The 57,671-nt window shown below is 44.5% G+C and carries 44 protein-coding genes and 1 pseudogene (2 of these 45 cut by a window edge); 23 read left to right on the top strand and 22 right to left on the bottom strand.

Annotated elements, in window-relative coordinates; all coding sequences use genetic code 11:
• From cadB to ACRC53_RS03290, 3 genes are all read left to right on the top strand, one after another.
• Positions 1-613: the end of a cadaverine/lysine antiporter gene (cadB, locus tag ACRC53_RS03300; RefSeq protein ID WP_438642141.1), read on the top strand. It extends 710 nt beyond the left edge of the window; 613 of the gene's 1,323 nt are visible here — the last part of the coding sequence; its start codon lies beyond the left edge, outside the window; its stop codon occupies positions 611-613.
• 56 nt (positions 614-669) lie between these two features.
• Positions 670-2,805 (top strand): lysine decarboxylase, encoded by a 2,136-nt coding sequence (gene cadA / locus ACRC53_RS03295; protein WP_438642140.1) that lies wholly within the window; start codon positions 670-672, stop codon positions 2,803-2,805.
• 174 nt (positions 2,806-2,979) lie between these two features.
• Positions 2,980-3,474 carry a metal-dependent hydrolase gene (locus ACRC53_RS03290; RefSeq protein WP_438642139.1) on the top strand — a complete coding sequence of 165 codons (495 nt, stop codon included), beginning with the start codon at positions 2,980-2,982 and terminating at the stop codon, positions 3,472-3,474.
• 257 nt (positions 3,475-3,731) lie between these two features.
• Here ACRC53_RS03290 and metE read toward each other — a convergent pair whose 3' ends face one another.
• Complete coding sequence (gene metE, locus ACRC53_RS03285) at positions 3,732-6,041, bottom strand: 5-methyltetrahydropteroyltriglutamate--homocysteine S-methyltransferase (protein WP_438642138.1); 2,310 nt, start codon at positions 6,039-6,041, stop codon at positions 3,732-3,734.
• A gap of 102 nt (positions 6,042-6,143) precedes the next feature.
• Here metE and metR point away from each other — a divergent pair, with 102 nt between their 5' ends.
• Complete coding sequence (metR, locus tag ACRC53_RS03280) at positions 6,144-7,058, top strand: HTH-type transcriptional regulator MetR (RefSeq protein WP_438642137.1); 915 nt, start codon at positions 6,144-6,146, stop codon at positions 7,056-7,058.
• Positions 7,059-7,181: 123 nt separating this feature from the next.
• Here the strand turns inward: metR and ACRC53_RS03275 are convergent, their stop codons facing one another.
• The 3 genes from ACRC53_RS03275 to ACRC53_RS03265 form a co-directional block, all read right to left on the bottom strand.
• On the bottom strand, positions 7,182-8,765 hold the full coding sequence (locus ACRC53_RS03275) for a lytic polysaccharide monooxygenase (protein WP_438642136.1): 1,584 nt from the start codon (positions 8,763-8,765) through the stop codon (positions 7,182-7,184).
• 268 nt (positions 8,766-9,033) lie between these two features.
• Complete coding sequence (ylqF, locus tag ACRC53_RS03270; protein ID WP_438642135.1) at positions 9,034-9,951, bottom strand: ribosome biogenesis GTPase YlqF; 918 nt, start codon at positions 9,949-9,951, stop codon at positions 9,034-9,036.
• 660 nt (positions 9,952-10,611) lie between these two features.
• Positions 10,612-12,522 (bottom strand): methyl-accepting chemotaxis protein, encoded by a 1,911-nt coding sequence (locus tag ACRC53_RS03265; RefSeq protein WP_438642134.1) that lies wholly within the window; start codon positions 12,520-12,522, stop codon positions 10,612-10,614.
• Positions 12,523-12,893: 371 nt separating this feature from the next.
• Here ACRC53_RS03265 and ACRC53_RS03260 point away from each other — a divergent pair, with 371 nt between their 5' ends.
• Both ACRC53_RS03260 and pykF read left to right on the top strand, forming a co-directional pair.
• Positions 12,894-13,097 carry a hypothetical protein gene (locus tag ACRC53_RS03260; protein WP_438642133.1) on the top strand — a complete coding sequence of 68 codons (204 nt, stop codon included), beginning with the start codon at positions 12,894-12,896 and terminating at the stop codon, positions 13,095-13,097.
• A gap of 764 nt (positions 13,098-13,861) precedes the next feature.
• The gene (gene pykF, locus ACRC53_RS03255; protein ID WP_438642132.1) at positions 13,862-15,274 is read left to right on the top strand and encodes a pyruvate kinase PykF; all 1,413 of its coding nucleotides are present in this window, start codon (positions 13,862-13,864) and stop codon (positions 15,272-15,274) included.
• A 224-nt stretch (positions 15,275-15,498) separates the two neighbouring features.
• Here the strand turns inward: pykF and ACRC53_RS03250 are convergent, their stop codons facing one another.
• Entirely contained in the window at positions 15,499-15,888 is a 390-nt protein-coding gene (locus ACRC53_RS03250) for a hypothetical protein (RefSeq protein ID WP_438642131.1), read from the bottom strand.
• Positions 15,889-16,396: 508 nt separating this feature from the next.
• Between ACRC53_RS03250 and ACRC53_RS03245 the strand changes: the two genes are divergently transcribed.
• Positions 16,397-17,731 (top strand): NCS2 family permease, encoded by a 1,335-nt coding sequence (locus tag ACRC53_RS03245; RefSeq protein WP_438642130.1) that lies wholly within the window; start codon positions 16,397-16,399, stop codon positions 17,729-17,731.
• Positions 17,732-17,982: 251 nt separating this feature from the next.
• Here the strand turns inward: ACRC53_RS03245 and ACRC53_RS03240 are convergent, their stop codons facing one another.
• Positions 17,983-18,369 carry a YoaH family protein gene (locus ACRC53_RS03240; RefSeq protein WP_438642129.1) on the bottom strand — a complete coding sequence of 129 codons (387 nt, stop codon included), beginning with the start codon at positions 18,367-18,369 and terminating at the stop codon, positions 17,983-17,985.
• Between the two features lie 244 nt (positions 18,370-18,613).
• Positions 18,614-20,134 carry a fumarate hydratase gene (locus tag ACRC53_RS03235; protein ID WP_438642128.1) on the bottom strand — a complete coding sequence of 507 codons (1,521 nt, stop codon included), beginning with the start codon at positions 20,132-20,134 and terminating at the stop codon, positions 18,614-18,616.
• Positions 20,135-20,325: 191 nt separating this feature from the next.
• Between ACRC53_RS03235 and pabB the strand changes: the two genes are divergently transcribed.
• From pabB to ACRC53_RS03215, 4 genes are all read left to right on the top strand, one after another.
• Positions 20,326-21,738 (top strand): aminodeoxychorismate synthase component 1, encoded by a 1,413-nt coding sequence (gene pabB / locus ACRC53_RS03230; RefSeq protein WP_438642127.1) that lies wholly within the window; start codon positions 20,326-20,328, stop codon positions 21,736-21,738.
• A gap of 5 nt (positions 21,739-21,743) precedes the next feature.
• The gene (locus ACRC53_RS03225) at positions 21,744-22,316 is read left to right on the top strand and encodes a CoA pyrophosphatase (protein ID WP_438642126.1); all 573 of its coding nucleotides are present in this window, start codon (positions 21,744-21,746) and stop codon (positions 22,314-22,316) included.
• A 195-nt stretch (positions 22,317-22,511) separates the two neighbouring features.
• Positions 22,512-23,804 (top strand): HAAAP family serine/threonine permease, encoded by a 1,293-nt coding sequence (locus ACRC53_RS03220; protein ID WP_438642125.1) that lies wholly within the window; start codon positions 22,512-22,514, stop codon positions 23,802-23,804.
• Between the two features lie 174 nt (positions 23,805-23,978).
• Positions 23,979-25,346 (top strand): L-serine ammonia-lyase, encoded by a 1,368-nt coding sequence (locus tag ACRC53_RS03215; protein WP_438642124.1) that lies wholly within the window; start codon positions 23,979-23,981, stop codon positions 25,344-25,346.
• Between the two features lie 132 nt (positions 25,347-25,478).
• On the opposite strand, the gene ACRC53_RS03210 is transcribed toward ACRC53_RS03215, so the two are convergent.
• Both ACRC53_RS03210 and cysB read right to left on the bottom strand, forming a co-directional pair.
• On the bottom strand, positions 25,479-26,687 hold the full coding sequence (locus tag ACRC53_RS03210) for a methyltransferase (RefSeq protein ID WP_438642123.1): 1,209 nt from the start codon (positions 26,685-26,687) through the stop codon (positions 25,479-25,481).
• A gap of 276 nt (positions 26,688-26,963) precedes the next feature.
• Positions 26,964-27,938, bottom strand: coding sequence for an HTH-type transcriptional regulator CysB (gene cysB / locus ACRC53_RS03205; protein ID WP_438642122.1), 975 nt, complete (start codon positions 27,936-27,938; stop codon positions 26,964-26,966).
• 312 nt (positions 27,939-28,250) lie between these two features.
• Here cysB and ACRC53_RS03200 point away from each other — a divergent pair, with 312 nt between their 5' ends.
• Positions 28,251-29,012, top strand: a complete 762-nt coding sequence (locus ACRC53_RS03200; RefSeq protein WP_438642121.1) for a hypothetical protein — start codon at positions 28,251-28,253, stop codon at positions 29,010-29,012.
• A gap of 246 nt (positions 29,013-29,258) precedes the next feature.
• Here the strand turns inward: ACRC53_RS03200 and topA are convergent, their stop codons facing one another.
• Positions 29,259-31,874: a type I DNA topoisomerase gene (topA, locus tag ACRC53_RS03195; protein WP_438642120.1), complete on the bottom strand. Its 2,616-nt coding sequence runs from the start codon at positions 31,872-31,874 to the stop codon at positions 29,259-29,261.
• 418 nt (positions 31,875-32,292) lie between these two features.
• Here topA and astB point away from each other — a divergent pair, with 418 nt between their 5' ends.
• Entirely contained in the window at positions 32,293-33,630 is a 1,338-nt protein-coding gene (gene astB, locus ACRC53_RS03190; protein WP_438642119.1) for an N-succinylarginine dihydrolase, read from the top strand.
• 151 nt (positions 33,631-33,781) lie between these two features.
• On the top strand, positions 33,782-34,033 hold the full coding sequence (locus ACRC53_RS03185) for a DUF2498 family protein (protein ID WP_438642118.1): 252 nt from the start codon (positions 33,782-33,784) through the stop codon (positions 34,031-34,033).
• Between the two features lie 197 nt (positions 34,034-34,230).
• On the opposite strand, the gene ACRC53_RS03180 is transcribed toward ACRC53_RS03185, so the two are convergent.
• Positions 34,231-34,614: a DUF805 domain-containing protein gene (locus ACRC53_RS03180; RefSeq protein ID WP_438642117.1), complete on the bottom strand. Its 384-nt coding sequence runs from the start codon at positions 34,612-34,614 to the stop codon at positions 34,231-34,233.
• 173 nt (positions 34,615-34,787) lie between these two features.
• Positions 34,788-35,879, bottom strand: coding sequence for a protease SohB (gene sohB / locus ACRC53_RS03175; RefSeq protein WP_438642116.1), 1,092 nt, complete (start codon positions 35,877-35,879; stop codon positions 34,788-34,790).
• Positions 35,880-36,024: 145 nt separating this feature from the next.
• Between sohB and ACRC53_RS03170 the strand changes: the two genes are divergently transcribed.
• The gene (locus ACRC53_RS03170; protein WP_438642115.1) at positions 36,025-36,786 is read left to right on the top strand and encodes a YciK family oxidoreductase; all 762 of its coding nucleotides are present in this window, start codon (positions 36,025-36,027) and stop codon (positions 36,784-36,786) included.
• Between the two features lie 215 nt (positions 36,787-37,001).
• Here the strand turns inward: ACRC53_RS03170 and rluB are convergent, their stop codons facing one another.
• The 3 genes from rluB to rnm all read right to left on the bottom strand — a co-directional run bounded on the left by rluB (position 37,002) and on the right by rnm (position 39,734).
• Positions 37,002-37,877, bottom strand: coding sequence for a 23S rRNA pseudouridine(2605) synthase RluB (rluB, locus tag ACRC53_RS03165; protein ID WP_438623423.1), 876 nt, complete (start codon positions 37,875-37,877; stop codon positions 37,002-37,004).
• Positions 37,878-38,177: 300 nt separating this feature from the next.
• On the bottom strand, positions 38,178-38,798 hold the full coding sequence (locus ACRC53_RS03160) for an L-threonylcarbamoyladenylate synthase (RefSeq protein WP_438642114.1): 621 nt from the start codon (positions 38,796-38,798) through the stop codon (positions 38,178-38,180).
• A gap of 39 nt (positions 38,799-38,837) precedes the next feature.
• Positions 38,838-39,734 carry an RNase RNM gene (gene rnm, locus ACRC53_RS03155; RefSeq protein ID WP_438642113.1) on the bottom strand — a complete coding sequence of 299 codons (897 nt, stop codon included), beginning with the start codon at positions 39,732-39,734 and terminating at the stop codon, positions 38,838-38,840.
• 432 nt (positions 39,735-40,166) lie between these two features.
• On the opposite strand from rnm, the gene ACRC53_RS03150 reads away from it, so the two are divergent.
• The 6 genes and pseudogenes from ACRC53_RS03150 (at position 40,167) to ACRC53_RS03125 (ending at position 47,940) form a co-directional block, all read left to right on the top strand.
• Positions 40,167-41,753, top strand: a complete 1,587-nt coding sequence (locus ACRC53_RS03150; protein ID WP_438642112.1) for an anthranilate synthase component 1 — start codon at positions 40,167-40,169, stop codon at positions 41,751-41,753.
• Positions 41,747-43,508 (top strand): annotated as a pseudogene (gene trpD, locus ACRC53_RS03145) (anthranilate phosphoribosyltransferase). Before ACRC53_RS03150 ends, trpD begins: the two are co-directional and overlap by 7 nt.
• Positions 43,509-43,511: 3 nt before the next feature.
• Entirely contained in the window at positions 43,512-44,936 is a 1,425-nt protein-coding gene (gene trpCF / locus ACRC53_RS03140) for a bifunctional indole-3-glycerol-phosphate synthase TrpC/phosphoribosylanthranilate isomerase TrpF (protein ID WP_438642111.1), read from the top strand.
• Entirely contained in the window at positions 44,933-46,123 is a 1,191-nt protein-coding gene (gene trpB, locus ACRC53_RS03135; protein ID WP_438623428.1) for a tryptophan synthase subunit beta, read from the top strand. Before trpCF ends, trpB begins: the two co-directional genes overlap by 4 nt.
• Positions 46,123-46,971 (top strand): tryptophan synthase subunit alpha, encoded by an 849-nt coding sequence (gene trpA, locus ACRC53_RS03130; RefSeq protein WP_438642110.1) that lies wholly within the window; start codon positions 46,123-46,125, stop codon positions 46,969-46,971. Before trpB ends, trpA begins: the two co-directional genes overlap by 1 nt.
• 249 nt (positions 46,972-47,220) lie before the next feature.
• Positions 47,221-47,940, top strand: coding sequence for a YciC family protein (locus ACRC53_RS03125; RefSeq protein ID WP_438642109.1), 720 nt, complete (start codon positions 47,221-47,223; stop codon positions 47,938-47,940).
• A 242-nt stretch (positions 47,941-48,182) separates the two neighbouring features.
• On the opposite strand, the gene ACRC53_RS03120 is transcribed toward ACRC53_RS03125, so the two are convergent.
• Both ACRC53_RS03120 and ACRC53_RS03115 read right to left on the bottom strand, forming a co-directional pair.
• Entirely contained in the window at positions 48,183-49,931 is a 1,749-nt protein-coding gene (locus ACRC53_RS03120; protein ID WP_438642108.1) for a SulP family inorganic anion transporter, read from the bottom strand.
• 180 nt (positions 49,932-50,111) lie between these two features.
• Positions 50,112-52,250, bottom strand: a complete 2,139-nt coding sequence (locus tag ACRC53_RS03115; RefSeq protein ID WP_438642107.1) for a S9 family peptidase — start codon at positions 52,248-52,250, stop codon at positions 50,112-50,114.
• Positions 52,251-52,348: 98 nt separating this feature from the next.
• Between ACRC53_RS03115 and ACRC53_RS03110 the strand changes: the two genes are divergently transcribed.
• Together ACRC53_RS03110 and ACRC53_RS03105 are read left to right on the top strand one after the other, a co-directional pair.
• Positions 52,349-53,245: an NAD(P)-dependent oxidoreductase gene (locus ACRC53_RS03110; protein ID WP_438639204.1), complete on the top strand. Its 897-nt coding sequence runs from the start codon at positions 52,349-52,351 to the stop codon at positions 53,243-53,245.
• 184 nt (positions 53,246-53,429) lie between these two features.
• Complete coding sequence (locus ACRC53_RS03105) at positions 53,430-53,969, top strand: septation protein A (RefSeq protein WP_438642106.1); 540 nt, start codon at positions 53,430-53,432, stop codon at positions 53,967-53,969.
• A gap of 127 nt (positions 53,970-54,096) precedes the next feature.
• Here the strand turns inward: ACRC53_RS03105 and ACRC53_RS03100 are convergent, their stop codons facing one another.
• The 5 genes from ACRC53_RS03100 to pspA all read right to left on the bottom strand — a co-directional run.
• Complete coding sequence (locus ACRC53_RS03100; RefSeq protein WP_438642105.1) at positions 54,097-55,191, bottom strand: YcjF family protein; 1,095 nt, start codon at positions 55,189-55,191, stop codon at positions 54,097-54,099.
• A gap of 116 nt (positions 55,192-55,307) precedes the next feature.
• Positions 55,308-56,723, bottom strand: a complete 1,416-nt coding sequence (locus ACRC53_RS03095; RefSeq protein ID WP_438642104.1) for a YcjX family protein — start codon at positions 56,721-56,723, stop codon at positions 55,308-55,310.
• Between the two features lie 90 nt (positions 56,724-56,813).
• The gene (pspC, locus tag ACRC53_RS03090; protein ID WP_438642103.1) at positions 56,814-57,191 is read right to left on the bottom strand and encodes an envelope stress response membrane protein PspC; all 378 of its coding nucleotides are present in this window, start codon (positions 57,189-57,191) and stop codon (positions 56,814-56,816) included.
• A 5-nt stretch (positions 57,192-57,196) separates the two neighbouring features.
• Complete coding sequence (pspB, locus tag ACRC53_RS03085; RefSeq protein WP_438642102.1) at positions 57,197-57,421, bottom strand: envelope stress response membrane protein PspB; 225 nt, start codon at positions 57,419-57,421, stop codon at positions 57,197-57,199.
• A gap of 87 nt (positions 57,422-57,508) precedes the next feature.
• Positions 57,509-57,671, bottom strand: partial view of a phage shock protein PspA gene (gene pspA, locus ACRC53_RS03080; protein WP_438642101.1) — the end only. 503 nt of this gene lie beyond the right edge of the window; only the last 163 of its 666 coding nucleotides appear in the window; its start codon lies beyond the right edge, outside the window; it ends in the stop codon at positions 57,509-57,511.

Genomic DNA, 57,671 nt, shown 5'->3' with positions numbered 1-57,671 from the left:
CATTGCCGCCACACAAGCTATCAGCGGTATGTTTCCAGCCAGTGAACTGGCAAAATCGGGTGCCCCTTTTGGTATGGCTGCATCATTAATGGTCGGCGGTTGGGCAAATTCAGTCGTCTCTTTATTTACCGCACTGGCCTGCTTAACCTCACTAGGTTCTTGGATGATGCTGGTCGGTCAGGCTGGTGCACGTGCAGCGAGTGATGGCAACTTTCCTGCAGTATATGGCGAAATGTCAGCCTCTGGCATTCCACGTAAAGGGCTGATTCTTGCTTCAATTAAAATGACCGTACTGATGATTATGGTAGCGTTCTTAGGCTCTCAAGGGGGCAGTGCCGCCAGCTTATTTACCCAAATTACCAGTATTGCCGTGCTGTTAACCATGCTGCCTTACTTCTATTCCTGCATTAACTTAATTCGTATGGAAGGTGCTAACGCTAAAAATATGCTCAGTATGCTGGCAGGAATATTAGGCAGTGCCTTCTGCTTTGTTGCTCTAGCAGGCGCAGAACAAGCCCCATTAGCCGGTACATTTATTGTTTCCCTGATTATCTTAATATTTTATACCCGAAAAATCGCAAAACGCGATGCGGCAGGGCAAGCATCGTCTTAATTACCGCCTATCTGATGATATTACGCTAATTAAATAATGAACACCAAGGAGCTGCAATGAACATCGTTGCCATTTTAAGTAATGTAGATGCTTATTTTAAAGAAGCCCCGCTGCAAGAGCTCGATATTGCGCTACAAAAACGTGGGTTTCATGTTATTTACCCGTCCGACGCAGCAGATTTATTAAAAGTTATTGAAAATAACCCCCGTATTTGCGCGGTGGTATTTGACTGGGATAAATACGGGCTTGATCTATGCAAAGATGTTAGCGAACTTAATGAAAACTTACCACTGCATGCGTTCGCTAATAATAACTCTGTGTTAGATATTAAATTAGGGCATTTACGCTTAAATCTAAACTTCTTTGAATATCATCTTGATATTGCAGATGATATTGCATTAAAAATAGAGCAAAAGCGTGATGAATATGTTGACCGTATATTGCCACCACTGACTAAGGCTCTGTTTAAATATGTTGAAGATGGCAAATATACGTTTTGTACCCCTGGTCACATGGGCGGAACAGCGTATCTAAAAAGCCCTGTCGGCAGCATTTTTTACGACTTTTACGGTGCAAACACACTGAAATCTGATATTTCGATTTCAGTATCAGAGCTCGGATCACTGCTCGATCACTCCGGCCCACACAAAGAGGCAGAAGAGTATATTGCCCGCGTATTTAACGCTGATGCCAGTTATATCGTCACCAATGGTACATCAACAGCCAACAAAATTGTGGGTATGTTCTCAGCCCCTTCTGGTAGCACCGTGTTGATTGACCGTAACTGCCATAAATCATTAACCCACTTGATGATGATGAGCAATGTCACCCCACTCTATTTTCGTCCGACACGTAATGCCTACGGTATTTTAGGCGGCATTCCACAGAGTGAATTCAGACGTGATGTGATTGAAGCTAAAGTCAAAGCAACGCCAAATGCCGCTTGGCCTATCTACGCGGTAGTCACCAACAGTACCTATGATGGTTTGCTGTACAACACCGGTTTTATCAAAGATACCCTTGATACCAAATTCATTCACTTTGACAGTGCATGGGTGCCCTACACTAACTTCCACCCTATTTACAAAGGTAAATACGGTATGAGTGGTGGAGGTGTCACCGGTAAAGTGATTTATGAAACACAATCAACCCACAAACTGCTGGCTGCATTCTCACAAGCCTCAATGATTCATGTGAAAGGTGAAATTGATAAAGAGATTTTCAGTGAAGCCTACATGATGCATACATCAACATCACCACTGTATGCCATTGTTGCATCAACCGAAACGGCAGCGGCAATGATGAAAGGCAACACCGGCCGCTTGCTGATTGACTCTTCCGTTCAGCGCGCCGTACGTTTTCGTAAAGAGATCAAAAAATTGCGGGCAGAGTCAGACAGCTGGTTCTTTGATGTCTGGCAACCCGATGATATTCAAGATGCAGAGTGTTGGAATCTCAGCCCGAATGAGAAATGGCACGGGTTTAAAGATATCGATGCCGATCATATGTATCTCGACCCGATTAAAGTCACTATTTTGACCCCAGGTCTGGATAAAGATGGCAATTTGGAAGAGAGCGGGATACCGGCAGCGCTTGTCTCTAAATTCCTCGATGAGCAAGGTATTATTGTCGAGAAAACTGGCCCGTATAATATGCTGTTCCTGTTCAGTATCGGCATCGATAAACCCAAAGCGATGCAACTGCTGCGCGGGCTGACTGACTTCAAGCGTGGTTATGATCTGAACTTAAAGGTGAAAAACCTGTTACCTTCGCTGTATGCTGCTGACCCGCAATTTTACAACGATATGCGGATTCAAGAGCTGGCTCAAGGCATTCATAAACTGACCATTAAGCATGATTTACCGAAAATCATGTTCCACGCTTTTGAAGTCTTACCACAAATGATTGTGCCGCCTTATCAGGCATTCCAAGAAGTATTACAAGGCAATACCGAAGAAGTTGCTCTAGAAGATATGGTTGGCAAAATCAACGCCAACATGATCCTGCCGTACCCTCCGGGTGTTCCTTTGATTATGCCGGGGGAAATGGTGACAGAAGAGAGTAAACCGGTACTGGAGTTTTTGAAAATGCTGGTTGAAATCGGGCGCCACTATCCAGGCTTTGAAACCGATATTCACGGCTGTCACCCCCATGCCGATGGGCGTTACATGGTCAGCGTACTCAAACGTTAATCTTTTAATATTAACTAAAAGTGGCTTAATTACTGCGTGACCACACTCAATAAACCCGCATAATCTGCGGGTTTATTTTTTATTTTGCCTCACCGCACTCTCACCTCTATACATCTGCTGCGCCACTGATAATATATACAGTAATATTATGACTAATAATGCTATGACATAACCATGACCGCTCAAGGGCACTTACTATTTTCTGTAGCTTGCATTGTACTGGCTAAAAAAGCGGGGCTTACCCCAGAACTGGTCCAACTCGATTGGTGGCATGCTGTACCTGCTGCGCTGGCAACTGCGCTACTGCCTGATATTGATCACCCACGTTCGGTGTTGGGGCAAAAACTACGGTGGCTCTCTATCCCAATATCAAAAATTTTTGGTCATCGTGGTTTCACCCACAGTCTACTCGCTGTTGCCATTGGCTTATGGTGTTTACTGCACAAATGGCCAACCTCTATTCCTATCCCTTCAGGCATGATTGATGCTCTAGTGGTAGGCTATATGAGCCATCTTCTGGGTGATGCTCTAACACCTGCGGGTATTCCTCTATTTTGGCCTGTAAAACAGCGTTTTCGACTGCCATTGCTCCGTTTTCGTACAGGCAGTAATATGGAAACTCTTGTTTGTGTGATCCTTTTAGCCGGTTCTCTGTGGTGGAGACCCTGAGTGATCACACCATTTATATTGCTAGATTAGCCATATAACTGTGTTATCACCCAACATTCCCTGCTTATTGATACTATAAAAACCATCAGGATAATATCCTGATGGTTTTTCTGTTTTTTTAAACTTAATAGCTTAAGTTAATCTATAGCTATCAATATCTTAGCGTTTTTAATCTTGAGCATCTCAATGCTAAAATATTTAATCCTACGTATTTTAACCCTAATGCTTTTCTTTGAAAGATCTGCACTCAACACACCTTACCCAGAAATATCTGCATTCACCTTATACTCTGCCCGTAATTTTTTTGCCGCATCAACCATGTTAACCAGTGCCAGACGCGTCTCTTCCCAACCACGCGTTTTCAAACCGCAATCTGGATTGACCCACAAGCGCTCTGCCGGAATTTTTTCTGCTGCTTTACGCAGTAAAGCCTCCATCCACTCAACGCTTGGAATATTCGGTGAATGGATATCATACACTCCTGGCCCTATCTCATTCGGGTAATCAAAATGCTCAAATGCATCAAGCAAATCCATATCTGAACGTGAGGTTTCAATAGTGATAACGTCAGCATCAAGCGCGGCGATGGAGTCAATCACATCATTAAATTCGCAATAGCACATGTGAGTGTGAATTTGGGTATCATTTGCCGAACCTGCTGCTGAAATTTTAAAGGCTTGCACCGCCCACGCGAGGTACTCAGCATGTTCAGCTTCACGCAGTGGTAAACCTTCACGCAGTGCCGGTTCATCAATTTGGATAATCCCAATGCCGGCAGTTTCCAAATCAGTGACCTCATCACGCAGTGCCAAAGCAAGCTGCAGAGCTATCTGCTTACGGCTAATATCTTCACGCGGGAATGACCAGCAAAGCAGTGTTATTGGGCCTGTCAACATGCCTTTTACTGGCTTATTGGTGAGTGACTGAGCAAATACTGACCATTCGACCGTCATCGCATTCGGCCGTGAAATATCACCCACCACAATCGGCGGCTTAACACAGCGTGAGCCGTAGCTTTGTACCCAACCATTTTGTGTAAAGGCAAACCCTTCAAGCAATTCACCAAAGTACTCCACCATATCATTACGCTCGGCTTCGCCGTGTACCAACACATCAAGGCCGATAAGCTCCTGCTCTGACACTGCCAGTGCAATTTCAGTTTCTAACCCAGCCTGATACTGCGCAGCACTGATCTGCCCTTTTTTTGCATCGCGCCGCAATGTACGAATAGCCGAGGTTTGTGGGAAAGAGCCGATAGTTGTTGTCGGCCATGCTGGTAAAGGAAAACGCCTTTTTTGCTCTTGCGCACGTACTGCATAAGGCGCAGCACGCTCTGCATCCTCAGTACGTAACGCAGCAACTCGCTGCTGAACGGCCAGATTATTGACCCGTGTTGATGTTGCCCGTGCGCGCACCGGTGCGCTGTACTCCACCAGCAATGACTGCAACTGAATATCTGTTGGTTGATTGAGTGCTTGTGTCAGCAGCGTCAGCTCCTGACATTTTTGCTGTGCGAATGCCAGCCAGCTTTTTATTTCAGGATCAAGCTTAGTTTCAGCTTCAACATCAACCGGTGAGTGCAATAAAGAGCACGACGTGCCGAGCCATAAACGACCCTCTAACGAGGCCAATAATGGCTGTAATTGCTGCCATTTAGCTGCCAAATCAGCCCGCCAAATATTACGGCCATTGATAACACCGAGCGAAATCACAGTGTCTTTTGGCAACTGTGCTATCAGTGTGGCAAGATCATCACTTCCCTGCACTGTATCAAGATGCCAGCCCGCCACCGGCAGTGTGGCGACAGCCGCAAGGTTGTGGTTTATCCCACCAAAATAAGTACTTAACAGCAGTTTAATCGGCGTTTTACTCAAGGTTGTATAAGCACAGTGATAAGCCGTTAACCATTCAGCAGGCAGATCAAGCACCAACGCAGGCTCATCAATCTGTACCCACTCAACCCCTTTTTGCGCCAGCAAATTCAACACTTGCTGGTATACCGTAAGCAGTGCGGGCAACAGGCTAAGTTTATCAAACGCATTACCTTTGACTTTACCTAGCCATAGGTAGGTTAACGGCCCAAGCAGAACCGGTTTGATTTTGTGGCCAAGCGCCAACGCTTCATCAACTTCATCGAGTAACTGTGTCCATGTCAGGCAAAAACGCTGATTCTGATAAAACTCAGGTACGATATAGTGGTAGTTAGTGTTGAACCATTTGGTCATTTCACCCGCAGCAGCCTGATGACCACTCGGAGCACGGCCACGGGCCACGCGGAATAAGGTATCAAGATCAACACGGCCATCGGCACGTAAGTGGCGTTGCGGTACATTACCCACCAACAAGCTGGTGGTCAGCACATGGTCATACCATGCAAAATCACCAACAGGAAGCAGATCAATTCCGGCGTTTTTCTGCGCAGCCCAGTGTCTGGCACGTAAGGTTTTACCAGTATCGAGCAGAGCTTGCTGACTGATATCTCCAGCCCAATACTGTTCTTGTGCTTTTTTCAGTTCACGGTGCAAACCAACTCGCGGGAATCCGAGGGTATGACTGATAATGCTCATAATCTTCTCCATTTGGCCATCCAGATGTTTACACATCTATAATTGACCGTTAGAGTGATCTCAACAACCGGAAGTTGTTCATCTGCATTATGAAGGGAATTCATGATCGAATTACGCCACTTAACCACCCTGAGTGTTTTACATGAACAGGGAAGCCTGACCCGTGCGGCGATAGTCTTGCACCAAACACAATCGGCGCTCTCACACCAGATTGCCGACCTTGAGCAGCGATTAGGGCACCTGTTGTTTATCCGTAAAAGTCAGCCAATCAAGTTCACGCCGCAGGGCACTTTGCTGCTGGATCTGGCTAAAGAGATCTTGCCAAAGATTCAGCATGTCGAAAATCAGATTACCGCCAATGACACCCAAATTCGGGCAAGCTTGAAGTTAGCAATTGAATGCCATAGCTGCATACAGTGGCTGACACCTGCCTTGACACAGTTTAAAGAGTCATGGCCACATACCGATCTGAACTTTACCGCCGCAACAACTTTTGATCCGCAACCTTTATTGGCACAGGGAGAGTTGGATCTGGTGATTACCAGTGATATTCAGCCCAGAGCCGACCTCTTTTTTGCCCCCTTATTTGACTTTGAAATGCGCTGGATTATCTCACCACAACATCGGCTGGCCGGAAAATCCTCACTTGCCGCTACCGATTTTGAAACCGAGACATTGCTGGTTTATCCGGTACAAAAACAGCGTTTAGATGCATGGCGACGCTTCTTACAACCGGCAAATATTCAGCCGAAACTAAAAACTGTAGATAGCACATTATTGCAAATTCAGATGGTTGCCGCTGGAATGGGGGTTGCTGCACTGCCGCACTGGGCTGTATTTGATGTAGAACAACAAGGCTTGTTGTGCACCAAATCAATTGGTGAAAAAGGGTTATGGCGAAGACTGTATGCCGGAGTACGCTGTAACGAACAACACGACCAAGCTATTCAGCACTTCTTACGTTGTACACGCGCTCAAATGGGGCACTTACCTGGCATCAAACGCATTAATACGTAAGACATTGAATTAAAATAAAAAAACCATAACACGGAATGCCCTACTACCTTACCGTGTTATGGCTTGCTTTCATTTATTTGATCTAATGCGTACTTGAATTAGCACACTTGTATAGCTCAGTATTTACAGCTTCTGCCATGCTGCTGATGTGGTCGGGATTTCACCTTTCGTCCACCACTTTGCTTTATAACTGCTATTTTGATAAGTCACTGTCTGGCCAGTGGTATAGGCAATATCGGCTGACCATGCTGCAGGCCCCGTTGTCGAGCCACTGTCAGTTGTCACTTTCAGCCATACAGAACTGCTTCCCGGCGTTTCCCCTTTTGTCCACCATTGAGCTTTGTACTGCGCCCCGTTATACGAGACCAGATCATTGGCTTGATAAATACTGCTGACATCCCACGCTTTTGGTGTGGTTGGAAGCGGTGTTCCTGTCCCTTTAATATTAACGATTACCGGCTGTACCACTTTATTCACGCCATCACTGACAGTCACATTAATTGTCACACTTTGATCTTGTGCTGAAACAGGCGCTTGATAGGTAATAGTTGCTTTATTAGTCGTGCTGACCACTGTGCCTGCTGATGCACTGAAAGTTAATTTATCACCGTTTGCATCAGTCACCGACACATCAAAGCTGACCGATTGGCCGCTGGCCACGCTAACACTGGCAGGTGCAGTGACAACCGGAGCCGTATTTGCGGCACGAATATCTAACTGATACGTATAATCTTTATTCTTCACAAAAATTTGATTGGTGTATAAATCACCTGAGGAATAGATCACTTTATCGGTGTTATCCAATACCCCAACCTGCACAATACTGGCGTAAGTGCTGTTCACTTTGGTGGCTAGCTGCTGCCCCCATACGGATTCAGTTTCATTGCTACTGGTCAGGGTCAGTGTTTCAGTCACCACTTCTTTACCTGATGCATCAAAAATTCTAAACCACACTGTTTCACCGCTTTTTGCATCTTGGCCCGCTTTAATAAAGCTGCCTTTATTCAGCCAAGGTGCAACAACAGCGCTGCCACCTCCAAAGCTCAGATCGCTACAGTTATAAAAACCCTCTCCGGCCGGATCAACACGCTGCCAGCGGGTATATAACACCGCATCTCCGGTGCGACCTGTCGGCAACTGCACATCCATTTGGTAATATTTTTTACCGTCAATTACCGTTACCGGAAGATCATTAAAACTCGCAATCAGTTCTAAGTCAGCCCAGTTCAGTTTTTGTGTTGCAGAATCAAAACCTTGTTTCGTCAGGAATATTTGCCAAAAGCTGGGGTTATGTGGGGTTGCAGCCATAAAACGTAGAGTGGTTTTCCCACCTTTTGAGAGATCTATCGCCGTTTTTTTCCAATCAGGCGAAGGCTGATCAATACCGGCTTTTTTATCATCACCGGCAGAACATAAACGCCCATCAGGAATGGCTGCTTTTACTGCATTGAGATCGTTATAATTAGAAACTAACTTGGAAAACTCAGGTTTTTGTACAAAAGGATACCAGCTTGACTGTAGGTAAGCCTGACGGCACGCAAGATTGGGAATGGTGGAACCATTTTGTGAATCCCAATAACCCCCGTCTTTATCACAAAACTCCTGTCTGGCCGCAGGGAACTCCATGTACCCGTGTGCAAAGGTTAAAGAGGGAGCGGCGAGTAACAACGCCAGTGATAACGTAGAAAAAGCAGTTCCTTTATGCATACACAATCCTGAGTTGAGTAAAAAGTGAGGGCTACATTGAAATCCGGCCAGAAAACCCGGAGGAAAATCAACGTATCAGCTTAACTGCAACACCATTATCATAGATTGTTTGCGCAATGTTAATTTAATGTAGCAATCACTAAAATATATGCGAAACCGACCGTGTGCTTGCTGAAAAAACAATCAACATTACATTCAACACCTCGTACTAAAGTGATAAAAAAAGAGCCTTTCGGCTCTTTTTTTGTGCATATACTTCCCGTAGACACTATTTGCGCTTTTTCTTCTTCTTTTTTCCCTCATCCTGCTGCGCTTTCAGCTCTGCTTTTATCAGCTCTTCTTCTGCTTCTCGGATCACCATGTCAGGTGTTTCAAGGCTAATACGACCAATAGTTGCAGTACGGAACTCATTCAATAACAAACTGGCCACTTTATTTAAGTCAGCAATACCACCACGACGTAAGCAACCGCGCTGACGACCAATCGCATCCATCAGCTCAATATCACTTTCTGGCAACTCACTTAACTGAAAACGTGCTTTCAATAGTTCAGGGTATGCTTCTAAAAAGTACTCAGCGGCAAACATTGCTACTTCTTCGTGGTCAATTACGGTATCTTTAATTGCACCGGTAATGGCTAAACGAAAACCACAGGCTTCGGGTGTCAATTTCGGCCATAAAAAACCGGGGGTATCATGCAAGATAATATTGTTATCGAGCTTAATACGCTGCTGCATTTTGGTCACACCCGCTTCATTACCGGTTTTCGCAATAATTCGGCCAGCCAGTGTATTGATTAAGGTTGATTTTCCGACGTTAGGAATGCCCAATATCAATGCACGCAACGGCTTATAATCACCACCACGGTTAGGGACTATTTTTACATACGTATCAAGCAGTGCACGAATTTGCTCTGGCTGCTGCTGTGTTAACGCAATTGCCTTAATGCCCTGCTCTTTTTCTAAATGTGCTAACCACTGTTGGGTGATTTCTGGATCTGCTAAGTCAGATTTATTAAGAATTTTCAGGCAAGGTGTATCACCACGCAACGCCGGCACCAGCGGGTTTTCACTACTAAAGGGAATACGAGAGTCGAGTACTTCAATAATAAGGTCAACATTAGGCATTACCTCTGCGATCTCTTTGCGGGCTTTATGCATGTGCCCAGGAAACCAGTTAATGGCCATTTTTAGACTCCTTAGTCAATCTACGTACTCACTTAGTACGGCTGAAATTCATTGTATCAAACCTGTTTATCACCATTATTATGCCTACTACGATGAAAAACGATAACTTTTATAATTAAAAACTGTAACGTATCGCCATATAGCAAACTGTTATCATAGCGTAAAACAGATGATTGTAATCACTTCATGCTGATTAGACTATGTTTTCTTCGCATGCAAAAAACATAACTAAATGTCATTTTTAACATTATTGACATTTATTTTAAAAGAGGAAACTCTATGAACATAGTAATGGAAGCAGTAAAAACAGTATAAAATCATCTATCTGGAACATGAGGCGTTTAGTGAATAAAACGATACTTATTTTAATAATGCACCGAAATAATTACTCATTCACTTTAATTGCTAATCCATAAGAGTTTTACAGGTAAATATAAAGCAACAAATGCATCTAGCCCATTAAATAATCAACGAAATAAACGTTATTTGATTATTTTAATAAAGTAGAATCATTAAAAACGTTGTGCAGTGCAACTTTTTTAATAATTAACCTCTGAAGCCACTTCTAGCAAGAAGCAGCTTCAGGATCATCATGAAATTAGTGCGTTATACAAATATTGACTATTTTATACACCACACTAATATAACTACACATTCAAATTAAATCTTAAATTGCCCAGTTAGCTGTTGTAAATTATTGGCTAACAAACTTAATTCTGAACACGCTTTTGCTGTTTGATTAGAACCTTCTGAAACTTCTAGTGTTACATCATTTATATTGTTTATATTCACATTTAAACTTTCAGATACTGCATTTTGTTCTTCACTTGCGCTTGCTATTTGGGTGTTCATGTCATTAATTAACATAATATTATCATTCATACTTTTAATCACTTCACCCGACTTTTTAACTTGAGAAACGCCGCTCTCCATCATTTGCGAGCTTACCATCATGGCATTTTCTGCTTCATTAGCTTTTGACTGTAAATTTTTAATTATGCCATTGATTTCTGCTGTAGACTCTTGCGTTCTGTGTGCCAATGTTCTGACTTCATCAGCAACAACAGCAAACCCTCGGCCTTGTTCCCCTGCTCGTGCAGCTTCAATTGCAGCATTTAATGCTAATAAATTGGTTTGCTCTGCAATTCCACGAATAACATCAAGAACAATACCAATCTTCGAGCTCTCTTGTTCTAGCTCATGTACAACTTTACTGGCCTTTTGAATATCAAATGCAATTTGTTCAATTGTTGTTACTGTTGATAAAACAATATTCATACCATTATCGGCTTCATTTACTGCATTTTTTACAGAATTGGCCGCATCATCTGCATTTTTAGACATATCATTTGCAGTTGACTGCAGCTCATTCATTGCAGTAGCTAATAACGTAATTTGCTCTTTTTGAGACTCCATACCGACACTCGATTGCATTGCAACTGCGCTAACCTCTTCTGCTGCGCTACTCAATTGGGTTGATCCACAAGCAATGTTAGTAATCATCTCATGAAGATTTAAACGCATTAACTCTATTTCTCTTGCAAGCATTCCAATTTCATTTTTGCTTTTATCTATATAGCTAACAAATAAGTTTTTATTTGATATTTGTTTCGAAGCTGAAAGTAAGCCTGCAAGTTGGCCTGTCAACTGATTACTGATTACTAATGAAAATAATACGCCTAAAATCACAGCAACAATAGAGAACAACACACTCACCATTGAAGAGACTTCACTGTCTTTTATAATGTCATCAGCAACAGAATATCCACTTCGACCAGAGCGTTGTGCCATTGATTCAAGATGTTTTTCAACTGATGCACCAAGCTCATCTGTTTTCTTATCAGACAAGTTATAATTAGTGTACTCGGTTTTTATTAATGTGAGTGTGTTTTTATATTTCACAACCAAATTATAAATCTCAGAAACCGTGCTATCCATTTCCACATTAGTTTTTATTTTACTTTCAGCTAATGAAATTTCACTGATCGCTTTATCTAATTCAGAAACTCTAAGCCCACTAAGAAATGAGTGAAGATTAATTCTTGCACTAGAAATATGCATCATAATCTCAGCAACTCTTCTTTTATACTCAGCAGAGTAATTTGATTCATAAACTTGCTTATTAAAATTATCAAACTTTACTGCGCTTCCAGCTACACCCTGTTGGATACTTTCATCTACTATTTTAAAATAAGACAGCATTTGTAATGCACTACTTGCATAGTCAGCAACAATCGGTTTTAGTTGACGACCCGTATCACTTCTAGGTTGATATTGTTTAGCGGCTAAATCCATTTTTGAGATGGCTTTTTCTGCTTTGGCTATTGCATCCATATCTCTTGATTTTGCAATAGCAGAGACAAGTGATAACCTTGCATGCCAAATATTCATAGAAAAATCAATTACCTTCTGATTTTCCAGCTCACTACGTGTAGACTCAGCAGAGAAAAAGTCAGCTTGCCGTTCTTGGTAAACAAACAAGATTAATGAAACTAAAAAGCACACAACACCAACAAATATTGATGGTAATAAAACAGAGAACCTAAAGGGTAAATTCTTTAAACTATTCATAGAGCACCTTAAAAAGAGTGAAGCTGATCAATGCACTCATATGTGCATCTATTTTATGCGTATCTCTTCTTATCGACAGGTATCCAAAAATAGATAAGTAATAATATTTTGTAACACAAAACACCGTGACCAAAACAAATGCAACTATATGAATATGCAGCAATGATCTTATGACTAAAAGAAACAGCCCAATTTCATAAACCACTCACAAAAATCAAATATAATAAATTGTTTTATACGGCTTTTTATTTAACATTGCGTAGAATAACGGTATAACTCTCATAACTATGCAACAGCAAAGAGTAGCAAAATACCCTATCCTTAATAGAAGAGTACCCAGCCGGAATACCACACAAATCAGCTGAGTGAGTATGTCTATGCAACACACGCGCGCTAAACTGTTTATCAGAAAACTGCTCTATGTTGTGCTAGTTATCTGGTGCCTCTGTTACTTGCTCAACGCTGGTTACCAAATGGGCACTGAACAACCTAAATTGTGTGATCCACATGTATTGAACATCGAAAATATTGAACAGTACTTTGATGCGCTCTATCGCTGTCATATTTATGACTGAGCAGATGACCTCTATTTTGTGAAGGCAATCGAATACATTTGCATAATGATTTTTTTTGCGGTGTAAATAAAAGCAGTTGATTCAGTTACCTTACTGAATCGATTCAGATCGCTTGAAAATCACGTTTTCCTGCCTATAATAGTCACAATAAGATTGAATGTGACCTATATCTATATTTTCAACCGCACATTCATTACGTGATAAACAGCCTTTATTTTGGTTTTTCATGCATAAAAACAGAGCTAATTAATCACACATATGATGAATGACGTGGGTACTGAATACCCTATTTGCTGATAAACACGCTAATTGATGATCATGCTAAACAGAAAAATGTTGCGTATTTCGCGGTTCAATACCCCATAAAGACAACATATTCGCGCCATGTATCATGGTTACAAACCAGTAACAACAAAGAACCATTAGATTAGCGTGTGATAGACCGCCATTGGCATTATCTATTTAGGAATATGATTTATTTTATATGATTAATTTTTTCGGTAATTTACAACCAACGTTATACCGAGGTACACGTGCTTCCCACGTAACCCTCTTGCTGAAAAAAAATAAATATTCTCTGTTCATGCATGCTTTTTTTGCGTTAACACTCCAACTTTCACGCCTAAATAGAACAACCTCCACAATATTTTCATATTTTTACTGTGTTATTGCGTTATTACTACGCTCTGTATGCCAGCAGTACAGCTTTTATTTGCTGACTGGTCACCCAAATTTATTCATTACTCGTTGCAGATAATTTAATCATGAAAAAAACCAAAATCGTTTGTACTATCGGCCCAAAAACTGAATCTAAAGAGATGTTAGGCAAGTTGCTAGATAGCGGCATGAACGTAATGCGCCTAAACTTCTCGCACGGTGATTATGAAGAGCATGGTAATCGTATTCTGAATCTGCGTGCAGTGATGGCAGAAACCGGTAAACATGCGGCTATTTTACTCGACACTAAAGGCCCAGAAATTCGTACCATTAAACTTGAAGGTGGTAACGATGTTTCTCTGGTTGCAGGCCAAACATTTACCTTCACTACAGACAAAACTGTGATTGGTAATAACAGTTGTGTTGCAGTAACGTATGAAGGTTTTGCGCAAGATCTGAAAGCAGGTGATACCGTTCTGGTTGATGATGGCCTCATTGGTATGAAAGTTACCGCTGTTACTGAAAACAGCGTTATCTGTACTGTTCTGAATAGTGGCGATCTGGGTGAGAACAAAGGTGTTAATCTGCCTGGCGTTTCTATCCAACTGCCAGCATTGGCCGAAAAAGATAAGCACGACCTGATCTTTGGTTGTGAGCAAGGTGTTGATTTTGTTGCTGCATCATTTATCCGTAAGCGTGATGATGTGCTTGCTATCCGTGAACACCTAAAAGCCCATGGCGGAGAAAAAATTCAGATTATCTCTAAAATTGAAAACCAAGAAGGTTTAGATAATTTTGATGAAATTTTAGAAGCCTCTGACGGCATCATGGTTGCTCGTGGCGACTTGGGTGTTGAGATCCCAGTAGAAGAAGTTATCTTCGCACAGAAAATGATGATTCAAAAATGTAACCGTGCGCGTAAAGTGGTTATTACAGCAACGCAAATGCTTGATTCTATGATCAAGAATCCGCGCCCTACCCGCGCAGAAGCCGGTGACGTAGCGAATGCTATCCTTGATGGCACGGATGCTGTGATGCTATCAGGTGAAAGTGCCAAAGGTAAGTATCCACTGGAAGCTGTGTCTATCATGGCAACCATTTGTGAGCGTACTGATCGTGTAATGCCAAGTAATCTGTCTGCCGCAAATGACAGTGCTAAATTACGGATTACCGAAGCGGTATGTAAAGGTGCAGTTGAAACTGCTGAGAAACTGCAAGCCCCTCTGATTGTTGTAGCAACGGAAGGGGGTAAATCAGCAAAATCAGTCCGTAAATACTTCCCGCAAGCGAATATTCTGGCACTCACCACCAATGAGAAAACTGCACAGCAGCTTATTCTTAGCAAAGGTATTACACCACTGATTGTTCCTGTTATTGCCTCGACTGACGATTTCTATCGTTTAGGTAAGGAAGCCGCTCTTGCTTCTGGTTTAGGTGAGAAAGGTGAAATTGTTGTGATGGTATCAGGTGCATTAGTACCGAGCGGCACAACCAATACATCATCAGTTCACGTTCTGTAATAACTGTTTTGCCCTGTATGCAAAAAATATGTACAGGGCTCTTGAGATTTACTAACGCATTGAGCAACCGTAAAACTCATTTAAAACAGTAAAATACAGCCTGTACTACAAGATCAAAAAAGGCATGCCTCACCATGATATTGGAAGCACGCCTTTTTTATTATCTGTTTTTTATCGTTTACTCTGCATCTGTAAATAACCACACTTATAAATAGCTACGCTGATTATTTTGCTGTATCACGGTGCTTATATTTACTTGCCAGTGTTAACGGAATAATAAACAAACTCACCCCTGGGTAACGGCTACTACCATCTTCATGCTCAAATTTATGCACTACCTCTTGATAAAGTGCGTTATTTTCATCTACTGTCACATCAATGAATAATTCACCAAGATAGGGCACATCAGCATCATTATCTGGCCATAAATCAAAACATTCACGATATCCAATGCTATTTTTATCTAACCATGCCAATGTTTTAATGCGTAATTCATCATTTTTATAATCAAACGCATCCAGCTCTGAATCATCTGGGCTGAAAAAAGTGATCATAAGAACATCGGCTTTTTTTTGCCGTGCTATGCTATCAATCGTGACCCACTCTTCAGACATTATGCTTTCCTATGTTTTATGTGCACCTTTTCAGACGTATATTTTTATACGGCTAAAACCATTACTGAAATAACTGTATCGTTGATAATGATACTCTGCCAGCGTTCTTAGCTCTAGCAAGTAATAAAAAATCCCTTTAGCCTGTGTTGTTGTATTGTTTTTTGTTACGCAAGAGCAACCCAAATAGAGAATCTTAAATAGCACTGATTATTTTTTATCAGCTCACAAGGTATACACGCTCAGATTAAGGCTTAACTAACCACCGCAATCTGTATCATAATGCGTGATAGCACAAATAAACCGCTATGTAGTTGCACAAAATTAGCAAAATTATCTCTTTAAGCCCTCAACAAGAAAGAAAAGAGCCTACTGGAAACTATGTCACTTCACATTTTTATGTAAAAATACATAAAGTGTGATGTTCGTTAGACTCTGCCCCATTACACCGCTCACCCCAGAGAATACAGCGTAATCCTGATCTCTATTTCACTTTGATTAAGACTGAGCAATGAATACTGACGTGAATACTTCAATAAAAGATGGCTTGTTAGAAAAACTCTTCAAGTTGAAAGCACACGGCACGAACCCTAAAAAAGAGTTGGTCGCGGGGATCACCACTTTCCTGACCATGGTGTATATCATCTTCATTAACCCGCAGATTTTGTCAAATGCAGGAATGGATACACAAGCTGTATTCGTAACCACCTGTCTTATCGCTGCTGTAGGTAGTATTCTGATGGGGCTGTTTGCTAATTTACCTATTGCACTTGCTCCTGCTATGGGGCTGAACGCCTTCTTTGCATTTGTGGTTGTTGTAGGTATGGGCTATTCATGGCAAATCGGTATGGGGACGATTTTTTGGGGTGCAGTAGGCTTATTGTTGCTGACCGTATTTCGTGTTCGTTACTGGCTCATTTCAAATATTCCTATCAGCTTACGTATTGGTATTACCAGTGGTATTGGTCTGTTAATTGCACTACTCGGCTTGCATAATGCCGGCATTGTTGTTGCTAACCCTGCCACTATGGTGACGGTAGGTGATTTAACCTCTCTACCTTGTGTACTCGGTGCATTAGGCTTTTTCTTGATTGTCATTTTAGCCGCGCGTGGCGTTTATTCTGCTGTGCTTATCTCTATGGTTGTCACTACCCTATTGGGTATGCTGTTTGGTGATGTCAAATTTCAAGGGTTAGTCTCTCTGCCTCCCAGTGTTATGCCCGTATTCGGCCAGTTAGAGTTAATGAACTCCCTCGATATTGGTTTAGCAGGAATTATCTTCTCATTTATGCTGGTCAATCTGTTTGACTCTTCCGGTACTCTAATTGGTGTAACCAACAAAGCCGGATTAGCTGATGAAAAAGGCCGTTTTCCGAACATGCAAAAAGCCCTATACGTTGACAGCATCAGCTCTGTCGGCGGTGCATTTATGGGCACATCGTCAGTTACCGCATTTATTGAAAGCTCTGCGGGTGTTTCCGTTGGCGGGCGTACTGGCTTAACTGCAATTGTTGTGGGTATTTTATTCTTACTGGCTATTTTCTTCTCACCACTTGCGGCAATGGTACCTGCTTATGCTGCAGCGGGTGCGCTGATTTATGTTGGTGTATTGATGGCGGCTGATTTGGCAAAAGTGAAATGGGATGATCTAACCGAAGCTGCACCTACGTTTATTACCACCATTATGATGCCGTTTAGCTTCTCAATCACCGAAGGTATTGCAACTGGCTTTATCTCTTACTGTGTATTAAAAGCAGGTACAGGCCGCTGGAAAGAGCTAAATCCGTGTGTTGTGGCCGTTGCATTGCTATTTCTGATTAAATTTATCTGGGTAGATGCACATTAATATCCGCAATATCAGCCAGTTGCCGCAAGGTTAATGCTAACGGCAACAGAGGCACTGTACAGATAACAACCTAATTTTGCTGATGAAAAAATGAAAAAGCGCTTTACGGTATCCGCGTTATTCACGGTATATCGTTAAAGTGCTTTTTTTATTTGTGGTACTACTGATGATGTTTGTTGACCACTCACTAGCTTTGCTGTGCGCTTTCACCTTACATTTAGGTTCAGCACTCTCATAAAATCAGGCCTGATTTAGTAATACTGATCATCGTTATCGTTGTCATTATCACTGTCATACTCGTCATAATGGCGATTTTCATCATTTTGCTTGCTACGGCGGCGTGGTGCACGTGGGTCAACGTCATAACGATCATCATCCTGCTGGGTATCATCGTCTTCATCTACATCATGATCATTTTCATCATAGCCGTCATGATCTGTATCCGCTTCTGATACTGCAGAGTCATCGTCATCCTCATCATCAAACATCACAGGAACGGTTTGCCCCTGTTTTGCGTCACGGATCTCTGCGGCAACTTGTGCTATCGCCTGACCACTTGATAAGCCTTGCGCCATCAGTTGATGGATTTTCTCAACGGCTTCTTGCTGTTCTGCGTGTGATAATGCGGGCAGACTCATCAGAGTGACTCCTTATTAAACTTCACAATAAAATTTACCGAGTAAATTGATTCAATCTTGCACGGTGTTGCCCTTTTCATACCGAGAAAGGTTATCGACGATAAGGGGCATCGAGTATAAAGCAGGCGTGGCAATATATGCAGAGAAATACCGTATACCAAAACAAAAAGGAGCCGAAGCTCCTTTTTTGTCAAAACCAAGGCTAAATATGTAAAAGCTGAGACTAAGAACAGCCTAATTTCACTTATTTTTGCATCTCAAGTTCGGCAATTTTTACTTTCCAGATATCAGGCCCTATCTGGTGTACATTTGCGCCGCGGCTGTCTACAGCCACGGTAACGGGCATATCTTTTACATCAAATTCGTAAATCGCTTCCATCCCTAAATCAGCAAAAGCGACCACACGTGACTTTTTAATGGCTTTCGCCACCAGATAAGCCGCACCACCAACAGCCATCAAATACACCGCTTTATGCTTTTTGATGCTCTCTATTGCCGCGGGGCCACGCTCTGACTTACCGATCATGCCAATTAACCCAGTTTCACCTAGCATCATCTCAGTAAATTTATCCATGCGTGTTGAGGTTGTCGGGCCTGCAGGACCAACCACTTCATCTCCAACCGGATCAACAGGGCCTACGTAGTAAATAAAGCGGTTATTAAAATCAACGCCATCGGGCAAGCTCTGACCACTATTTAGCATATCGTAAATACGCTTATGTGCAGCATCTCGCCCTGTTAACATTTTGCCCGATAACAGTACAGTTTCACCCACTGCCCACTGCTGGATCTCTGCAGGGGTGACGGTATCAAGATTGACTCGGCGCACATTTTCACCCGCTTCCCAAGTAATCTTCGGCCACTGGTCGAGTGAAGGCGGTGTCAACTCTGCGGCTCCCGAACCATCAAGGGTAAAGTGAATATGGCGGGTTGCAGCACAATTGGGGATCATTACCACTGGTTTAGACGCTGCATGGGTTGGGGCACTCTTAATTTTGACATCAAGTACAGTGGTTAATCCGCCAAGCCCTTGTGCACCAATGCCTAAACGGTTAGCACGCTGATAAATATCAAGGCGCAGTTTCTCTTCGGTAGTCTGTGCACCACGTTCGATTAATGCTTGAATATCACAGCTTTCCATTAAGGCTTCTTTTGCCATAACAGCGGCTTTTTCTGCTGTGCCACCAATACCAATACCCAGCATACCCGGTGGGCACCAGCCTGCCCCCATAGTTGGCAGTGTTTTTTCAACCCATTCAGCAATATCATCTGATGGGTTGAGCATCACCATTTTTGATTTATTTTCTGAACCACCGCCCTTCGCGGCAATTGAAACTTCAACGGTATTACCTTTAACCATTTCAATGTGAACCACTGCTGGGGTATTGTCCTTGGTATTTTTACGGGTACCCGCCGGATCAGCGACAACGGAGGCGCGCAAGGTATTCTCTGTAAAAGTATAAGCACGGCGCACACCTTCATCTACCATTTCTTGCACGGTATCGTCAGTATCCCACTGCACTTGCATACCAATTTTAACAAAACAGGTGACAATACCAGTATCTTGGCAAATCGGACGATGCCCTTCAGCACACATGCGCGAGTTGATCAAAATCTGGGCAATTGCATCCTTGGCTGCCTGATTTTGCTCTTTGTGATATGCCGTTTCCATTGCCTGAATAAAATCAAGCGGGTGGTAATAAGAAATATATTGTAGCGCATCTGCGATGCTATCAATGAGGTCATCTTTACGGATGAGAGTCATCGGTCGATCCTCTTATAATTTTAGGCTTCCAAAGTAAGCAAGGGCAGAGATACGAAATGGAACGCGTAGAGAGATAATGCAACATCCTTATCGTATCGATCCCCTATAACGCAAAGCTATGATACTCTCAGCTTTCTAGCATGACTATGCGCGTATTCACACACCGATTAATCTGTTATCACAAATCTAAGATGTTTATAAATAACAACCGCTTTCCCGCATGTTTAGCATTGGAATACCACACAGAGTGTGTGTTAACTCTGTTTGCGCCACTTGCCACTCTGCCGTGGGCAATGCTGCTCACTTCTGGCCATTCAACACACCAACATAATCGTTACGATATTTTGGTGGCTGACCCGTTGGCTACGTTGGAAACTTACGGTAATGACACTGTTGTTGAGATGAATAATCAGCAATCAGTACACTGTGATGATCCGTTACAGGTGCTCGACGATATTCAGCAACGTTGTTTACCTAAGCTAAAAAGTCATCCGACACTGCCTTTTTTAGGGGGGGCGGTAGGCGCTTTTTCGTATGATTTAGGTCGCCGTTTCGAGATATTGTCGAAAAACGATGACGCAGAGATGACACTGCCTGATATGGCAGTGGGTATTTATGACTGGGCACTGATTGCCGATCATCTGCAACAAACATTGACGCTATTTAGTCACCAAGATGTACAGGCTCGTTATCAGTGGTTATTAAAGCAAACAAAATGCCAGCAAAACCAGGCATCCTCCCTCTCTTTAACCACCATAGCTGAAACATTTGCACTCACCGCTGACTGGCAAGCCAATATGACACGGGCTGAATATCAGCGAAAATTTGATGCAGTACAAGCCTATTTAGCTGCTGGTGATTGTTATCAGGTTAATTTAGCACAACGTTTTAGTGCGCCGTATACCGGCAGTGAGTGGGAGGCTTTTTTACGCTTAAACCAGCATAACCAAGCCCCGTTCTCTGCATTTATCCGTTTAAAGCAAGGCGCTCTTCTCAGTGTATCCCCCGAACGGTTTTTGGCTGTTTCGGGTACAAAAGTGGTCACTCGCCCAATAAAGGGCACGCGCCCGCGCAACACAGATCCTATTTTAGATCGAGCAGAAGCAGCCGCTCTGGCTATGTCAGAAAAGGATCAATCAGAAAATTTGATGATTGTTGATTTGATGCGCAATGATATTGGCCGTGTAGCAAAAGCAGGCAGTGTTACCGTGCCTGAACTGTTTGTGATTGAGAGTTTTCCTGCGGTACACCATTTAGTCAGTACTGTGCAGGCCGAGCTCGAAGAAACACAACGCAATACTGATTTATTGCGCGCGTGTTTTCCAGGTGGTTCGATCACGGGTGCACCTAAAATACGTGCAATGCAGATTATTGATGAGCTTGAACCACAGCGACGCAGTTTTTACTGTGGCAGTATTGGCTATTTAAGCTGCTGTGGGCGAATGGATACAAGTATTACTATTCGTACATTAGTTGCAAATCAGGGCAAATTGCACTGTTGGGCCGGCGGTGGCATTGTCGCAGACAGTTGTGCTGATGATGAGTATCAAGAGACACTGGATAAAGTTGGCCGTATTCTACCTATATTGGCTGAAACAACATGAACCCCATGCTGGCAAAGATACATACGCGTTTTCTGCTTCAAGCAGCAGTAAACCCAATATTATCTACACTAAATAATACAACGTCTATGCATGCTGCTGCGGTGTTAATTCCGTTGGTTAACCGCTTAGAACCGCAATTACTGTTAACACAGCGGGCACTGCATCTTCGCCATCATGCCGGACAAATTGCCTTTCCAGGTGGGCGCAAAGAGCCGAGTGATTGCTCACTGATTACTACGGCACTACGAGAAACGCAAGAGGAGATTGGTATTACCGCTGATCATATCCAGATTTGGGGTACACTGCCAACGATCAGTACCGTTAGTGGTTACTCTGTAACGCCGGTGATTGGTCTGGTACAACCAGAGTTTGTGTTACATGCCGATACTGATGAAGTCCGTGACATTTTTGAGTTACCACTGGCCAATTTTCTGGCTCTCTCTGAGTATCGCGAATGGCAAGTGGTGCACCAACAAAACAGAGTACCGCACTCTGTTTATGCTATTGCGGTAAATCAAAAAATCATCTGGGGTGCAACTGCAGCCATATTGCGTAGTTTCGTACAACAAATCACATAATTACCTGCAAAATGTCACATCTCATTTAAAAACAGTGAAATACAGTTAAACCCAGTGATCAAAATCACATTGATTCATCTGATATATTCATTAGATCACAGAAAATGCACACTGACATATCTTTGACAGTCTAACGCTCTATACTCCCGCGCAACAGATCAATAATACTCTAAATTCCCCAAGGGTGACGGCAAAATGAAATCAGAAGCAACTGCTAATACAGCAGCAACTGCTAATACAGCAGCAAATGCTGCAAATATACCGTGGAGTAAGCAAGATACAACGTGGGTACTTAGCTTGTTTGGTACTGCTGTTGGTGCGGGTATTTTATTTTTACCGATTAACGCGGGTATGGGTGGATTTTGGCCACTATTAGTTATGGCGCTCATTGTTGGCCCAATGACCTATTTAGCACACCGTGGTATGTGTCGTTTTGTCCTGTCATCTTCAAAACCGGGTAGCGATATTACTGAAGTTGTTGAAGAACACTTTGGAAAAACGGCTGGTAAGCTGATCACCCTGTTGTACTTCTTTGCTATCTACCCTATCGTGCTGATTTACGGTGTAGGTATTACCAACACGGTTGACTCTTTCATGGTTAACCAACTGGGTATGGAGTCTATTCCGCGCGGTATTCTGTCTATCGTGCTGATTCTGGGTATGATGTCAGTGATGATTGCCGGTGAGAAACTGATGCTGAAAGTCACCGAGTTTCTGGTGTACCCACTGGTTGCTATTTTAGCATTCTTGTCTATCTACCTGATTCAAGACTGGAATACTTCAATGCTAACAGCGCCAATGCCATCATTTGCTGATTTTGGCTCAACATTGTGGTTAACCATTCCTGTGCTGATTTTTGCCTTCAACCATTCACCAGCTATCTCTGCCTTTTCAATGGCACAAGAGCGTACTTACGGTGCAAATGCAGAGCGTCGGGCAAGCCAAATTCTAAAACGCACCTCTATGATGCTACTTGGCTTTGTTATGTTCTTCGTATTTAGCTGTGTACTTAGCCTAAGCCCTGCTGATTTAGCAGAAGCAAAGCAGCAAAATATTGCAGTTCTGTCATACTTAGCAAACAAGCATGAAAGTCCGTTTATCTCTTACTTAGGCCCGTTGATCGCCTTCGTTGCTATCGTCAGCTCTTTCTTCGGCCACTATTTAGGTGCGCGTGAAGGTCTAAATGGCTTAATTGTTAAGCAACTACGTTCAAATGGTAAGACTCCTGATATTAAGAAGATTGACCGTTTCACTGTAGTGTTTATGATTGCAACTTTGTGGATTGTTGCTTCCATCAACCCAAGTATTCTGGGTATGATTGAATCACTCGGTGGCCCAATCATCGCTATGATTCTGTTTATCATGCCGATGTATGCCATTCGTAAAGTTCCTGCAATGCAAAAGTATAAAAGTAACAAACTGAGTAATGCTTTTGTTGTACTGATGGGCTCTGTAGCTATCTCTGCGATTGTATTTAGCTTAATCTAACAAGCAGAAAGCAAGCATCCATGGATGGGGGGAGTAGGTTTTTACCTGCTCCCCTTTGTGGTTTGTATATAACACACCACAGTTCAGTATTACTTACCTTAACGTTGAGATATCAGCGTTAACTCTCTTATTTGATTGACCAATTTGGCCTGTAGCCTCATTGAGGAGAACACCGTGATTAGCGTATTCGACATGTACAAAATCGGTATTGGCCCATCAAGCTCACATACTGTTGGGCCAATGAAAGCCGGTAAACAGTTCGTCGATGAGTTGGTAACCATGGGGCGTCTCAAGGATGTGACCCGCATAGCTGTTGACGTTTATGGCTCACTGTCTCTTACCGGTAAAGGGCATCATACTGATATTGCTATCATTATGGGCTTGGCAGGCAATATGCCTGATACCGTGGATATCGACAGTATTCCCGCATTTATTCATAACGTTGAAACGACTGAATGCCTCGCCTTAGCAAAAGGCGCACATGAGGTTGAATTTCCACGTGAAGGCGGAATGAACTTCCACAACACAAACCTTGAATTGCATGAAAACGCGATGCAAATTCACGCATATGCCAACAATGAGAAAGTATTAAGTAAAACATACTTCTCAATTGGTGGTGGTTTTATTGTGGATGAAGAGCATTTTGGCAAAGAACAAGCCTCTTCATTTGTAATGCCATATCCGTTCAATCATGCATCAGATCTGCTGGCACATTGCCAAGCAACCGGTCTATCGCTGTCAGGTTTAGTGCTACAAAATGAGCTGGCCATGCATAGCATGGAAGAGATTGAGCACTACTTCCAAGCGGTATGGAAAACCATGCAAGATTGTATGGACCGTGGCCTAAACACCGAAGGTTATCTGCCCGGCCCACTGCGTGTTCCACGCCGTGCCTCTTCGCTGCACCGTTTGCTGATTACATCGGACAAGCTGTCGAGCGATCCGATGAATGTGGTTGACTGGGTTAACATGTTCGCACTGGCCGTAAGCGAAGAGAATGCAGCCGGTGGTCGTGTTGTTACTGCACCAACAAATGGTGCATGTGGCATTATTCCTGCGGTACTGGCCTATTATAATCACTTCATCAAACCCGTTACCGATGAAGAGTGCCGCCGTTACTTCTTTGCTTCCGGTGTTATTGGTGCGCTATACAAAATGAACGCCTCTATCTCGGGTGCTGAAGTAGGCTGTCAGGGTGAAGTCGGTGTTGCCTGTTCAATGGCTGCCGCAGGTCTGGCAGAATTGCTGGGTGGCTCACCTGAGCAAGTGTGTATTGCCGCAGAAATCGGCATGGAGCATAACTTAGGCCTGACCTGTGACCCTGTTGCAGGCCAAGTTCAAGTGCCTTGTATCGAGCGTAACGCAATTGCTTCAATGAAAGCGATTAACTCTGCGCGTATGGCGATGCGCCGTACCAGTGAGCCGCGCGTGTCACTTGATAAAGTGATCGAAACCATGCTCGAAACCGGTAAAGACATGAACGCCAAATACCGTGAAACCTCACGCGGTGGTCTTGCAATCAAAGTGGTTCACTGCGATTAATCCGACTCGATGAGTCAAATTTGTTGTATTAACACAAATGATCACCTCATTTTCGGTGGTCATTAAATAAAGTTAAGCACAGCAGATAAACAAACCAAGCCGGTACTTTTTGTACCGGCTTTTTTTATCTTGTTAATCGCGTTGCTTACGTTTCCCATGGATCATAATATTACGCGGGGTAATCGGGTGCTCACAAAACTCACCTAACTGAACATCATACCCCTGCTCTTGCAGATACAGTGCTCGATCAAGTGCCAACCAGATCTCGATAGGTCGGCGGAATAAATGCCTAACCAACTCGGTTCTACTAACTTGTAAGTGTCGCTGTTGCCCAACTGTTTCCCAATACACCCAATCAATTTCTGTTGGTAATTCAAGGCCTTTTTTCTTTGCTGCCCAATGCACAAAAGCAACAAAATCTTGAGTTAAGAGTGCTTTTGGAAAGTTAGGAACATTTAAATAAGTATCTTCTCCACGGATTTGTCGCTGTAATGCATCAAAACCTAAACGATAACTTACCTCAATATGACGTAAACGCTTAATACGCTCACCACCGGTCACTGACTCTTGCAAACTCAAGCGTAAGTCATTTTTATCTAGCCTCAATGTTGATTTTTTCGCAGTTTCAGACATGGGCTGATAAATATCTGTTGGGATTTTATGATAACAACAAGGAGATATTGTCAGTGCATGGCACTTTGCTTGCACCCCATACCGCAACAGTTGCATATGCAATGCGCCACAAGCATGTAAACCAATTGCATGTTGTTGCTGATGGAAAAAATGCAATGCCGACGGCAAAAATGCATCGTGTATATAAAAGCGAACCTGCGAAAGCCCTTCTGTCTTTGCTAATTTTTCACCGTCAAGACACAGCGCCTCTTGTAATTCAAGACACTCAACAGGCAGACCCCGTTGTTTAGCTAATGCACGGCCTAAATGCCCTTTACCTGCACACCACTCTAATATGGGTTGGTTTTCGTGGGGCATAGTGGCAATAAAATCAGTAATCTGTTGCTGTTTTCGTAAGGAGATTGCAGAAGATGTGGTGAATAGCGGTAATAGTATACAGCGTTCATCTCGTGGAATTAGCGGGATTTGAGCAGCCTGAAAGAGCGCCGGAGCATGCGGAATAAAGGGCGTTAAAAACGCTAACAATCCATGTTTATCGTTATCGAGTCTATCAATATCATGTAAAGAGAGGCGATTTAAAGCAGCATCAAGCTCTGGGTGAGTATGCTGAAAATAAGCTTCTAGTGAATGAAACGGGTAAAACTGCCAATAATATGTTAGCTCACTTAAGAGAGCATCAAGCGTAGCAAATTGTGTCTGCACAGTCATATCAAAAACATTATTTAAGAAAAAATACCATCAAAAAACGTATGTGATTTTATCCGTAAAATCTTATTTTATGTATGGGTATCTTAGGGGGAAGGCGAGAAATCACCACCTTTTTTTATGCTGATCATACAATAAACTTGTACAATCATTAATAGAGGGCTTTTTATCGAAAGCCCTCTATACATAAATACAATATTAATATGAGAATAAACAACCTGTTATCGTATTCTTGCTACTTAAAAAGATAATAATATACATTCACTATACGTACGCTTATTACCGAATTGGCAATTTAATATCCTCAAACATCTCTTCAATTTCTTCATTTGATCGCAATAAAACTGCCGTATTAACTAAATCTTTGGTTAAATGTGGCGCAAAACGTTGCATAAAATCATACATATAATTACGCAGGAAAGAGCCTTTTCGAAAGCCAATTTTTGTCGTACTTGCGCCAAAAATATGACTCGCATCAATCGCTATCAAGTCTTTATCCAATACAGGATCAATTGCCATAGAGGCCACCACGCCAACACCAATACCTAAACGAACGTACGTTTTGATGACATCAGCATCTGTTGCTGTAAAAACAATGCGCGGCGTTAAACCTTCTCGATTAAATGCCGAATCTAATTCCGAGCGGCCTGTGAACCCAAAAATATAGGTGACCAGCGGGTAAGCGGCCAGATCGTGAATAGTGATTTGCCCTTTGTGAGCTAATGGATGATTTGGTGAAACAACAATAGAGCGATTCCAATGATAGCAAGGTAACATCACCAAATCGTGATACAGGTGCAGCGCTTCGGTTGCAATGGCAAAATCAGCAGTCCCTTTAGCGACTGCTTCAGAAATCTGTGCAGGCGTCCCTTGATGCATGTGTAAAGAGACTTTCGGATAGCGGTCAATAAACCCTTTAATCACTTTGGGCAATGCATAGCGCGCTTGTGTATGGGTTGTAGATATATTCAGTGTGCCTCGTTCAGGGTGAGTATGTTCACCGGCAACTGATTTGATACTTTCAACTTTTGCCAAGATATCACGTGATATACGGATAATCTCTCTACCCGCAGGGGTGACTTGCGTTAAATGCTTTCCGCTACGCTCAAAAACCTGAATCCCCAATTCATCTTCAAGCATTCTTACCTGCTTGCTGATTCCTGGTTGTGAGGTATAGAGCCCTTCTGCGGTAGACGAAACATTTAAATTATGATTAACGACTTCTACAATATACCTAAGCTGTTGTAATTTCATAGCCAACTCAACCCGTTATTCCTTTAACTCTTGTGGCACTATTGCCTAGGGTGGTACATCAAGCAATTACTTATCCACTCAGTGCATGCTTGGTATCAGAGTTTATTCATAAAACCGACAAATTGCTATGCAATCAGTACCTCAGTATGAGGTTAAATTTGTTTAATCTGATTTACATCTTATTTTTCAGCACACAATGATAAAAATAACCTTATCACAAGAATAGAATCCTTCTACTATCTTGCAAAGCGTGGATCATGTATCTTTTACTATAACTGTGATTTATGACTCTTGGATCTAGAGTGCCTATTTATGAACTTAATCCTTTTTTTCATCTTGCTTGGTGTTCTTTTATTACTGGTAATTGGTTATAACATTATTATTCAAAGTCGGGAAAGAATTGAACACGACAAACGCATTGAAGCGCAAAAGTTAAATGCTATTATTGATGAAACTGACCAACTCTTAGCTCAAATAAATACGATCCCCTTTAGTAAGGATCTGTTGATCTGTTTACAAACTCGCAGTTTGATAGCAATGAAAGGTTTAGCTCTTCTTAACCCTAAAAAAACAGATATAACCGAAAAAACCGCGGCATTACAAGCACAAATAGAACATGCCACACAACACTTTGTTGGTCAGGAGTTAAGCCACTTCACACCACCTGATAACGATAAACAAGCCTTGATTTTATTAAAGTTAATTCGTCGATTACGTGCAGTGATCCGTGCAGAGCATGGTTATGGTCGGCAAGAAACGCGTATTTTTATTGCTGAGAACCAGCGTTTAGAGCGTTTACAATTGATGATCAATATTGATAATTTATATAAGCGTGCTCGTGAGGCACTAACAGCAAATCAGTGGAGTAATGCTAAACAACTTCTGACAAAAGGATTAAATGCATTAGCAAAGTATGAAGATGATTATGCAGAAAAAATGACCGCTCGCATGATTGCAGATATTGAAGAGATTAACCGTCATCAAAATGACGCAAAACATAAACTCGATACGCAATCAAAACAAAAAGAGTCTGATGATTTAGATGCTCTATTTCAACCTAAAAAGAAATGGTAAATATAACATTAAACTGTATCTCTCTCTTAATCTCGATATTTTGTTATCTTATAAAAGATACATAGAATACATGCAACAAAATGCATTAATAGCCCTCAATTGCCAATTTTTATTAGCTGTGTATTTATCCCACTCACACTGTTAATGAAATGTTTTTTCAAATAGACAACGATGCTTCTACAAAAAATAAAGCCGCACTCTGCGGCTTTATTTTTAGCGGTTCATAATTGCAACAAGTTGCGTATTTTACTTCTCTTTTGCAACCCACTTCCCATCAACATAAAATGCTGACCAACCGGTAGCCTTACCCTCTTTTTCTGAAGCAACATATTGCTGTTTCGTTTTCCGGCTAAAACGAACGGTCGTTTTATTTCCCTCTGGATCAGCAACAGGTGCATCGGCAAGATAACGCAGTTTTTCTGCTAATCTATCTTTAAACATCACCAGTTCTTCTACCTGCGGTGCACGTGTTTCACGTGACTTTGGGAACGTATTGGCTGCAAGAAATACACCTGCAGCCCCATCACGTAACACAAAGTAGGCATCTGATTTTTCGCACTTCAGCTCAGGTAGCGGTACAGGATCTTCTTTTGGTGGTGCAATTTCACCGCTTTTTAAAATCTTTCGGGTGTTTTTGCAATCAGGATTCGTACACCCCATGTATTTACCAAAACGACCAACTTTTAAGTGCATTTCAGTGCCACACTTGTCGCATTCGATAACCGGGCCATCATAGCCTTTCAGACGAAACTCGCCTTGTTCAACCTCATAGCCATCACAGCTTGGGTTATTGCCGCAAACGTGTAATTTGCGGGTATTATCGAGCAGGTAGCTGTCCATCGCTGTGCCGCATTTGGCACAACGGCGACGTGCAAGCAGAGCATTCGTTTCAGCAACATCACCTTCTAAGATATTAAGCAGTTCTGCTTCAGGAATCAGGTTAGTGGTGGTTTTACAACGCTCTTTAGGAGGAAGTGCATAACCTGAACAGCCTAAGAATACGCCAGTAGTTGCTGTTCTAATCCCCATCGGGCGGCTGCATGTTGGGCATTCAATGTCAGTTAAGATCATTGGGTTAGCACGCATCCCCCCTTCACTGTCATCTTTTTCAGCTACATCAATTAAAGCGGTAAAATCGTTAAAGAAGCGGTTTAATACCTGTTTCCACTCCTCTTTACCATTTGCAACTTCATCAAGTTCACCTTCAAGGTGAGCTGTAAAGTCATAACTCATCAATTGAGTAAAGTTCTCTTCAAGGCGATCAGAGACTATCTCACCCATTTTCTCAGCATAAAAGCGGCGATTCTCAACACGCACGTAACCGCGATCTTGAATCGTTGAGATAATAGTTGCGTAAGTTGATGGGCGGCCAATACCACGTTTTTCAAGCTCTTTGACTAATGATGCCTCACTAAAACGCGCCGGTGGCTTAGTAAAATGCTGGCTAGGATCAAGTGCTTGTAACTCAAACTTCTGGCCTTTTTCAACAGCAGGCAACGCTTGATCATCGTCATTTTTACGGTTAGCCACTTGTACACGAGTCCAACCATCAAAACGCAATGTGCGACCACGTGCTTTGAGAGTGAACTCTCCAGCCGTTACTGTTAGTGTGGTTGAATCGTACTGTGCAGCAACCATTTGGCAAGCGACAAACTGCCGCCAAATTAGCGCATACAGTTTCTGTGCATCTTGCTCCATATCTTTAAGCTGCTCGGCTTGAACAGCTACATCAGAAGGGCGAATCGCTTCATGCGCTTCTTGTGCATTCTCTTTACTTGAATATACGACAGCCACTTTTGGGAGATATTTCTCACCAAATTCTGATTCAATAAAGCTACGTGCCATACTCAGTGCATCTTGGCTCAGGTTCGTTGAGTCAGTTCGCATATAAGTAATATGGCCTGCCTCATACAAACGCTGCGCTAACATCATCGTTTTTTTCACCCCATACCCTAAACGGGTACTGGCAGCTTGCTGCAACGTAGAGGTGATAAACGGCGCTGAAGGCTTGCTTGATGTCGGGCGATCTTCACGATCGGTAATGGTATACGCTGCTTTTTCGAGCAGAGCAACGGCCTCATCGCTTTCCGCTTGTGTAACAGGCTCAAACGCTTTGCCATTACGCTGCAAAACCTGCATACGCAGCACTGTGCTTTGCGCACGCAAGTCAGCGTGTAGTTCCCAGTACTCTTCCGGTACAAAGGCCTTAATTTCGCGCTCACGCTCAACCACCAACCGTACTGCAACAGACTGCACGCGTCCAGCCGACAGGCCGCGAGCTACTTTTTTCCACAGTAACGGGGAAACCATGTAACCAACAACGCGATCAAGAAAACGACGAGCTTGTTGTGCGTTAACACGATCTAGATTCAGCTCTGACGGGCTTTCAAATGCCTGCTGAATAGCATTTTTGGTGATTTCGTTGAACACCACACGCTGATAGCGTGAGTCATCGCCACCAATAATTTCACGCAGGTGCCATGCAATGGCTTCCCCTTCACGGTCCAAGTCGGTTGCGAGATAGATTTTATCGGCTTTTTCTGCCAGAGCTTGCAGCTCTGTAACCACTTTTTCTTTGCCTGGCAGAATTTCGTAGCGTGCATTCCAGTCATGGTAAGGGTCAATACCCATACGAGAAACCAGCGCATCACGCTCTTTTTTCTTGGTAACGATAGCTTTTTCTTCCGGTGTTAAGCCCTTGGTGCTTACCGGTGCTTTCTTGGCTGCTGTCGAGGCCGAGCCACTGGTAGGTAAATCGCGGATATGACCCACGCTAGACTTAACGATGTAATCGCTACCCAAATATTTATTGATTGTTTTTGCTTTCGCAGGGGACTCTACGATAACGAGCGACTTACCCATAGTGGTGATTACCTAATTGATCCTTTCCGGCTGCCCCATCCACAAAGACAAAACCCATGTTAATGGATAAATGCATCAGTACTGGCATGGCAGCAACCCGTAAAAAAAACGTCTCTATTTATATTGCGGCACAAATCAAGGAGATCAACCATTTTTTGATCATAGGCTGATTTATTCTTTGCTGCCCAAAGAATTGGCTGACTATAATTTGTATAAAAAATGTGCCATTGTTGCTTTTTTATTAACAAAAAACATTTGCTTATCAAGCAAGTGTGCCGATATTCACTGACGAATCGAGATGACAAACACAAAACACCCACGCGTAAGCAACATTATTGCCGTCTCAGTGATTAACTGAATTGATACACACCCAAAGAGATGCCAATGTCTATCTGTTGTTATGTCATGAGAGGGTATCATGCACAGTATAGAAGTTAATTTTGACGGTCTTGTTGGCCCAACACATAACTATGCTGGATTATCAATCGGCAATGTGGCATCAACATACCATGCTCAACAACCTTCTAATCCAAAGTATGCTGCCTTACAAGGGTTAGCAAAAATGCGTACAATGCTCAAATTGGGGCTCGCTCAAGGCATTCTTCCCCCACACGAGCGCCCTGCTATGCATACTTTGCGTCAGCTCGGTTTTACTGGAGCGCCTGCACAAATGTTAGAGCAGGTATACCAAACAAACCCCCGTTTACTTGCAGCCGTAGCCTCTGCTTCAGCTATGTGGGTCGCTAATGCAGCAACTGTTTCACCGAGCACAGATACTGCTGATAAACGTGTGCACTTTACGCCAGCAAATTTGATTAATAAATTTCATCGTTCACTGGAATCTGATACTACGGGGCGCATTTTGCGTGCCGTTTTCCCGAATGACAAGTTTTTTGCACACCATTTGCCATTACCTTCTCACGATATGTTCAGTGATGAAGGTGCAGCTAACCATCTTCGGCTCTGTCATCAGCATGAAACACCGGGTATAAATTTGTTTATTTATGGCCATACTTTTTCTGATAAAAATCGGCCATCTCCACAACAATTTCCCGCTAGACAAACCTATGAGGCCAGCCAAGCTATTGCTCGATTACACGGTTTACGCCCTGAACGTACACACTTTATACAGCAAAATCCGGCTATTATTGATCAGGGAGTTTTCCACAATGATGTTATCGCTGTAGGTAACGAAAACGTCTTGTTTTATCATCAACATGCTTTTTTATCAGCAAAAAGAATAAAACACACACTTGAGCAGCAGCTAAACAGTGAAAATATTATCTTCATTGCAGTTTCAGATTCAGAGATCTCTATCAGTGATGCAGTTAAAAGCTATCTGTTTAATTCTCAACCGATTACTCTGCCTGACCACCGTATGGCACTGATTGCGCCAATAGAGTGCCAATCACATCCAATAGTTTCCCGTTATTTAGCCACACTTCTTACACAGCAAACACCCATTAAACAGGTTGTTTATATGGATTTACGCCAAAGTATGCAAAATGGCGGAGGGCCAGCCTGTTTGCGCTTAAGGGCTGTATTAACTCCTGCTGAACTCAATGCGGTTAATCCTCACTGTTTGCTGACTGAAGCAAAAATTAATCGGCTTGAAGCATGGGTAAATAAATATTATCGTGATAGATTAGCTCTAGATGAACTACGAGATCCTGCATTATTACAGGAATCTTATTTTGCACTTGATAAGCTAACTCAATTACTACAGATTGGTCATGTATACCCTTTTCAACAATAGGTGTTGTCCAAAACTGATCAACTATCACTATAAAAGTATACGATATGCCGTGTTTTTTTCTGTAAATTATCTAAAAATCAATATAATATCTAACAGTGATAGACCAATAACAGTAATAGATTATAGAGCAATCGTAAAAAACAGGTAAGTTATGACTGATAATAAACAACCAATAAAGCGTACAGATCTACTCAAAATAGCCAATGCATTAATTATAGAACACGATGATTTTATTGAGGGAATGTCAGTAGACAGTGTTGAGCAAAAAAATGGTGTTCTAATATTTCGTGGTAACTATTTTCTAGATGAAAATGGTTTACCTACTGGCCAGAGTACACTTGCCTTTAATATATTTAAGTTACTAGCACAGGCTCTTTCAAAACAATACCAGTTAATTGACTAATTTTTATTATCTCTCTATTTTCAAACTCAACGCATATTTTGCGTATATCATCAATTATCACTGTATTGTTTTAGCATCATCTTTATTTAGGTTGTATTTTTGTTATTTATTTGATAACAACACCATATATAACTCATTATGTACATGAAGTGCACTCACAGTGAGTGATACAGTATCTAGATATTGCACGAAAGCATTTAACGCGAAAAGAGTAATTTTTTTAATAACATATGCTCTTTTTTTATTGGTTCTTTTTCAATAAATACAACCGTTTCACACACAAAAAGTAGGCAAATCAGTAAAATTGAACCCATCGCGGGTAATAGGTTTACCCAAAGCAACGTTTTAGAAAGATGAGCATCAGATAAGCGTTTTGTCATTAGTGCTAACAAGGGATAAATACTCAATAATATATTGAGTACGCACACAGTATAAATACTAAATACTCCCCAGAGAATACTCACTAATCCTAACAGCCCTTGACTCACTAAAATAAGAGAAGCCAAAAAAGCTAAGCCTACACTAAATTGTACTCTTGAAATTCGGCCATGAAAGGAAAACATTAATTTTGTCCAGTACATTATAATAACCTAATCGTGTTCTAATCTTATTTTATTCATGCGCAATACAACAATATATTCTTTTATGAACTTATCGCACACTGACCCAAAATAATAGAGGCTGAATTAACAGCCTCTATAGATCATCAAATAAAAAAAGTACAAAACATATCAGGTAATATACCGATAAAAATTTACAATAATGGGCGCTGACTACGCTGAATCCAGCGCATGAGTAGACGATCAACCCCTTTTTCTGCACTGTGTGCTAATTTATCTGTAAGTTTTTTCCGCAAAATATAGCGGACTTCGAGCACATCTTTTTCCGCAATTTCACGCAACAGTATATCGTCACTTGCTGCAATTTCATCAACCAGCCCTAATGCTAGTGCTTGCTCACCAAACCAGTGTTCGCCAGTAGCAACATGGTCAATATTTAAACTCGGACGATACTGCGTAACAAAATTTTTAAATAACTGATGAGTATCTTCTAAATCTTGACGAAATTTCTCACGGCCTTTATCGGTATTTTCACCGAGCATTGTCAACGTACGTTTGTACTCACCCGCTGTCATTAACTCAATATCAATGTCATTTTTTTTCAATAACCGGTGAATGTTGGGGATCTGAGCCACAACACCGATTGAGCCAATAATCGCAAAGGGTGCTGAAACAATATGATCAGCAACACAAGCCATCATATAGCCACCACTGGCCGCCACTTTATCTACTGTTACTGTTAATTTGATCCCCTTTGCTTTGATTCGTGCTAACTGAGAAGCGGCTAATCCGTAACCATGTACCACACCACCAGGGCTCTCTAAACGCAACAAAACTTCATCTTTTTCAGTTGCAATAGCAAGTACAGCCGTCACCTCTTCACGCAGTGAAGCCACTTCATGAGCATCCATACTGCCTTTGAAATTTAAAACATAAACACAAGGCTTGGTATGGGGTGATAAGCTCTCTTCAGTTGATAGTGCCGTTTTTCCAGCCTCTTTTTCTGCAGTTTTTTCAGCTTTTTTACGCTCTTTTTCCTGTATTTTATCTAATTTTTTTTGCTTTTTACGTGCAACTTTTAGTGCTGATTCATCAAGACGCAACTCTTTTAGCTCATCAATTAACTCACGATGCTGCTGTCCTAAATCGGTAATTTGTAACTCACCACGTTTGTTTGGTTTATTACGCTGTGCCAGCCCAAAAACCAGCACCAGTAAGCCACCTATTACAGCAAATACCGTTACCGCTTTAGCTAAAAACACACCATATTGGTACAAAAATTCCACAATTAATCCTTAGGTTCAAGATGTCATCTTTACATCGTAACAAAAGCGCGCTTAATGCCCAATGTCGCGATAAAAATACAATCTGGGTACAATAGAAAAAAGACCACATTAATATATTACATTTACTGATAAAAGAGGGTGTTACGTGGAATATCAAGCGCCTAATCATCTGCTAGAAAATAAAGTGATTTTAGTCAGCGGTGCCGGTGACGGTATCGGTAAGGAAGCAGCTCTCAGCTATGCACGACATGGTGCAACCGTAATATTACTGGGCAAAACCGTACCCAAACTCGAAGCAACTTATGATCAGATTGTGGCTGAAGGTGGCGCAGAGCCTGCCATTATGCCGCTGGATCTGATGGGAGCTACCCGCCAGCACTATCAGGATATGGCCGACGTGATTCGAACACAGTTTGGTCGCCTCGATGGTGCACTACTGAATGCAGGTGTTCTCGGTATGCTCTCACCTATGGCACAATATGAAGAGAAAATCTGGCGAGAAGTCATGCAGGTGAACGTGAATGCACAGTTTTTGCTATCACAAGCACTGCTACCGCTGTTGCAGCTTGCACCGTCGGCATCACTGATCTTTACCTCATCAAGCGTAGGTAAAAAAGGCCGAGCATTTTGGGGCGCTTATGCGGTATCAAAATTTGCCACCGAAGGGATGATGCAGGTGTTGGCCGATGAGCTGGAAAACAGTGCAGTACGGGTTAACTGTATTAACCCAGGTGGTACACGTACCAAAATGCGGGCCAGTGCGTTTCCGGCTGAAAATGCAGAGTTGCTAAAAACCCCTGCCGATATTATGCCGCTGTATCTGTACTTAATGGGGGATGACAGCCGACATGAAAGCGGAAAAAGCTTTGATGCACAGCCAAACCGCTTACCGGGTGCTGCACGCTAATGTATAGCCGCTCGGGGTAATATCCGTTTTTGTGATACCTCTATTTATCATATCACGGCTGAAAATATCGAAAAAAAAGCCTGCATCTCTTAACAAGCTTGCAGGCTTTTTTATTATGAATCTGTCTATTGCATTTTGGTTTATCACAAATGCAGATGTTACTGCATAGGGATAATATAAGCCCTACACATCACGCTATAGGACTTTAACATCACTTACGCCGGACGGCGCGGGCGACGCTGCTTTTGTTGCTGCTGTTGCTGTGCATGGCGACGTACCGCACGGCGGATCTGATTTGGATTACGCTGACGACGCTGATGCTCTACCGCTACTTTAGACTGGGTTTCAGCATTGAGGCCAACCAGTTCGCGCAAGTAGTTTACATCTTTGAGCTCAAGCTCAGACCAGCCACCACGTGGAACCAGTTTTGGCAACTTGATATCACCGTAACGCACACGGATCAGACGGCTCACCTGCACGCCTTGTGATTCCCACAAACGGCGCACTTCACGGTTACGGCCTTCAGTCAGTGTGACATTAAACCACTGGTTGATGCCCTCTCCGCCTTGGAATTTGATGGTTTTAAACGATGCCGGACCATCTTCCAGTTGCACACCTAAACGCAGGCGTTGCAGCATAGGATCATCAACGGCACCAAAAACACGCACTGAGTACTCACGCTCAACTTCCTGACTTGGGTGCATCAGGCGGTTGGCCAGCTCACCGTCAGTGGTGAACAGCATCAAACCCGAGGTGTTCACGTCCAGACGGCCTACGGCAATCCAGCGGGCACCCTGCATACGTGGCAGACGATCAAAGACTGTCGGGCGGCCATCGGGATCTTTACGGGTACACAACTCACCTTCTGGCTTGTAATACGCCAGTACACGGCAGATAACGTCATCTTTTTCTTTAATCGATACCAGATGCCCGTCGATACGCACTTTCAGTGATTGACTTGGCTCAACACGATCACCGAGTGTCGCAATTTTACCGTCAATACTGACACGGCCTTGTCCGATGATAGCTTCTATTTCACGGCGTGAACCGTGGCCAGCACGGGCTAATACTTTTTGCAGTTTTTCGCTCATAAGAGCCAACCTCTTTATTGTCGCCTTCACAGGCGTCGTTCACTGTGTCTACCGTTACTGGCAACCTAAATTTGACAACACATATGTCTTTGTTTAGGCCTCTATGCACAATTTTATCTGTACATCATCACTGCTATTTATAATGAAAAACAGTGATATATACCCGTATATCGGAGTCATTCGGTTCTGCCAGAGATCCTGATTATAGGCATACAATCAGAATATAAAGGGCAGAAAATGGGGCAGCATCATACCTGATACAACGCATACCAGCAATCAATCAACGCAGGACACGTACAATTATCGAAATGGCGAACTGTCAGCAGACCCTTCTCGTACAATAACCGGTGCATCGTCGGTTAGATCAATAACTGTGGTCGGCTGTTGCCCCAGATAACCGCCATTGATAATTAAATCAACCTGATGCTCAAGATTGTCACGGATCTCTTCGGGGTCTGACTCAGCAAAATCATTACCCGGTAAAATCAGTGATGTTGACATCAAAGGCTCACCGAGAGCCTCAAGCAGAGCTTGAGCAATGGTGTTGTTCGGCACCCGCAAACCAATGGTTTTACGTTTCGGTGTCATTAGTCGACGTGGTACTTCTTTTGTTGCCTTCAAAATGAAGGTATAAGCATTTGGCGTATTATTCTTAATTAATCGAAACGCTGAATTACCAACTTGGGCATACAAAGAAAGTTCTGATAAATCACGGCAAACCAGTGTAAAATTATGTTCAGGATCAAGCTGACGTAAACGCACAATACGATCCATTGCGTGCTTATCACCGACCATACAGCCCATGGCATAGCCTGAATCTGTTGGATAAACAATCACTGCGCCTTCACGCAATAAAGTCACAGTCTGATTAATCAGACGAGTTTGCGGGTTATCTGGATGGATATAAAAAAACTGGCTCATGCTCTCTCCGAACCTGTCACTGCCACACAGCACTGTTGATCAAACAGTCATAGAACCAGATGGTAATTGATCAGACGGCAATAACCATGAATCCCAGACAGGGGTACAATCAGCCGGTAGCCATAATTTCCGTCCGAGCTCTATCCAAGCACAGGGTTGATGAAAATCAGAACCTTGTGACACTGACAGGTGATACTCTTTTGCATACGCAGCTAACTGGCTGCGCTCATGCGGCGCTTGCTGACACTGCGCCACTTCAATGGCATCTCCGCCTGCATTAGCAAAAGCATTCAGCAGGTTTTTCAGCCATTTAGCAGATAATCCATACCGAGCAGGGTGCGCTAAAACGGCTTGTCCGCCTGCGGCATGAATGGTGCTAATCGCTTGATTTATTGTACACCATTGTGGCGGAACATATCCGATTTTCCCTTTTGCCAGATATTTCTTAAATACGCCCTGCATGGTACTGGCAATACCCAACTCAACCAGATAGCGCGCATAGTGCCCCCGACTAATTGCACTGCCCTGTGCATACTTTTGCGCACCGGCAAGTGCATCGGGAATGCGGTGTTTTTCCAGCCGAACCGCTATTTCAACAGATCGAGCGTGGCGCTTTTCCTGCTGTTCGGCAATTAACTGCTGTAACGGCAGAGATTCAGGGTCAATATTTAGCCCGACAATATGGATCTCGATGTTTTCCCAGCACGTGGAAAGCTCTATGCCGTTAATGAGCTGCAATGGCAGTTGAGCATCGGTTATCGTCTGCCGAGCTTCTGCTAACCCGCTGACCGTGTCGTGATCAGTTAATGCTAACACATTGACTTGCTGTGCTACTGCGCGTTGTACCAGTTCAGTGGGCGTTAAACTGCCATCAGAGGCGGTACTGTGGCTGTGCAAATCAAACAGCGGAAAACGATCTCGTAGGGATTCAGTCATGACTCTTCCGGTTACTTATAAAGTATTACTTTTAACCAACAAAATGGCATCATTACAATCACATCTATTATTTCATCACAAAATACTCTTTTATATGTCTATATTCTCATGTTATTGCAGCATTTTACGATGAATCGCCTTGAGTCATTCACTCTGCTAAAAAAATAGCCACAATTAGGTTGACAAAGCACCAATGTATCAGCTTAATAGTACAGCGGGCCGATGAGATTTTCGTTCTTTTTAGGAAAAAAACCATACGATAACCGTGTGTAATGTTAAAAAGATTCATCATTACAGTAGGAAAATGCCTCTTTGCATAGGTGCTATTTGGGTGCTCTCTTTATTTTTTAAGTGTCACCCCATGCAAACTATACCCGCTAATACGGGTTTTTATCCCTTTTTAAATCGTTAATGGAATAACAGTGAGGGTATATGCCAATAAAACCCCAAATACAGGTCTTTTGCAGAGATGTTCCCTATTACGCTGATCCTACACGGGTATTTGAGGCCTTGTGTGGGGAAAACCCTGCAACCTTGTTACTTGATTCAGCTGAAATCAACAGCAAAAAAAATCTAAAAAGCCTGTTGTTAGTTGATGCAGCGGTTAGATTAGAGTGCCGTGAAAATCAGGTTATGTTACAGGCACTGTCTGATAACGGGCTACGTGTGCTCGATATCCTGCAACAGGCGTTAGCGTCCGCAGAGCTGACCGCTGGCGTAATACAGCAGCGTAACGCTGCACAGTTAACCCTGCACTTTGTGCAAGACGATACCGCACAAGATGAAGACTCACGGCTAAAAAGCGTTTCAGTGTTTGACAGTTTACGGGCGATATTACAGGGTATTGAAAGCCCTGCCGAGCACCCTGAAGCACTATTTATCGGCGGGCTATTTTCATACGATTTAACCGCACAATTTGAGCCGATGCCGACCGTACAACATGATCAGCGTTGCCCTGACTTTTGTTTCTATATCGCAGAAACGCTGTTGATTATGGATCACCAGCATCAGCGGGCGCATGTACAAACCTCGGCATTTGCCAGCTGTGTGCATGAACAACAGCGGCTGGCCAACCGCCTGCTAACCATTTACCAACAGCTACAAACGCTGCCGACTGCCCTACCCGCTCCGGCACTGACGCAGAGCCTGTTGACGGTCAGCCACTCTGATCTGCAATTTTGCCAAACCGTTGAAGCATTAAAAACACATATTCAATGTGGGAATATTTTTCAGGTTGTGCCATCACGCCGCTTTAGTTTGCCCTGCCCAAACCCGTTATCCGCCTACCGTGAACTGAAACAGAGCAACCCCAGCCCATATATGTTTTTTATGCAAGATGCACTCTTTACGCTGTTCGGCGCATCACCAGAAAGCGCGCTAAAATTCACTGCCACCAGCCGTCAGGTTGAAATTTACCCGATTGCCGGTACGCGGCCACGTGGTAAAACCCCTTCCGGCACGCTGGATTATGATCTGGACAGCCGCTTAGAGCTGGATTTACGGTTGGATAAAAAAGAGCTGGCAGAGCACATGATGCTGGTTGACTTAGCCCGTAATGATGTGGCACGCATCAGCGAGCCGGGTAGCCGTTACGTGGCCGATCTGCTGCACGTTGACCGCTATTCCCACGTCATGCACTTGGTTTCGCGGGTTATCGGGACATTACGCTACGATCTTGATGCGCTGCACGCTTATCAGGCCAGTATGAATATGGGCACGCTTACCGGTGCACCAAAAATACGTGCCATGCAGCTAATTTATGAAACTGAGCAGCGAAAACGCGGCAGTTATGGCGGCGCAGTGGGCTATATGACCGGACACGGTGATCTCGATACCTGTATCGTGATTCGATCAGCCTATGTTGAAAACCAGATAGCCCATGTGCAGGCCGGAGCTGGCGTGGTGTACGACTCTATACCGCAAGCAGAGGCTGATGAAACCCGCACTAAAGCGCAGGCCGTATTATCAGCCATTATTCGTGCCCATAATTTTCAGATCACGGAGTCAGCAGCATGCTAACAGAATCGGCACCCGTATCTACCCCTATCAATAGCCAGCCGATCAATATCGTACTGCTGGATAATTTTGACTCTTTTACCTACAACTTGGTTGACCAATTTCGGATGCTCGGTTGCCATGTCACCGTCTACCGCAACAGTGTCGGTGTTGCACAAATTACGGCAGCATTAGCTGCACTTGAGAACCCGATTGTGGTGCTCTCACCCGGCCCTGGCGAACCGGCAAAAGCCGGTTGTATGCCTGCATTGATTGCTGAACTCAAAGGGCGTATTCCGATGATTGGGATCTGTCTGGGGCATCAGGCACTGATTGAGGCTTACGGTGGCAATGTTGGTCGTGCCGGTGAAATTGTGCACGGTAAAGCATCGGCCATCACCCATGATGGCTGCGGCATGTTTGCCGGTTTAGCCCAACCGTTGCCGGTAGCCCGTTACCACTCTTTGGCTGGCTCGATCATTCCTGCCGAGTTGGTGGTAAATGCTCAATATAACGGGATCCCGATGGCGATTCGCCAGGATACTGATCGGGTTTGTGGCTTTCAATTTCATCCTGAATCTATTCTGACCACGCAAGGGGCGATATTACTGGCGAACACATTACGATGGGTTATGCAGCCATTTATTTTATCCTGCCATGATCATGTTGAAGCGGAATACACCGAGTAAATACTGCCAGCCTGAAAATGATAACAGGTAAAAAGATCAAGACGTTAACGGACAAGCACAACGCGAAAAGGATATCCAGATGCATACCACGATCAGCGCCATTATTGATACTCTGTTTCGGCAAGAAGCGCTCTCGCGTGAGCAGAGTCATACCCTGTTTGACGCTATTATTCGGGGTGAAATAGAGGCTGTGCCACTGGCCGCCATCTTGATCGCGCTGAAAATCAAAGGTGAAACGCCGCAAGAGATTGCCGGTGCAGCCTCGGCTCTGCTGCACAATGCCCAACCGTTCCCCCGCCCAGACTATCCGTTTGCCGATATTGTGGGTACGGGCGGTGATGGTGCGAGCACCATTAATATCTCGACGGCCAGCGCATTTGTTGCCGCCTGTTGCGGCATTAATGTTGCCAAACACGGTAACCGCAGTGTATCGAGCTTAACCGGATCATCTGATTTACTTGCGGCCCTCAATATCAATATCAACATGTCAGCACAAGATTCACGCGCTGCACTTGATGAGCTTGGGGTCTGCTTCCTATTTGCCCCGCAATACCACAGCGGTGTTCGCCATGCCATGCCCGTTCGCCAGCAACTCAAAACCCGCACCCTTTTTAATGTGCTCGGCCCGCTGATAAATCCTGCCCGTCCTGCCGTACAGCTGATGGGAGTTTACTCCCCAACCCTGTTACTGCCGATTGCCCACACGTTGCAAGAGCTTGGTTTTCAGCGCGCAGCAGTGGTGTATGGCGCAGGGTTGGATGAGGTGGCTCTGCACGGTGAAACTCAGGTTGCCGAGCTGCGTGATGGCGACATTATTCAGTACAACCTGACACCGGCAGATTTTGGTTTAAAAGCCGCCAGTCTTGATGCGCTGCGCGGAGGCGATGCACAGGAAAATGCGCAGATCATCACACATTTATTGCAGGGACAAGGAACAACGGCACACAAACATGCCGTCGCCGCTAACGTTGCGTTACTGTTACGCCTGTTCGGACACGAAAATCTACAGCACAATGCTGAACAGGCATTGTCAGTGCTCAACAGTGATCAGGCATACCAAAAAGTTCAACTTCTTGCAGCTCGAGGTTAAAGGATGAAAGAGACAGTACTCACGCGTATTGTGGCAGATAAGCACCTGTGGATTGCCGAGCAAAAAGCAGCACGCCCGCTAGAGGATTTTGTTCTTGATGTGATCCCAAGTGATCGTGATTTTTATGCTGCGCTGCATAAATCTGAACCCGTATTTATTCTCGAATGTAAAAAGGCATCACCGTCAAAAGGGTTGATCCGCGCTGATTTTGACCCAGTAGCAATTGCCCGCACTTATGCACCTTATGCCTCGGTGATTTCGGTACTGACTGATGAAAAATATTTTCAGGGCAGCTTCTCATTCCTGCCGCAAGTGCGTGCCCAAGTGACCCAACCGGTACTGTGCAAAGATTTTATTGTTGACCCGTATCAGATTTATCTTGCCCGCCTGCATCAAGCTGATGCTGTGCTGTTAATGCTCTCAGTGCTCAGTGATGAGCAGTATTTGGCGCTCCATGCCATAGCAGAGACTCTGAGTATGGGTGTACTGACTGAAGTCAGTAATTCCGAAGAGGCAAAGCGTGCGGTAGCCTTAAAAGCGCGTGTTGTTGGCATTAACAACCGTAACTTGCGTGATCTTTCGATTGATTTAGGGCGAACCGCTGAACTTGCCGCACTTCTTTCCCCTGAGACTATTATTATCAGTGAGTCAGGCATACACCAGCACCAACAAGTGGTTGAACTCAGCCGCACCGCACAGGGCTTCCTGATTGGCAGTGCTCTGATGGCCGAAAATGACCTGAACAGCGCTATCCGCCGGCTAATATACGGTGAAAATAAAGTTTGTGGTCTTACCCGCCCCGATGATGCGCTGGCTGCGTATCAGGCGGGGGCTTATTATGGTGGGCTGATTTTTGTTGGAAAATCACCGCGCTATGTTGATATTGCCACCGCCAAAGCGGTGCAGGCCGCCGCGCCGCTGCACTATGTGGGTGTATTTCGCAATGCAAAAATAGAAACGATCTGCTTAACCGTTGAACGTTTACACCTTGCTGCCGTGCAACTGCATGGCGATGAGAGTGCCGACTACATTACCCAACTGCGCGCACAATTACCTGCACAGTGCCAGATCTGGAAAGCCATCGCCGTTAATCCACAACTCGACCATTTGCCGGTGGTTGCCCTGCCACACATTGATCGCTATTTGCTTGATACCCAGCTTAATGGGCAAAGCGGTGGCACAGGCCAACCGTTTAACTGGCAACTGCTCAATAACTTACCCCAAATGGCATCGGAGTCAGCACCTATCGGGTTGAATAACACGCTGCTGGCCGGAGGCCTTTCACCCGATAACGCCGTTGCTGCGCAACGATTTGCCACTGCAGGGCTTGATTTCAACTCTGGGCTAGAGAGTGCGCCGGGGATAAAAAGTAAAGAAAAAATGGACATCACATTCTTACGTTTACGTCAGCAGGGAGTTTCAGCATGACACTACTCAACCCCTATTTTGGTGAGTTTGGCGGTATGTTTGTACCGCAAATACTTATGCCCGCACTGCGCCAACTCGAGGCTGCATTTGTCGACGCGCAGCAAGACCCACAATTCCAGCAAGAGTTTACCGATCTGCTGGTCAACTATGCAGGCAGGCCAACGGCACTCACCTTATGCCGGAATCTGACCGCTGGCACAAAAACCCGTTTATACCTCAAACGAGAGGATTTACTGCACGGTGGTGCGCACAAAACCAATCAGGTATTAGGGCAAGCACTGCTGGCCAAACGCATGGGGAAAAAAGAGATCATTGCCGAAACCGGAGCTGGGCAACATGGTGTAGCCACCGCGCTGGCCTGCGCTCTGCTCGGGTTAAAATGTCGGGTTTATATGGGTGCAAAAGATGTGGAAAGGCAATCACCCAACGTCTTTCGCATGCGCCTGATGGGAGCAGAAGTGATCCCCGTCACCTCAGGGTCATCAACACTCAAAGATGCCTGTAACGAAGCGTTGCGAGATTGGTCCGGCAGCTACGAAACCGCACATTACATGTTAGGTACTGCCGCAGGGCCGCACCCGTTCCCGACCATTGTGCGTGAATTCCAGCGCATGATTGGTGAAGAGACCAAACGCCAAATCCTAGACGCTGAAGGCCGCTTGCCTGATGCGGTCATCGCCTGTGTTGGTGGAGGTTCAAACGCCATTGGTATGTTTGCCGATTTTATCGAAGAGCCGTCAGTCAACTTAATTGGCGTTGAACCGGGTGGTTTAGGCATAGAAAGTGGCCAGCACGGTGCGCCATTAAAACATGGCAAAGTCGGTATTTTCTTTGGTATGAAAAGCCCGATTATGCAGGATAAAGAGGGGCAGATTGAGGAGTCATACTCGGTCTCTGCGGGGCTTGATTTCCCATCCGTTGGCCCACAGCATGCTTACTTAAACAGCACTGGCCGTGCAGATTATGTCTCCGTCACCGATGCTGAAGCCTTAGATGCCTTTCAGGAAATTGCCCGCAGTGAAGGCATTATTGCTGCGCTCGAATCTTCACATGCACTGGCCCATGCACTAAAAATGGCGCGCAGTGAACCGGAAAAATCGCAGTTACTGGTGGTCAACTTATCAGGCCGTGGGGATAAAGATATCTTCACTGTACATAAAATTTTGCAAGACAGCGGGGTGATGTAATGCATACCAGCCACACACAACCAACTCAGGCCAGCAGTGGCCGCTATGCCGCCCTGTTTTCTCGTTTACATGCGCAACAAGAGGCCGCCTTTGTTCCTTTTGTGACGCTCGGTGATCCGCACCGTGCTCAATCATTGGCAATTATTGATACCCTGATTGAAGCCGGTGCCGATGCCCTTGAGTTGGGCATCCCCTTTTCTGACCCATCAGCCGATGGCCCCACCATTCAGGCTGCCACTTTGCGTGCTCTGCATGCTGGAGTGACCCCTTCGGTCTGCTTTGAGATGCTCGCCGAAATTCGCCAAAAGCATCCGGCCATTCCGATAGGCCTGCTGATGTACGCAAATCTGGTGTACGCCAACGGGATTGCACATTTTTATGCTCAATGTGCGCAGGCAGGTGTCGACTCTGTGCTGATTGCTGATGTTCCGGTTGAAGAGTCTGGCGAGTTTCGAGCTGTTGCCGAGCAATACGGTATCGAAACTATCTTTATCTGCCCGCCCAATGCCGACGAGCAAACTCTACGCGCAGTTTCGCAACACAGTAAAGGGTACACCTACCTGCTCTCGCGGGCTGGCGTGACTGGAACCGAAAGTCGAGCACAAATGCCGTTAGATCATCTGGTGCGCCAATTGCGTGAGTACAATGCGCCACCGGCACTGCTGGGATTTGGGATCGCAGAGCCTACGCAAGTCACCGCAGCAATACAAGCGGGCGCGGCAGGCGCAATTTCAGGTTCAGCGGTTGTCAATATTATTGCCAAGCATCTTGACCAACCGCAACAGATGCTAACCGCACTGACCGATTTTATCCGCCCGATGAAAGCGGCTACCCGCAATCTGCGCTGATAGTATGAGTCAACAGTAGAGGTTTACTCTAAAACGGTATCTACGCGATTTTCAGTGCTCAGTCTACTGACACCACAAAAAAACATCACCAAGGAAAACTGCACGGGTCTGCCGGCAGTTTTCCTACTCAATAAATCACAATTCTGGTTTTCCACTGCACTGACGGGGTGATGTACGTTTAATTCTGTCTGGCAACCCGCTACAATCAGCCGCAATCACCGTACCCTGCATGAACCGGAAGGAGTTTTCATGCCAACCACCGCTAATTCCCTGTTCCGCGATAGTATTAATTTTATCCGAAATAACCTTAATACTGTGTTATTACTCTCTCTGTTAGCGGCGCTGATTGTTGTTATTACCGAGCATTTTATGCTCAGTGGCATCAATACTCTCGAAATGTCGCAGCAAGAAATAGCCCTCAAAACAATGCGCGCACAAACTATGCTCAATATTTTGTCAACGCCATTGTTTAACGCTTGCTTATTAAGCTTTGTGATCCTTAGCACACGGGGAAATACAGCAAATATCAGTACAGCGTTACAAACAGGTGTGCCACTCTACTTTGCAATGCTCGGTATTGAGGTTCTTTCAGGTTTAGCCACCTTTGCCGGTGCTATTGCGCTCATTTTACCCGGTATTTATATGGCTGTGCGTTTGGCATTGGCACCCTGTTTTCTGGCTGCTGAAGGCCAGAGTATGATTGATGCACTAAAGTCAAGTTGGCATGCATCAAAACCATGGATGAAACTGATTCTACAAGGTTATCTGATCATTTATTTGGGCATTCGTTTACCTGTGGTGTATCTCATCAGTGCGCTCGATAACAGCATGCAGATGAACGGTTCATTATTTGCGCTCTTAATCAGTGTTGTTTATAACTTGACCAGTGCGTTAATGCTCGTATTTCTCTTTCGCTTGTATATGTTGGAGATCTTCAAACGCCCTGCTACTGTGGTGATTGAACAATAACACAGCATAAAAACAACAAGCCGCCTCAATAAAGCCTATTTAAGGTATAAAGTCCGGTAAAAAGGCCGTAAAGATAAACAGCACTGACTCGATAGGACACCCATATTGAGCAAAGCATTTACACACTTTACGGCCTTTTGATTGACTGCTTTTTATACTTTACTTATATATTCAATGCTTTTTAAATTAAGCGTTGGCTATATAAAAATAAAGTGATATTGATGCGCAATTAGGCTTAACACTTACGCTGTACCACCGCCTTCCAGTGAGCATTCAACACACTGCGCACTTTGTACCAAGCGTACAGCTAAGTAGATATCGGGCAGCAGCACAACGCCATAATCCCCGTTTTGCAGACCGGAATCTTTCAGCCAGCGCGTCATCTCGGTTAAGCGCCCTGCAATCACTAAACGAATGTTGCGCCGTTTCAACGCTTTTTGCAGCTCACCCAATACAGCCAGCACGCTGACATCGGCATAGGTGAAACTCGATACCGCATCAAGCACAACCCAGCGCGGCTGGTTGTCTGACGTATCCACCAGCTCAAGTACCCGTTTTTTGAAATACGGCACGTTAAAGTAGGTCAGCGGTGAGTTAAAGCGGTAAATCATCACCTGATCTAATGATTTAATCCCGTTACCGTTACCCAGAGAACGGACCAACCCCTCTTCATCCAGCCCCAACAGTTGTTCTGTCGGGCGGAATACCGTTTTCATAAACTGCGCCAAGGCCAGCAAAACGGCCATCATAATGCCGGGGATAACCCCCATCACCAATACGCTGATAAAGGTAAACAGCGCCAGCCAAAAGGCTGATTTATTGCGTTTGCGCAGGAAAAACAGGCCGCGCAGATCCATCAGGTGAAATGATGAATAAATCAATACCACCCCTAATGCGGCAATCGGCACGTACTGCAATGGTGTGGTAAAAAAGAACATCACCACCGCAATCATCAGTGCCGCCACGATTGACACCAACTGAGATTTCCCACCGTTAGCATCATTAACTGCAGTACGTGAATCAGCACCACTGACCGCAAACCCCTGCGAAAAAGCCGCCGCCAGATTAGCCAGCCCCAGCGCACGAAACTCTTGATCAGGGTCTATATCATATCCATTTTTAGCGGCAAAACTGCGCGCGGTCAGCATCATGCTTACGAAGCTGACTACGGCAAGGTTGAGTGCAGGCATGACAATATCACGCAGCAAACCTGGGGGGAAAACCGGCCACTGCACCACCGGCAAACCGGCCTGCACATAGCCAATGGTTGCCACGTTATACTGGCTTAAGTTAAATAGCCACACGGTAAATGCAGCAACCATCATCGCAAGCAATGAACTTGGCCAGCGCGGTTTAATCCGTTTACAGGCTAATATGCACACCAATGTCAGAACACTGACCGCCGTAGTGACAATATGAGAATGCACAATATAATTTACACCAGATAAAATTCGCTCGATCAAAAAACGTTGTTCGTAGGTAAAACCGAACACTTTACTGAGCTGCCCCACAATAATGGTCACCGCTACTCCGTTGAGCAGACCGGTCAGAATGGGGCGTGATAAAAAATCAGCCAACATCCCCAAATGAAAACGGCTGGCTATCAGACACCACAGACCAGTCATGATGGTCATGACAATCACCAGTTGCCAATAGCGTTCAGGATCACCCATCGCCAGCGGGGAGACAGTAGCGGCAACCACCGCACAGGTTGCGGCATCTGGCCCAATAATCAGTTGTTTGGATGAACCAAACACCGCATAGGCCAGCATCGGTAAAATGCACGAATACAGCCCAGCAGCAGGCGCAACCCCCACCAAACTAGCATAAGCAATAGCCACTGGCAGCGCCACAGCAGCCACAGATATTCCGGCTGTGACATCTGATTTGAACCATTCGCGTTGGTAATTTAACAGTGTTGATAATCCCGGGGTCCAGCGGGATATCAGGGTTAACAGCATCGCCTTAAAAGACATTGCTTTCAGGTGCATCTCTCACTCTCCTTGTGCGCAACAAGTATTTGTGTGTCACAAGCATGAAAGATCGGCAGATATTTAATCTGCCTTTATGCTCTTATCGAAATACACACTTATTTGCATAATTTGTGAATGAGTATGGCATAACCTATTTTCATCACTCAATATGCCAAAAATAACCGACTCTCTCTAACGTTAGCAGCCAAACGGGATTTTTGCGCTGGCTGACAAATGGAGGATTAAAAAAGCATCAATCAGCGCACTTTCCGCTATCCACTCATAGCGCCCTGATGCACCGCCGTGTCCAGCATCCGTTTCAATATGGCATAATACTGGCGCACAACCTTGTTGCATATCGCGGATACGTGCTACCCACTTCATTGGTTCCCAATAGGTCACGCGGGTATCATGCAGCCCTGCGGTCGCCAATATCGGCGGATAGTGCTGCTCTTTTAAGTTATCGTACGGAGAGTAGGCACGTATCCAACCATACGCTTCTGGCTCTTCTGGGCAGCCCCACTCTTCATACTCTAAACAGGTTAACGGCAGTGATGCGTCAAGCATCGTCGTTAAGGTATCAACAAACGGCACCGCGGCGACCACTGCACCAAAAAGCTCTGCACGCAAATTCAGCGCACCGGCCACCAGCAAACCACCAGCACTGCCGCCGTATAAGCCTATCTGTCCAGCACGGGTATAACGTGCAGCAATCAGGTGCTCGGCACAGGCGATAAGATCGGTAAAACTGTTGTTTTTATGTGCCAGCTTTCCCTGCTCATACCATGTGCGGCCACAGGTTGCCGAACCGCGCACGTGTGCCTGTACACAAATCATGCCCCGCTCAAGCAGTGGCAACCAACTGCGTGCTAGCCCTAAATCATCAATATCGCCGTACGCACCATAACCGCATAACACCAATGGCGCAGGTGTTTGCACAGATTTTGGCTTCACCATGGTCATTGGAATACGTGCGCCATCGTGCCCATTAGCCCACAAGCGTAAGATCTCAAATTTATCGGGATCAAAACCTGCAAGCTCATCTTGCTGCAACACTGACGACTCGCCGCTGGCAATGTCGTACTGCATCACGGCCACGGGGCGGATAAAGGTCGAATAGCTGTAGCGTACCTGCTGAGTGTAATAATCAGGGTTTGCGCCAAATCCACAATCCCACGCAGCATCATCAAACGCTATTTGCTGCTCCGGTTGCGCTTCTCCGTGCCAAATATGCAAGCGGGTTAGCCCCTCGGAAACCGAGCTATAGGTAATAAAATCAGCAAAACAGGAGATCCCATCGAGCAGACGATCATCACTTCCGGCAATCACCGTCTGCCACTTGGCCGGATCGCACAGCGTATCGTCCACCTTGGCAATCCGAAAGTTTGGGTGATCATCGTTGGTCAGTAGCCAGAACTCCCCCTTTGCTTTTGGCGGGATACCGCGATCAGCGATTAAGTGATCAGCAATACGATGATCAGCGGCTTTATGATCGACACATCGGTAGTCAATACTTCGGTGATCAACATAGTACTCAACCCCCTCACGCAGTGGAGCAATCAGCATTGGCTGCGCAGTAGGATCATCGGCATCCAATGCCCAGCAAACGCTGCAACTTGAACCACTGGCGGTAATAATCACCCACCGATTGCTGCGTGTTCGCTCAACCGACAAGAACAGATCGCCCTCGGGAAGCTCAAGCAAACAGGCATCCTCAGTTTGCGCACTGCCTAATCGGTGGCGATACACCGACAATGGCCGGTTTTGTGCATCAAGAGCAACATAAATGCAGTGCCGGTTATCATTCATCCAGCAAAAACTGCTGGAGCAGCCGGTCAGGATTGCCGGAAGATCACAGTCGAGACTCAAATCACGCAATCTCAACTGATATTGCTCATCGCCTTGCTGATCAACGGCCCACATCAGCAGACGGTGATCGGGGCTAATTTCAACCGCACCGACATCAAAATAGGCCTCATTTTCGGCATACAGTGGTTCGTTTAAGCAGATCTCTTCACTGCCACTTTCACCCAAACGTCGGCAAAACAGCGGGTACTCTTCCCCTTTCTGGTAGCGGGAGTAGTAAAAATAGGGGCCATCGGCAATCGGAACCGATGACCACTCATCGCGGATACGCTGGCGAATTTCATCTGAAATCTGCTGTTGCAGGCTTTCGTTTTCGGCCATAACCACCTGACAATAGCGGTTTTCAGCCTCAATATGGCGCATAACATCGGGATCATGCTCTATATCCCGCAACCAAAAATAGGGATCATGCCGCACCTCACCGTGTGCAACGTGGGTATAGGGGATTTTCTTTGTTTTAGGTGCTTGCAATGCACACTCCTCAAAAATACGTCATTGAAACTGGTGTTTCGGCCACCGATAAAGTCATAATGCAGCGACAAATCTAATCAGACAAGGGAGTTGGAGCGATGGCAAAGGTCAGTTTTATTGGATTAGGTGTAATGGGCTACCCGATGGCCGCCCATTTGCTGGCTGCAGGGCACGAGGTTATGGTCTATAACCGCACCACCGCCAAGGCTCAGCAATGGGTTGCACAGCATGCCGATGCATCTCAAATCCCCCATGCGATTCGTTATGCACACACTCCGCGCGAAGCGGTAGAGCAGGCTGACTTCGTGATGACCTGTGTTGGTAACGATAATGATGTCCGTGCAGTCTATTACGGTGCTGAAGGTATTTTTGCCGGTGCAAAAACCGGTGCGATATTGATTGATCACACTACCGCATCGGCAGATTTAGCACGTGAGCTGTATGCTGATGCGCTAAAACACGGTATGCACTTTATTGATGCACCGGTTTCTGGTGGTCAGGCAGGCGCAGAAAATGGCGCACTCACAACGATGTGTGGTGGCGATGAAGCGGTATTTGCACAGGCCAAACCCATCATGGCGGCCTACAGCAAAGCGGTGACACTGCTTGGCCATGCGGGTAGCGGCCAGTTATGCAAAATGGTTAATCAGATCTGTATTGCTGGCGTGCTGGCCGGATTATCAGAAGCAGTCAGCTTTGCCTCGGCTGCCGGTCTGGATGTAGCACAGGTTCGTGATGTGATAAAGCTCGGTGCTGCCGGTTCATGGCAATTGGAAAACCGTGCCGCAACCATGGCTGATGATAAATTCGATTTTGGCTTTGCGATTGACTGGATGCGTAAAGATCTGGCGATCTGTTTTGCCGAAGCGGAGAAAAACCATGCACCACTGCCAATGACGGCACAGGTTGATGCCGCGTATGCACGTTTACAAGCCGAAGGTTTAGGCCGATGTGATACGTCAGTGCTGATTCGATCACTCACGCTGCCAAAATAAGCAAACGTGTTGATGTTGTTGTTCCACAATACCCATTATTGCTGTGTTGGATGATGATGTCGCTGTTGAACGATACCCATGTTCCAGCCAAATATGTCGGTTTAAGCAATAAACGATACCGTTTTGTCTGGCACAAAGAATAACGTATAGTTTTCTACCTGATTTGAGCGAGAGACCCGATTTAATGAAGCAGTTGTTAGATTTCATTCCGCTGATCGTCTTTTTTGCGGTGTATAAATTCTATGATATTTATGCGGCGACTGGTGCGCTGATTGCGGCCACGGCGTTGCAGATAGTGCTGACATGGGTGCTGTACCGGAAAGTTGAAAAGATGCAACTGGTGACGTTTGCCATTGTCACGGTATTTGGTAGTTTAACCATGGTACTCCACAATGATGTATTCATTAAATGGAAAGTCACTGTGGTGTATGGCTTGTTCTCTGTTGCGTTGTTGGTCAGCCAGTGGATGACCCATACGCCGATTATCCAGCGGATGTTCGGCAAGGAAATTACCCTGCCTGCGGTGATCTGGAAGCGGTTAAATATTGCGTGGGCACTCTTTTTCGCCGCATGCGGGTTGTTGAATGTGTATGTGGCGTTTTATTTACCCCTTTCAGTATGGGTAAATTTTAAAGTGTTTGGCTTGTTGCTAATGACGCTGATTTTTACTGTACTCAGTGGGCTATATATTTATCGCCACACGAAAGATCAGCCACAAAGCTAATTAATGTTTTTTGCTGTTTAACCAAAGAGCTAACAATCATCACAAAAAAGGTTTACCCCACATGGGGTAAACCTTTTTTATTGGTCACTCAACAATGCATTAATTTATTAGATAGACTAATGAGGGTTTACTCGTCATATGGGTTTTCTGTTGGACGGCGGCTAAGTATGGTTTTTAACTGACCTACAAGCTCTTGACGAATCATGCCTAGACGGGGTTTATCGTTATCAACCCATGGCAGTGGGCGGCATAACTCCATCGCTTTAATACCTAAACGAGCAGTCAGTAATCCGACACCGATGCCCTGCGCAGCACGGGCTGATAGGCGAGCTGTAATATCCTGCGATAGCCAATCCATACCCACATCACGTACTACATCAGTTACACCGGCAAAAGCGATATTAAACAGTACCATTTTTAGCAAACGCAAACGGCTAAAATAGCCAAGCTCAATGCCATACAAATTTGCTACACGGTTAACTAAACGGACATTACGCCATGCAATAAAGGCCATATCAACCAGTGCCAATGGGCTACAAGCCACCATAATAGCTGATTCAGCAGCGTAACGGCTGATCTCAGCGCGGGCTTGTTTATCAAGTAACGGCTGCACCATATTGGCATACAGCTGTACGATTTCTCGATCGTTATGTGTATCTTGCAACGAAGCCCGCCACCGCAAAAGTGTAGGATGCTGCGCATCAAGCACCGATTGAGTCGCCAATTTTTCACAAAATGGTCGTGCTTGCCCCATACTGTGGCTATATAATAAATGGGTTGCAATATCACGCTCTTGCCCTTGGCGTTTTAGTGTACGTAAACGTCGCCATTCACCAATCAGTGCGCCTGTACCTGCCAATAAAACTAGACTGCCCGCAGCCGCTGTTGCCAACATAACCCAATCAGCACTTTGCCATGCTTGTACCATGCTGTTAACGGTATGGCCAATGGCTGCAACACCAAACCCAAATAAACCTAGCCCAAAGACTTTACGCCATAGGCTACGGCGTGGCTTAAGCGCCAATGTTATCTGCTCATCAAGTGGCTCTGGTTGCATTTCACTCAAGTCTACGGTGTGAAAGTTATCAGCAGATTCAAAAATTTGTTTGGTGCGTAAAGGGTCTTCTTGCGGTGAGGACTCTGCACTATCAAATGTAATTTTCTGTTTTAACAGAGGCTCTTGTGGTGTTGCTATGTTCGATTGCTGTTTTGATGTATTCATAAGACTGACCACAGTGTATCGCCAATGATTACCCTGCACTGCGTTGATACACTATCAACGCTCAGATTCAGGAAAAAGGCCGTAAGTATAGGAATAAAATGATGCTAAGGGCAGTATTAGCGCAGTTTATCGCCTAGCAAAAACTCCATAACAGAATCAAGGCGAATGTGCGGTAAAGGCTCATCTAATGCGCAAGGACGCGGGCGAAAGCTTTCAAAATCAAACGTTTGTCTCTGCCAAAAATCCCCCGAAGGCAGGCGAGATGGCACATCGCCTGGATAAATAAGTAGAGGCTCACCATCATTTAACCGATTTCCACGCAGTGCATTGAGCGTTCGCCCTTGATGCTGCATCTGGCCAATATCGGTAGCCTGAACCGATGCTAGGCTTGCGCAATCCATATTAATGCCTTCAAAAGCAGCGTTTTGCCATGCCTCTTGTACTAATTGTTGTAACAGTGAAACCAAATTAGCGTGCTGATCAGGTGTTATATGGTCTGCTTTTGTGGCAGCAAACATCAGTTTATCAATACATGGGGAGAATAAACGACGCAATAAAGTGCGTTTCCCATAATGAAAACTTTGCATCAGTTGTGCCAACGCAAGGCGCATATCATTAAATGCTTGTGGCCCAATGTTTAACGGTTGCAGACAATCAACCAGTACAATTTGTCGATCAAAATGCGCAAAGTGATCGCGATAAAACCCTTTAACTACATGCTGACAATAGTGCTCAAAACGAGCTTGTAATAGGCCAAAGTTGCTATTTTTACCGGCCTTGAGTAGCTCACTTTCACTGGCAGCATGAGACCCCGTATGTAGCCCTCCTGCCCATGGGAAAAATTGCAGTACTGGCGCACCGGCTAGATCTCCTGGCAAAATAAAGCGCCCTGGCTGAATAAAGTGTAAACCTTCATCCTTACAACGTTGTAAATAAGCTGTATAAGCATGGGCTATTTCAGCTAACAAATTCTCATCTGCAGGTGCAAACGGATCACATTGTGCAGCTAACGTAAGCCATGGCTGCGCCCACTCAACCCTTGCCCCTGTAACCATACCCGTCATTTGTTGTGACCAGTCTATATAATTTTGATCTAATAACGGTAAATCGAGTAGCCACTCACCGGGGTAATCAACAATTTCAAGATTTAACGTTGCGAGCTCACTTAAATGGCGCAACAGTGAATGTTGTGGTCGGTAACGAATACTCAACCGAATTTGACTTACCCCACGGGTGGCTATCGGCCATGCGGGTGGCTCACTTAATAAGCTGTGCATTCCCTCATCATAAGCAAAACGCGGAATGGCGAGATCACGCTGTGGAATACGCTTAATTCCCTTAATTCGCCCTTCACGAACAGCCGAAAATAATGGTAAACGCGCTCCTGCATTCACATACAGCAGTTGATTAACCAATGAGGTAATAAATGCTGTTTTCCCACTACGACTAAGACCTGTAACCGCTAAACGTACATGACGATCTAATCCACGGTTAACAAAAGTCGAGAGTTCATTTTTAATACGGTGCTTCATGTTGACTCACTGGCTATTTTACACGTTTACGGTTAATGTTGATTCTTGTGCACTAGCATGGCGTTAAAACATAGCACCGATAACATTCGTTTATAACTGGCGGAATTTGTTTCTTACCTTAAATGTCTCAGATGTAACATAAGACTCTAAACGTCGGAGTCGTGCTTCTATCTCATCAAACTCACTCGTCAATGTGTTTACCCGCTTACGCGGTGCTTCACCTGCTTGCCAACTTTTTGCTTTTAATTGCGGTTCATCGGTTTGTTCATATGATAATGGTGCTTTATCCATAAAAAACCATGCTGCGATATAACCGAGCAATACAATACCTGTACCACCGAGCAAGAAAAGCGTTAATACTAAAATGCGGACTAACCAGACTTCCATCCCCATATAGTGTGCAACCCCTGCGCACACACCGGCTATTTTTCCCTCTTGGGGATAACGGTAAAGATGATTACGTGTCATTCGGCTTACTCCCTCCAAGTTGGGTGCTGCGCATCTAAAATAATTTCTAATGAACGAATGCGCTCACGCATTTGTTGTGTTTCACGCGTCAGTGTTTCGAGTCGGCTACGCTCTTCTTGACTGAGCCCTTCACCCAACTCACGCTGGCTACGGTAGTGAAACCACAACCAGAGCGGAGCAACAAACAGAAAAAAAATGGTTAGTGGGATAGCGAGAAAAAAACTGCCCATACGGGTACTCCTTGTCATGCAAGAGGTAACAAATGTGACCTCTTGCAGGGTTATTATGGTGGCTATGGCAAGTACGCTACCCTAACCTTAGACATCTTGCTTCATTTTAGCTTTCAGTGCGGCCAACTCACAGCTGATCTCATCATCGGCTTGTAACTCAGCAAATTCAGCATGTAAACTTTTTTGCTTACCAAGCCCCATGGTATCGGCTTGCGCTTCCATATGATCGATACGGCGTTCAAACTGCTCA

It is taken from the genome of Plesiomonas sp. (assembly GCF_051652165.1).
Classification (GTDB): Bacteria; Pseudomonadota; Gammaproteobacteria; order Enterobacterales; family CAMTGL01; genus Plesiomonas.
This window is presented reverse-complemented; position numbering and strand designations above follow the sequence as displayed.

Excerpts from the sequence above, each read along its gene's own strand:
- ACRC53_RS03275 (WP_438642136.1), bottom strand. The coding sequence starts at position 8,765 with ATGCATAAAGGAACTGCTTTTTCTACGTTATCACTGGCGTTGTTACTC.
- ACRC53_RS03250 (WP_438642131.1), bottom strand. The coding sequence starts at position 15,888 with ATGTCTGAAGAGTGGGTCACGATTGATAGCATAGCACGGCAAAAAAAA.
- ACRC53_RS03180 (WP_438642117.1), bottom strand. The coding sequence starts at position 34,614 with ATGTACTGGACAAAATTAATGTTTTCCTTTCATGGCCGAATTTCAAGA.
- rluB (WP_438623423.1), bottom strand. The coding sequence starts at position 37,877 with ATGAGCGAAAAACTGCAAAAAGTATTAGCCCGTGCTGGCCACGGTTCA.
- pspC (WP_438642103.1), bottom strand. The coding sequence starts at position 57,191 with ATGACACGTAATCATCTTTACCGTTATCCCCAAGAGGGAAAAATAGCC.
- metE (WP_438642138.1), bottom strand. The coding sequence starts at position 6,041 with ATGAGCATTATCAGTCATACCCTCGGATTCCCGCGAGTTGGTTTGCAC.
- ACRC53_RS03100 (WP_438642105.1), bottom strand. The coding sequence starts at position 55,191 with ATGAATACATCAAAACAGCAATCGAACATAGCAACACCACAAGAGCCT.
- ACRC53_RS03160 (WP_438642114.1), bottom strand. The coding sequence starts at position 38,798 with ATGAGCCAGTTTTTTTATATCCATCCAGATAACCCGCAAACTCGTCTG.
- ACRC53_RS03290 (WP_438642139.1), top strand. The coding sequence starts at position 2,980 with ATGACCGCTCAAGGGCACTTACTATTTTCTGTAGCTTGCATTGTACTG.
- ylqF (WP_438642135.1), bottom strand. The coding sequence starts at position 9,951 with ATGGCCATTAACTGGTTTCCTGGGCACATGCATAAAGCCCGCAAAGAG.
- ACRC53_RS03110 (WP_438639204.1), top strand. The coding sequence starts at position 52,349 with ATGGCAAAGGTCAGTTTTATTGGATTAGGTGTAATGGGCTACCCGATG.
- ACRC53_RS03220 (WP_438642125.1), top strand. The coding sequence starts at position 22,512 with ATGAAATCAGAAGCAACTGCTAATACAGCAGCAACTGCTAATACAGCA.
- ACRC53_RS03105 (WP_438642106.1), top strand. The coding sequence starts at position 53,430 with ATGAAGCAGTTGTTAGATTTCATTCCGCTGATCGTCTTTTTTGCGGTG.
- ACRC53_RS03210 (WP_438642123.1), bottom strand. The coding sequence starts at position 26,687 with ATGACTGTGCAGACACAATTTGCTACGCTTGATGCTCTCTTAAGTGAG.
- pykF (WP_438642132.1), top strand. The coding sequence starts at position 13,862 with ATGAAAAAAACCAAAATCGTTTGTACTATCGGCCCAAAAACTGAATCT.
- trpCF (WP_438642111.1), top strand. The coding sequence starts at position 43,512 with ATGAAAGAGACAGTACTCACGCGTATTGTGGCAGATAAGCACCTGTGG.
- ACRC53_RS03150 (WP_438642112.1), top strand. The coding sequence starts at position 40,167 with ATGCCAATAAAACCCCAAATACAGGTCTTTTGCAGAGATGTTCCCTAT.
- cadA (WP_438642140.1), top strand. The coding sequence starts at position 670 with ATGAACATCGTTGCCATTTTAAGTAATGTAGATGCTTATTTTAAAGAA.
- ACRC53_RS03260 (WP_438642133.1), top strand. The coding sequence starts at position 12,894 with ATGTCTATGCAACACACGCGCGCTAAACTGTTTATCAGAAAACTGCTC.
- ACRC53_RS03095 (WP_438642104.1), bottom strand. The coding sequence starts at position 56,723 with ATGAAGCACCGTATTAAAAATGAACTCTCGACTTTTGTTAACCGTGGA.
- ACRC53_RS03125 (WP_438642109.1), top strand. The coding sequence starts at position 47,221 with ATGCCAACCACCGCTAATTCCCTGTTCCGCGATAGTATTAATTTTATC.
- pabB (WP_438642127.1), top strand. The coding sequence starts at position 20,326 with ATGTTTATAAATAACAACCGCTTTCCCGCATGTTTAGCATTGGAATAC.
- astB (WP_438642119.1), top strand. The coding sequence starts at position 32,293 with ATGCACAGTATAGAAGTTAATTTTGACGGTCTTGTTGGCCCAACACAT.
- ACRC53_RS03265 (WP_438642134.1), bottom strand. The coding sequence starts at position 12,522 with ATGAATAGTTTAAAGAATTTACCCTTTAGGTTCTCTGTTTTATTACCA.
- ACRC53_RS03185 (WP_438642118.1), top strand. The coding sequence starts at position 33,782 with ATGACTGATAATAAACAACCAATAAAGCGTACAGATCTACTCAAAATA.
- ACRC53_RS03200 (WP_438642121.1), top strand. The coding sequence starts at position 28,251 with ATGAACTTAATCCTTTTTTTCATCTTGCTTGGTGTTCTTTTATTACTG.
- rnm (WP_438642113.1), bottom strand. The coding sequence starts at position 39,734 with ATGACTGAATCCCTACGAGATCGTTTTCCGCTGTTTGATTTGCACAGC.
- ACRC53_RS03120 (WP_438642108.1), bottom strand. The coding sequence starts at position 49,931 with ATGCACCTGAAAGCAATGTCTTTTAAGGCGATGCTGTTAACCCTGATA.
- ACRC53_RS03245 (WP_438642130.1), top strand. The coding sequence starts at position 16,397 with ATGAATACTGACGTGAATACTTCAATAAAAGATGGCTTGTTAGAAAAA.
- topA (WP_438642120.1), bottom strand. The coding sequence starts at position 31,874 with ATGGGTAAGTCGCTCGTTATCGTAGAGTCCCCTGCGAAAGCAAAAACA.
- cysB (WP_438642122.1), bottom strand. The coding sequence starts at position 27,938 with ATGAAATTACAACAGCTTAGGTATATTGTAGAAGTCGTTAATCATAAT.
- trpB (WP_438623428.1), top strand. The coding sequence starts at position 44,933 with ATGACACTACTCAACCCCTATTTTGGTGAGTTTGGCGGTATGTTTGTA.
- ACRC53_RS03235 (WP_438642128.1), bottom strand. The coding sequence starts at position 20,134 with ATGACTCTCATCCGTAAAGATGACCTCATTGATAGCATCGCAGATGCG.
- pspB (WP_438642102.1), bottom strand. The coding sequence starts at position 57,421 with ATGGGCAGTTTTTTTCTCGCTATCCCACTAACCATTTTTTTTCTGTTT.
- metR (WP_438642137.1), top strand. The coding sequence starts at position 6,144 with ATGATCGAATTACGCCACTTAACCACCCTGAGTGTTTTACATGAACAG.
- trpA (WP_438642110.1), top strand. The coding sequence starts at position 46,123 with ATGCATACCAGCCACACACAACCAACTCAGGCCAGCAGTGGCCGCTAT.
- ACRC53_RS03225 (WP_438642126.1), top strand. The coding sequence starts at position 21,744 with ATGCTGGCAAAGATACATACGCGTTTTCTGCTTCAAGCAGCAGTAAAC.
- ACRC53_RS03240 (WP_438642129.1), bottom strand. The coding sequence starts at position 18,369 with ATGAGTCTGCCCGCATTATCACACGCAGAACAGCAAGAAGCCGTTGAG.